Source organism: Streptomyces sp. NPDC026659 (assembly GCF_040638245.1).
Classification (GTDB): domain Bacteria; phylum Actinomycetota; class Actinomycetes; order Streptomycetales; family Streptomycetaceae; genus Streptomyces.
In genome coordinates this window covers 1-44,405 of the sequence record NZ_JBEZXY010000018.1, presented here as the reverse complement: position 1 = coordinate 44,405, position 44,405 = coordinate 1, and the positions used below count along the sequence as shown (strand labels likewise).

Sequence of the window (44,405 nt, the reverse complement as noted above, 5' to 3'; positions counted from 1 at the left end):
AAGGCGCCGCTCGCGCAGCGGCAGCAGCGGCTCCAGGAGGTCCCACAACTCATCCGACACGATCCACGGCGACGTCCCCACACCAGGCGAACGCTTAACTACCTTCCTCGACACGGCCATCAGGGCCGAGTCACCTCATTGTGTTAGCTGCTGTTAGACGCTCGGTAATCCACAGGGCGGGGTGCTTACCTCGCGACGCAAGCGGCCGAATCTCTTCAATGTAGTGATCCAGCAATTCAACCACCCAGTCGAACTCGGGAACCGTGAACACGGTTCGCCGCTTCGGCGGACCGCCCTTTGAGGATTTACCGTAGCGAACAAAAATCGCCCCGAAACGCCCATACGATGGAGCCTTGGGATTCCTCCTCAGATCATGTAGATCTAGGCGCACAGCCTACTGCCGACGCAGCCCGTATGCGTATACCATTTTGAGTAATACGGCATCCCTCATGGCTGCCAAAGCGCCCTTGCGGCGACGGGCTCTGATGTCCTCGACCCGTCCATCCGCTGCATCGAATAGGGCTTGCACCTCGTCATAAGTGAGGGGGCGCCGTTCCGAATCACCTTCATATTCACTAGAGTGGCCGATGGTGTTCCACTCGTGCAGAATCTGCAATGGCGCTTGACCAAAGGAATCAAAGCACTTTGCCGGCCAGCCATAACGAGCATCCGTGACGTAACCGCAGAACATTCGCAGCGCGTTCCGATAGCTCCGCCCAGTTGACGCCGCGAAGGTTGGTCGCCTATCCCGAAGGGAATTCATGAATGCGTCAACTTCGGCAGACTGCCATTGCCATGGGTACTCATTGGTGAAGTCGGAAAATCGCCTGATAAGGGCGAGGCGCGGTTTGATCGTGCCATCCCAGTCCAAAAACCTGGCCCGCTGCTCCCGGGCCCACCCCTCCAGCATCGCCTCGAAGACGGCTGTCTCGGGGTCCAGATGCACGACCCCGTCAGCAAGCATCAGGTGCGCAGCACCTGGCAGGCCCACCCCACTGCTCATGTTGCGTCTAACGCATCATCGTTGAGTTGGTTACGCTGGGCCTGCCATGGGTGCCCTTGAGGATTGGGGTGCCCAGGGCGCAGGCCCTGGGCACCTTCAGGTGTTACTTCTTCTTGGACGGCGTCTGCGACAGCGCGCTTGCCGCCGCAGACTTCTCGGCCTTGGTCGACTTCGGGTTGGCCAGGACCTTGGCTGCGGCCGACGCGGCCTTCTTACCTGTCTGACGTGGGTTCTTGGACATGATCACAGTTCCTTTCGTGCCACTTTGCGTTGCAGCTCAGAACGTGATGTCATGCATGCCTGGATGCGGTACAAGACGTCTCGTTCTGGCTGCGGTGATCGGCTGACCCCTCCGAAGGGTCAGCCGATCACCATCCGGCGGCTTCTCCGCCGGAATTCTCAGGTATGAGATTCGAGTTACCCAGCATCACGCTGAGCACCGCCCTCTCGGCTCTCTCGAATCACATCAGCAATCTCGCTGGCGATCTCCTCGACCGTGAACTGAGCGGTGCTTCTCGCCAACTTGTCGGCCAGGGACGGGCTTTGCGCCATAACCTCATCCTTGGTGACGTTGTGCCAGATGGGCAGCAGGTTCTGTTGCCCCGTCACGTACCTCGTCACCAAGCCGTCGAGTTCATACTGGGGCCACCCCTTCTCGAAGAAGTGGCGCGAGAGAATTACGATGCCGAACTGGCTGTTAGCCAACCCGTGGTCGATCTTGCGGCGGAGGCTGTCGCCGATCCTCAGTTCGATAACGTCGAGCCACACAGAGATGCCGGCTTCTTGCAGATACTGCGCCAGCGGTCGGGCCACGGCTTCTTTGTCTTCACTTGCATGGGAGATGAAGACATCTCGTACGGGCTCACCACGGCCTGCGGAGTAAGGCGGCGGCTCATGCCTGATATCGGCCAGGGAACCAGCATTGCTCGGGCGGAGCACGGGCAGCGGGGGCGGTTCGACGGAGGCCGAAGACCTCACCTTGCCCTTGAGGCCCATCAGATCAACGGTCACGTACCAGTGGCCGCTACTCGGAATCGCAAGACGTACCGGAGAGGTCCTTGCCAGCCCACCGATACACCTGTGGCCTCGCCCGCTTTTGTACTTCTGATAGTTACTGGAGTCCATCAGACGCACATTGGCTGCGCTTCCGGACAGATTGATGACTGCGGTCGCCCCCTTGGGCTGACGACCGAGATCGTGGACTACATAGTCCATGAATTTTCCTCTGTATCACCTTCACCGGGGACCTGTTGGGCGGTTGCGCTGGATGCAACATTGTTGCGTGCGCTTCAGCGGCGGGTGTATCCCCAGGCCAGCCGCTACGCGGGAGGGGCGTCAGCAGGAGGCTGACGCCCCTCTCATCAGGGATTACTTGTCAGGTGAGCGTTTGCCGAGTGTTGCACTCGATGCAATTCCGCCCAGTTTCAGCTGCAACCGCTGGTCGAGCCGCAGCCCTCGCAGATGTAGCAGGAGCCGGCTCGCTGCATCTTCGTGCCGCAGGAGAAGCAGAGCGGGGCGTCGGCCTGGATGCCCAGCTGCATTTCGACGAGTTCGGCGCTGGTGTGGGCCTGCTTGGGAGCGGGCTTGACCGACTCGGCCTCGGCCTTGGGGGTCGCGACCGCCTTCAGCTCGGTCTGACGCGGGGCGGACTGGGCCAGACCCTCGACGTCGACCTCGTCGTCGGCCGGCTCGTAGGAACCGGTCTCCAGGTGACGCTGACGCTCCTCGGCGGAGTGGATACCGAGCGCGGAGCGCGTCTCGAAGGGCAGGAAGTCCAGCGCCAGGCGGCGGAAGATGTAGTCGACGATCGACTGCGCCATCCGCACGTCCGGGTCGTCCGTCATACCGGCCGGCTCGAAGCGCATGTTGGTGAACTTCGAGACGTAGGTCTCCAGCGGCACGCCGTACTGGAGGCCGACCGAGACGGCGATGGAGAAGGCGTCCATCATGCCCGCGAGCGTCGAACCCTGCTTGGACATCTTCAGGAAGACCTCGCCGAGACCGTCGTCCGGGTAGGAGTTGGCGGTCATGTAGCCCTCGGCGCCGCCGACCGTGAAGGACGTGGTGATGCCGGGACGGCCCTTGGGCAGGCGCTTGCGGACCGGGCGGTACTCGACGACCTTCTCGACCGTCTCGCGGATGGTCGCCTCGGCCTTCGCGGTCACCTCGGCCTTCTCGTCCTCCTTCTTCTTGGCGGAGAGCGGCTGGCCGACCTTGCAGTTGTCGCGGTAGATCGCGAGCGCCTTGACGCCGAGCTTCCAGGCCTCGAAGTAGATCTCCTCGACCTCCTCGACGGTCGCCGTCTCCGGCATGTTGACCGTCTTGGAAATGGCACCGGAGATCCAGGGCTGGATCGCGGCCATCATGCGGACGTGGCCCATCGGGGAGATGGCGCGCTCGCCCATGGCGCAGTCGAAGACCTCGTAGTGCTCGGCCTTGAGGCCCGGGGCGTCGATCACATTGCCGTGCTCGGCGATGTGGGCGACGATCGCCTCGATCTGCTCCTCCTGGTAGCCCAGGCGGCGCAGGGCCTGCGGGACCGTGCCGTTGACGATCTGCATCGAGCCGCCGCCGACGAGCTTCTTGAACTTGACCAGCGCGAGGTCGGGCTCGACACCGGTGGTGTCGCAGGACATCGCCAGACCGATGGTGCCGGTCGGGGCGAGCACGGACGCCTGGGAGTTACGGAAACCGTTCTCCTCGCCGAGGCGCACGACGTCCTGCCAGGCCTCCGTGGCGGCGGCCCACACCGGGTTGTCCAGGTCGTCCATGCGGACGGCCGTCGCGTTGGCGTCGGCGTGCTGCTTCATGACGCGCTTGTGGGCGTCGGCGTTGCGGGCGTAGCCGTCGTACGGGCCGACGATCGCGGCCAGCTCGGCGGAGCGGCGGTAGGCGGTGCCCGTCATCAGGGAGGTGATGGCGGCGGCGAGCGTGCGGCCGCCGTCGGAGTCGTACGCGTGGCCGGTCGCCATCAGCAGGGCGCCGAGGTTGGCGTAGCCGATGCCGAGCTGGCGGAACGCGCGGGTGTTCTCGCCGATCTTCTCGGTGGGGAAGTCCGCGAAGCAGATCGAGATGTCCATCGCGGTGATGACCAGCTCGACGACCTTCTGGAAGCGCTCGCTCTCGAAGGACTGGTTGCCCTTGCCGTCGTCCTTGAGGAACTTCATCAGGTTCAGCGAGGCGAGGTTGCAGGACGTGTTGTCCAGGTGCATGTACTCGCTGCACGGGTTCGACGCGGTGATCCGGCCGGACTCGGGGCAGGTGTGCCAGTGGTTGATCTGGTCGTCGTACTGGATACCCGGGTCGGCGCAGGCCCAGGCCGCCTCCGCGATCTTGCGGAACAGCGACTTGGCGTCGACCTTCTCGATGACCTCACCGGTCATGCGGGCGCGCAGGCCGAAGTCGGTGCCACCCTCGACCGCGTTCATGAACTCGTCGTTCACGCGGACGGAGTTGTTGGCGTTCTGGTACTGGACGGACGTGATGTCGTCGCCGCCCAGGTCCATGTCGAAGCCCGCGTCGCGCAGGACGCGGATCTTCTCCTCCTCGCTGACCTTCGTCTGGATGAAGTCCTCGATGTCGGGGTGGTCGACGTCGAGAACGACCATCTTGGCCGCGCGGCGGGTGGCGCCACCGGACTTGATGGTGCCGGCGGAGGCGTCGGCACCGCGCATGAAGGAGACCGGGCCGGAGGCGTTGCCGCCGGAGGAGAGCAGCTCCTTGGAGGAGCGGATGCGGGACAGGTTCAGACCGGCGCCCGAACCGCCCTTGAAGATCATGCCCTCTTCCTTGTACCAGTCGAGGATCGACTCCATGGAGTCGTCGACGGACAGGATGAAGCAGGCGGAGACCTGCTGGGGCTGCGGCGTGCCGACGTTGAACCAGACCGGGCTGTTGAAGCTGAAGATCTGGTGCAGGAGGGCGTAGGCCAGCTCGTGCTCGAAGATCTCGGCGTCGGCGGGCGAGGCGAAGTACTTGTAGTCCTCGCCGGCCTTCCGGTACGTCTTCACGATGCGGTCGATCAGCTGCTTGAGGCTGACCTCACGCTGCGGGGTGCCGACGGCACCGCGGAAGTACTTGCTGGTGACGATGTTGACCGCGTTCACCGACCAGAAGTCGGGGAACTCGACGCCACGCTGCTCGAAGTTGACCGAGCCGTCGCGCCAGTTGGTCATGACGACGTCGCGGTGCGCCCACTCGACCTCGTCGTACGGGTGCACGCCGGGGGTCGTGTGGATGCGCTCGATGCGCAGTCCCTTGGTGGCCTTGGTGCCCTTCGCTCGGGAACCTCGTGCCGGACCGCTCGCCGTCTCTGTCATGCCGCCTCCCTGTCGGGCAAAACGCCCTGAAGTGCCCCGATGTTCCCAGGGCACGTGTTCTGTCTTGCGTCGCGGGCACCATCGGCGCCACCCGCGACAGGTCTAAGTGAGCCGCCCTCCGGCCGGACTGCGGGATCGCTCCCGTCTTCCGGCCGGCCGGTCATTCGGCGGCGTGCGCGGGCACCGGGACCTGAGAGGTCCTCGGCTGCCCGGCTTGGTCCTCCTGGCGCCCCGCTTCCGCGTCCTCGTCGTCCGCGGCGGGGCCGCGCGTCGTCTCCCTCAGCTCCGCGATCGCGGCCTCGAAGTCCTCGAGCGAGTCGAACGCCCGGTAGACGGAGGCGAATCGCAGGTAGGCGACGAGGTCGAGCTCCTGCAGCGGACCGAGTATGGCCAGTCCCACGTCGTGGGTGGTCAGCTCGGCGCTTCCGGTCGCCCGTACCGCCTCCTCGACCCGCTGCCCGAGCTGGGCGAGCGCGTCCTCGGTGACCGGCCGTCCCTGGCACGCCTTGCGCACGCCATTGATGACCTTGGTGCGGCTGAACGGTTCGGTGACTCCGGACCGCTTGACCACCATGAGCGAGCACGTCTCCACGGTCGTGAAACGACGGGAGCAGTCAGGGCACTGGCGGCGCCTGCGGATCGACGTGCCGTCGTCGGTCGTACGACTGTCGACCACACGGCTGTCGGGGTGCCTGCAGAAGGGGCAGTGCATGATCTCCAACCCTCCTCACAGCAGACTCGATGGCCTCGCCGGACCTCAGGAGCCCCGCGAAGCAGCACCTAAGCATAGGCGATCGCGGAGGTGCGGAAGACCCCTGGACCGGCAACGAACACAACTTGTGGGTATCTGTAGCCATCCAACCACTACATGTGGGGATCACCTCGAACACCGAGGCCGACACGCGTGTCGGCGCGCGAGAGCGGGTACGAGGTGGGCGCGGGGCGGGCGCGACGCCGTCCTGGACGGACACGCGGGGCTCCTCCGCGCCGCGGGGAGAGGCCCGGGGCTACGGTGAACACCGCCCGCGAGAGCGGTCCGCTCCAGTCCACAGGGGAGGCCCCGGGAAAGCCCTGCCGGGGGCCGGCAGCACCCGCAGGCCGCCGGAGGAGCCCCGGATGACACACTGGGCGGCGCGCGCGAGGCCGCCCGCCCGGTGGTGAAGAGTACAGCAATGGGCATTTTGCCCAACATGGATCGCGTGAGCCATACACCTGGACACTTGATCGCGTCAGGTGAATCACGCTTTTTCACTCGAACGTGTGTTTGGCGCAACCTTTCGAAAGCAACTACCGTTGTGCAGCAGGGAGACCATCGAGAGGGGCCGACGTGACCACCACCGCCGACAGTGCCACCATCACCGCCCAGGGCCGAGCCGACGGCCGGACCGAGCCCGCGCACACGATGAACGAAGCCACGAATCCCGAAGGGCACAAGCGCTCCCTGCCGGGCCGACCTCCAGGCATCCGCGCGGACAGCTCGGGTCTCACCGACCGGCAGCGCCGCGTGATCGAGGTCATCAGGGACTCGGTGCAGCGGCGGGGCTACCCGCCGTCCATGCGCGAGATCGGCCAGGCCGTCGGCCTCTCCAGCACCTCCTCCGTCGCGCACCAGCTGATGGCCCTGGAGCGCAAGGGCTTCCTGCGCCGCGACCCGCACCGCCCCCGCGCCTACGAAGTGCGTGGCTCCGACCAGACCGTGACCGTGCAGCCGACCGACACGGCGGGCAAGCCGGCCGCGTCGTACGTCCCGCTGGTCGGCCGCATCGCGGCGGGCGGCCCGATCCTCGCCGAGGAGTCGGTCGAGGACGTCTTCCCGCTGCCCCGGCAGCTGGTCGGTGACGGCGAGCTGTTCGTGCTCAAGGTCGTCGGCGACTCCATGATCGAGGCCGCGATCTGCGACGGCGACTGGGTCGCCGTGCGCCGCCAGCCCGTCGCGGAGAACGGCGACATCGTGGCGGCCATGCTCGACGGCGAGGCTACGGTCAAGCGCTTCAAGCGCGAGGACGGCCACGTCTGGCTCCTCCCGCACAACGCCGCCTACGAGCCGATCCCCGGCGACGATGCGACGATCCTGGGCAAGGTCGTCGCGGTGCTCCGCCGCGTGTGACAACCGCGGCGGACCGGGCCCCCGGCCCGTCCCCCTGAGCGGGCCCCGGAACCCCTGCGCCGGTTCCGGGGCTCCTGCCTTTCCCTCTTCCTTGCGCGAAGGTACGGCCGCTTCCTTGTGCGAAGGTACGGCCGCGGGGCCTACTTCCCCTCCGCCTGCTTCGCCATCGCGTCGATCGCCGCGAGCGACTTGCGCGCCTGGTTACGGTCCGTGGTGTACCAGAACTCGGGCAGCGAAGCCTTCAGATACTGGCCGTACCGGGCCGTGGCGAGGCGCTGGTCCAGTACCGCGACGACACCCTTGTCCCCAGTGGCCCGGACGAGACGACCCGCGCCCTGCGCCATGAGCAGCGCGGCGTGCGTGGCGGCGACCGCCATGAAGCCGTTGCCGCCCGCGTCTTCCACCGCCTTCTGCCGGGCACTCATCAGCGGGTCGTCGGGACGCGGGAACGGGATCTTGTCCATGACGACCAGCTGGCAGCTGGGCCCGGGCACGTCGACGCCCTGCCACAGCGACAGCGTGCCGAAGAGACAGGTCTTGGGATCGGCCGCGAAGTTCTTGATCAGCTCACCGAGGGTCTCCTCGCCCTGGAGCAGGATCGGGAACTCGGGAATGCGCGCCCGCAGCTCCTCGGCGGCGAGCTGGGCGGCCCGCATCGAGGAGAAGAGTCCGAGCGTGCGGCCGCCCGCGGCCTGGATCAGCTCGGTCAGCTCGTCCAGCATGTCGGCGCGGTCGCCGTCCCGCGCGGGGCGGGCGAGATGCTTGGCGACATAGAGGATGCCCTGCTTGGGGTAGTCGAACGGCGAGCCGACGTCGAGGCCCTTCCACTGCGGCAGGTCGTCGCCCTCCTGCCCCTCGGGGGCGAGCCCCAGGGAGGCCCCGACGCCGTTGAAGTCGCCGCCGAGCTTGAGGGTCGCCGAGGCGAGGACGACGCTGCGGTCCGCGAAGAGCTTCTCCCGGAGCAGGCCGGAGACCGACATGGGGGCGACGCGCAGGGACGCGCCGAAACGGTCGTGGCGCTCGTACCAGACGACGTCCCACTCCGAGCCGTTCAGTACCCGCTCGGCAACGCCGTGCACCGTCTCCACCGAGGCCATGGCCTGCTTGCGCACCGCGTCCTCGTCCTGGACCGACTTGTCGCGGGTCGAGCCGAGCGCGGTGATGACCGTGCGGGCGGCATCGCGCAGTGCGGCCAGGGCGTAGCCGAGGTCTTCCGGGATCTCCTCCAGGCGGCCGGGCAGGGCCAGCTCCATCAGCCGCTCGAAGCCCTCGGCCGCGGTCTGGAGCTGGTCGGCGGCCTTCTCGTTGACGAGCTTCGCGGCCCGGCGGACGGCACGGTTGACCTGGCCGGGGGTGAGCTCGCCGGTGGCGGCGCCGGTGACGCGGGAGACGAGTTCGTGCGCCTCGTCCACGATCAGCACCTCGTGCTGGGGCAGCACGGGGGCGCCCTCGATGGCATCGATCGCGAGGAGGGCGTGGTTGGTCACGACGACGTCGGCCAGCTTGGCGCGCTCGCGGGCCATCTCGGCGAAGCACTCGGCACCGTAGGCACACTTGGTCGCGCCCAGGCACTCGCGCGAGGACACGGACACCTGCGCCCAGGCGCGGTCGGAGACGCCGGGGGTGAGGTCGTCGCGGTCGCCGTTCTCCGTCTCGTCCGACCAGTCGCGCAGGCGGATCAGGTCCTGGCCGAGCTTGCTGGTGGGGGCCGCCGCCTCGAACTGGTCGAAAAGGCCGTCCTCCTCGTCCTGCGGCATTCCCTCGTGCAGACGGTGCAGGCAGAGGTAGTTCGACCGGCCCTTGAGCATGGCGAACTCCGGGCGGCGCCGCAGCAGCGGGTGCAGGGCGTCCACCGTGCGTGGCAGGTCGCGCTCCACGAGCTGGCGCTGGAGGGCGAGCGTGGCCGTGGCGACGACGACACGCTCCCCGTGCGCGAGCGCGGGCACGAGATAGCCGAGCGACTTTCCGGTGCCGGTGCCGGCCTGGACCAGCAGATGGGATCCGTCGTCGATCGTTTCCGCGACCGCTTCGGCCATCGTGACCTGGCCGGGACGCTCCGTGCCGCCGACGGCGGCGACGGCGGCGTGGAGGAGTTCGGGGAGTGAGGGCTTCGTCATAGCCCGACCACCCTACGGCCCCCGACTGACAATCGGGCGGCCGAACAGGGGACGGGAGCGGGGGGTGCGATCACTGCGATTTTCCCGGTCGGAAATTTCTCGGATTCTTTTTCGAAAAGGTGGAACCTGCGGGGATCTCAGAACGTACAACATGTGACGGGCCAGCCACCCTCCGTCATGAAAGCCGGGGGTGAGGCCGGTCACGGATCATGAGGGCGGCCCGCTTGCCGGGCAGGTCGACCTCGTCGGCGCGCCGGAATCCGGCGCTCAGGAAGGCAGCCACGGAGGGGGTGTTGCGCATGTCCGGTTCCGCGACGACGCGGGTGCAGAAAAGGCGGCGGTCCAGGATCAGGTCGGCGACGGCCGCGAGCAGGATCGAGCCCAGCCCTCGTCCTCGGTGGGAGGCGTCGCCGATCAGCAGGTGGATACCCGTGTCGTGAGGGCGGGCCGGGTAGTGCCGGGCCAGAGGGTCCAGGTCGGCCCGGTAGATCTCCCAGTAGCCGACGGGTGTGCCGTTCAGGACGCCCAGACACGGCGCGCTGCGTCCGTCGCCGTCGAGCTGTGCCCGCAGGTGGCTCTCGGTCGTGCTCAGGGGTCCCGCCAGTTCCCAGAAGGCGGCCACCGCCGGGTCGTTCATCCAGCGGTGGACGAGTGCGAGGTCCCGGTCCAGGCGCACCGGTGCCAACTCGAACCGGCCCACCGCAGTCATGGTCGCGCCCCAGGTGGCCGGTGCGTCGAGCAGGTCGTCGGCCGCCAGGAGCGGACCCGGTCTGCGCGTGCCGACGAACTCGCTTGTGAAGGACACCGGTTGCTCCGCTCAAGAAGGAAGGCGACTCAGGAAATAAGGGGACGGGCCTCAGGAATGGAGGGGATTGGCGATGGTGACGTAGACGGACTGCGTGTCGACCGGGCCGACCAGTTCGTCCAGGCCGTGCAGCCGGGTCCGCAGATTGGCCTTGCAGCGCAGGACGGGTGAGTCGAGGAGGTGGCCGGGCAGGGAGCTGCGGAGCGCGGCGGGTCCCGAGGCGGCGGCGTCGAGGAAGCGGCGGAAGGCGGCGAGCAGGAGGCGCTCGTCGGCCAGGCGCTGCGAGCCGAACGCGCCGATCAGGCCGAGCACGTTGTTGATGGCGAGGTAGTAGGCGAAGCGTTCGTCGGTGACCTCGTCGGAGACGAAGGTGTCGCTCCGCTCACCGATCCCCGGTAGCCGGGCGTCGAGTTCGGCCCGGCGGGACTCACGGAAGTAGTAGCCCTGGTTGTCGCGGTAGCGGCCCCCGGCGGGCCAGCCGTCCCGGTCGAGCAGCAACAGGGTGTTCTGCTGGTGGGCCTCCAGGGCGATCCCGACCTCGCTGTCGAGCCACAGCACAGGACGGACGACCTGTTCGAGATAGCGCAGGAACCACTCCGCGGAGACGGCTCCCACCGGGCGGCCGGTGCGACCGGCGAGACGCGCGACGATCCGGGCCAGCCGGGAGCGCAGCAGCCAGGGGTCCTGGGCCGGTGCGGCATCGGTGCCCGGTGCGGCAAGCGGGCGCGGCGAGACCAGTCCGGCGACGCAGCCCACGTCGTCGGCCGGGAGGAACGGGTTGTGGCGGATCATCACGTCCAGCCCGGGCAACGGCTGCCCGTCCGGGCCGTCCACGGCGAGCCAGGCCGGGTCGCGGACGATGTCGAAGGAGGGGTGCGCGGCGCGCCACTGCTCGGACAGTCCGGTGCGCAGCAGGCGGTGCACCTCGACGCCCCGGTGGAGTTCCTTGCGCAGGTTCTCGCGGCGGGAGTTGGTGATGCGCAGACCGAGCGAGAGCTTGAGCATCGCGGGGGCGCCGGAGCGGTAGACGGTGCGTACGGAGGAGGTGGGGTGCCAGTCGGGGCCCAGGGGGCCGAGTTCGCAGAGCAGGCCGGCGTCGAGGAGTGCGGCGACGGCGGGGCGGTGCCGTAGTTCGCGGGCCTGCCAGGGGTGCAGGGGAAGGGCGGCGTAGTCCTCGGGAAGGGACAGGTCGATTCCGGCGAGGCGCCGGGTGAGTTCGGTGGCGGTGACGGTGCGGCCGCGCTCGGTCCAGGCCGAGTCGGCGGCGAGAAGGGAGGGTGTCACGGCCATCCAGTGCAGCGGGAAGGAGCCGTGCGTCTCGGGTGCGTAGCGGCGGGCCTCGGATTCGGTCAACCCCTCGCGGCTCTTCGGGGCCGGGTGCAGGGGGTGGCCGAGGAGCAGGGCCTGTTCGGCGCCGAGGAAGAGGTCCGGTCCGTCGGCGGGGTGCGCGCGGCGTTCGTTCAGGAAGGCGGCGGTGTTGCGCAGTGAGTCGGCGACCCGGGCGACGAGGTCGGCGCCGTCACCGGTGGACTGCGCGGAGCCGAAGTCGGTGGACTGCTCGGAGCCGGAGTCGGCACTGCCGTGACCCGCTGTCTCCCGGGAGAGCAGGGCGGCGAGGGTCACGGCGTCGACGGGGGGCGCCTGGTCGGGGGCGCCGTCCAGGCGGGGCGGTCCGAAACGGTGCCATCCGGCCGGGGACCAGTGGCGGACGGGCACGGTCAGGGCGGTGCCGCTGGCGGGCAGCGGGACGTGGAGCGCGCCGTCGTCCGGAGCGGCGACGTCGGTCTCGCGGGCCCAGCAGCGCAGCAGGTTGTCCACGGCTGCCACCTGTGCGGCGGTGAGCGGGTCCGGGTGCTCCAGCGGGTCGGCGCCGGACTCCCCCGGAGGTACCGGGTCGGGGGCGCGCCGCTTCTGCTGCGGGACGGCCTCGGCGAGCGGCGCGGGCGCGGGCGGCGCGCCGGGTTCGAGCGGCTCGTCGGGGGTTTCGGAACGGCCGTCGGGTGCGGGTGTGGCGGTCAAGACGGCTCCTCGGGGCTGTGCGGGTGGTTCGGGGTGATGCGGGATGACTGCTGGTCGGGAGGGCATGGATGAGGGAGTTGTGGCGCGGGGTTCGGGGCGCCGGGGTGTGGGCGCCCGTCCGTCGTGCGATCGGGTCGGTACGACGGTGGTGGTTTCCGGGTCGGCGGGGACGGCCGGTTCACCCCGCTTCGGTGGGCGGAGCGGTTCGGCCAGGTCGGCGGCCGGGTGGTCCCGGGTACCTGCGGCCGGGGGTGGTGTGCGGGCCGCCGGGGCTGGTCGCTGCTTGCGAATCGCTGCGGCCGGCCGTGGTGTTCGGGCCGCTGCGGTCGGTCGGCGCGTTCGGGTGGTGGCGCTCGGCCGAGGGGTTCGGGCCGTTGCCGCTAGCCGGTGCGTTCGGCCGGGATCGCGGGCCGTCGGAGTGGGTTGACCCGGTCCGTGTGGTGGCGGGCCACGGCTGTCACCGCGTCGGTGAGGCGGTCCAGGACCGCCGCCGCCTGTTCGTCGGTGATGGTCAGGGGCGGCAGGAGGCGGACGACGGCGTTGTGGCGTCCGCCGAGTTCCACGATCAGGCCGCGGTCGAGACACTCCCGCTGGACGGCGAGGGCGAGTTCGGGGGCGGCCGGGCACGGGGTCGCGGCGGCGCGAGGTCCGCAGGAGTCGGTGCCGGGGGCGGCGCTCGGGCCCTCCGGGTTCACCAGTTCGACCCCGATCATCAGCCCGCGTCCTCGCACGTCTCCGACGCAGGGGAACCGGCTCTTCAGTTCGCGGAGTTGGGCCAGCATCCGGGCGCCGAGGGCGGCGGCGCGGTCGGCGAGGCCGTTCTCGCGGACGTGGGCCAGGGTCGCGGTGCCCGCGGCCATGGCGAGCTGGTTGCCCCGGAAGGTGCCCGCGTGGGCGCCGGGCCGCCAGACGTCGAGGTCCTCGCGGTAGACGACCACGGCCAGCGGAAGGCTGCCGCCGATGGCCTTGGACAGAACCATCACGTCGGGGGTGATGCCGCTGTGGTCGACGGCCCAGAAGGCACCGGTCCGGCCGACACCGGTCTGGACCTCGTCGGCGATGAGCGGGACGGACCGTTCCGCGGTGATCCGGCGCATCCGGCGCATCCAGTCGTCCGGGGCCGGGAGGACCCCGCCCTCGCCCTGGACGGGTTCGAGGATCATTCCGGCGGGCAGGGGCACGCCCGACTTGGGATCGTCGAGGAGGGACTCGGTCCAGCGGGCGGAGAGTTCGGCGCCGTGCGCGCCGCCGACACCGAAGGGGCAGCGGTAGTCCTGCGGATAGGGGAGGCGGGCGACCCGTACGTCGTCGGCGCCGCCGGAGACGGCGAGGGCGCCCGCGGTCATGCCGTGGTAGGCGCCGGTGAAGGTGAGGACGCCGGTGCGTCCGGTGGCGGCCCGCACCAGCTTGAGCGCGGCCTCGACCGCGTCGGTGCCGGCGGGCCCGCAGAACTGGACGCGCGCGCGGTCGGCCAGTCCGGGCGGCAGGGTGTGGAACAGCTCGGTGATGAACCGGTCCTTGACCGGGGTCGCCAGGTCGAGGACGGAGAGCGGGGCGCCGGAGTCGAGGACCTTGCGGATGGCCTCCAGCACGACCGGGTGGTTGTGGCCGAGGGCGAGGGCTCCGGCGCCGGAGAGGCAGTCCAGGTAGCGGCGGCCGTCGGCGCCCTCGATGGTGAGGCCGCGCGCCCGCACCGGCACGATGGGCAGCGCGCGGGCATAGGTGCGGGCCGCGGACTCGCGCGCCGACTGGCGCCCGAGAATCCCCTCGTGCACGGCCGGGGCTTCCCCGTACGCGCCTTCAGCCTCCGACTCGGTCACGGCCACGGCTCGCTGTCCTCCCCGCTGTCCACAGGCGAGTTGATGGTCGGGGACCGGGCAGCGGCCACGGGCCCCCAACCGCTACCAACCGCCCACCGGCCCGCGGGTTACGGGTTGCCTCAAGATCCTTGCCGTGACGTAACCGTTGCGGTTCCGTCGGAAGTCCCCCACGGCGACCGCATAGTGTGTGTTCCCGTTCCCAGACGGCCACGTCTTCGGCACGAACTCGCCCCGAGTCGACCGCCGATGACGGGTCGAAGCACCATATTCCTTCACAGCAGGGGGAGTCACGACCATGCGATCCATACGTCCGTCGTCCATCGTTCGACGGGGAGGGGGCGGCACCCGCAGAACGCTGGCGGCTGTCGCGCTGGTCTCCGCGCTCGCGCTGACGGCGACCGCCTGCGGGGGCGACGACAACGCGAGCGGTTCACCGACAGCGGCGGGCGTGGGCGACGGCAAGGTCAGGGTTCCGGACGACCTCAGCAACAAGCTGAGGGAGCACGGGATCGACATGGACAAGTGGAAGAACGGCGCCTGGAAGAACTGGGACCGGGACGACTGGCTGCGCGAGGCCAACGACTTCATCAACCCGATCATCAAGGGTCTGTGGGACCCGGACCGGATGCGCGACGCCGACGACCCGGCCAAGAGCGTCGGTGACGGCGACCTCTCCGGCGACGAGGGCGTGACGGACCCGACGCCGCAGCCGGTGGAGGCGCAGGCGGTCAAGGCGCCGTACCACACCAACGCGGCCACCTCCGGCAAGGTGTTCTTCGACGCCCCCAAGGGCACGATGGTCTGCTCGGCGACGGTCGTGCAGGACCCGGCGCACCCCGGCAAGTCCAACCTCATCTGGACGGCCGGTCACTGTGTGCACGCGGGCAAGGAGGGCGGCTGGTACCGCAACATCGCCTTCGTGCCGTCGTACAACAACCAGAGCCTCTCGCCCGCCGGGATGAAGACCGCCTCGCGCGCGGAGGTCGCGCCGTACGGGGTGTGGTGGGCCGACTCGGCGAAGACCTCGCAGCAGTGGATCGACGGCGGCGGCGAGACCGGCGGCAACGGTGCCTCGTACGACTTCGCGGTGATCCATGTGACGCCGGAGCAGGGCGGCGGCGGCAAGTCGCTGGAGGAGACGGTCGGCGGTGCGCTGCCGGTGGACTTCGACGCCCCGGCGGCGACGGACGTGCAGAGCCTGACGGCGAGCGGTTATCCGGCGGCGGCGCCGTTCAACGGGCAGCGGCTGTACCAGTGCACCGACAAGCCGGGCCGACTGTCGATCGCCGCGGCGGACCCGACGATGTACCGCATCGGCTGCACCATGACGGGCGGTTCCTCCGGCGGCGGCTGGGTGGAGGCGGGCAGCGGCGGCGAGCCGACGCTGGTCTCCAACACCTCGATCGGCCCGGCCTCCTCGGGCTGGCTGGCCGGTCCCCGGCTGGGTGAGGTGGCCAAGGGTGTGTACGACTCGGTGAGCAAGCAGTTCGCCGGGAACTGAGTCCCCCGGACACGACGAGGCCCCGCCGGCCCTTCCGTGAGGAGAGGGTCGGCGGGGCCTCGTCGTGTGAGCGTCGGGCTGCGCCGCGCGGAGGTGTCAGGCCGTGGCCGCGGGCGTGTAGGGCGCCAGTTCGGCGGCCAGTTCCGCGTGCACCCGGGCCTTGAGCAGGGTGCCCTCCGCGGTGTGCTCCTCGGAGATCACCTCGCCCTCGGTGTGGGCGCGGGCGACGAGCTTGCCCTGCGTGTACGGGACGACCGCCTCGACCTCGACCGAGGGGCGGGGCAGCTTGTCGTCGATCAGCGTGAGCAGTTCCTCGATGCCCTGGCCGGTGCGTGCCGAGATGGCGATGGACTGCTTCTCGACGCGCAGCAGCCGCTGGAGGACCAGCGGGTCGGCCGCGTCCGCCTTGTTGATCACGACGATCTCGGGCACGCTGGTGGCGCCGACGTCCCGGATCACCTCGCGCACGGCGGCCAGCTGCTCCTCCGGGGCGGGGTGCGAGCCGTCCACCACGTGCAGGATCAGGTCGGAGTCGCCGACCTCCTCCATGGTGGAGCGGAACGCCTCGACCAGGTGGTGCGGCAGGTGCCGGACGAAGCCCACGGTGTCGGCCAGCGTGTACAGCCGGCCGCTCGGGGTCTCGGCGCGGCGGACGGTCGGGTCCAGGGTCGCGAACAGCGCGTTCTCGACCAGGACACCGGCGCCCGTGAGGCGGTTGAGCAGGGAGGACTTGCCCGCGTTGGTGTAGCCCGCGATGGCGACGGAGGGCACCTTGTTGCGCCGGCGCTCCTGCCGCTTGACGTCGCGGCCGGTCTTCATCTCCGCGATCTCCCGGCGCATCTTCGCCATCTTCTCGCGGATGCGGCGCCGGTCCGTCTCGATCTTGGTCTCACCGGGACCACGCGTGGCGAGGCCGCCGCGACCGCCACCCATCTGCCGGGACAGCGACTGACCCCAGCCGCGCAGCCTCGGCAGCATGTACTGCATCTGCGCGAGCGCGACCTGTGCCTTGCCCTCACGGGACTTGGCGTGCTGGGCGAAGATGTCGAGGATCAGGGCCGTACGGTCGATGACCTTGACCTTGACGACGTCCTCCAGCTGGATCAGCTGGCCGGGGCTCAGCTCACCGTCGCAGATCACGGTGTCGGCGCCGGTCTCGAGCACGAGGTCGCGCAGTTCGAGCGCCTTGCCGGAGCCGATGTAGGTGGCCGCGTCGGGCTTGTCACGGCGCTGGATCACGCCGTCGAGCACCAGGGCGCCCGCCGTCTCCGCGAGGGCGGCCAGCTCCGCGAGGGAGTTGTCCGCGTCCGCCGCGGTGCCGGTGGTCCACACGCCGACGAGCACGACCCGCTCCAGACGGAGCTGCCGGTACTCGACCTCGGTGACGTCCTCCAGCTCGGTGGACAGTCCGACGACCCTGCGCAGGGCCGCACGCTCGGAGCGTTCGAGCTGGTCGCCGTCCCGCTCACCGTCGATGTCGTGACTCCAGGCGACGTCCTCTTCCATCAGGGCATCGGCCCGAAGCCCTTCGGGGTAGGCGTGCGCGCGCCGCTGGGAGTCCTGGGAAGGGGAAGAAGAGGAGGTCATTGGGTCCTTACGTCGATGGGATGCGGTCCGGGCCGCGAAGGCGGCCGGACATGAGGGACAACGTTCTGGTACCCCGGGAGATTCCCCGGGTACCGTGCCGCGCCGCTCGAAGATGGTCGCACGGCACGACACGTCCCGTCACCGCGTTATCGCGGGGGCGGATGCGGGTCGGAGCGGGGCCTGGGCTCAGGCGCCGCCCTTGGGACCTCCGGCCCTCTTGGCCGGGGCCGGGGCGGCCGGTTTCCAGTCGGGATGGCCGGGCATGGGCGGGGTCTTCGCGCCGTAGAGCCAGTCGTGGAAGAAGCCGGTCAGGTCGCGGCCGCCGATCGCGGAGGCGAGCCGGACGAAGTCGGCGGTGCCGACGCTGGAGTCCCGGTTCTGCTGGACCCAGACCTTCTCCAGGCGCTCGAAGGCGGGGCGGCCGATCTCCTGGCGCAGGGCGTAGAGGATGAGCGCGGCGCCGTCGTAGATGTTGGGGCGGAAGATGCCGATCTTCTGGCCGGGGGCGGGCGGCTTGGGGCGGCCGGGCGGGCCGCCCGCCTCGCGCCAGCGGTCGGAGGCGCCGTAGGCGGCCTTCATCCGGTCCGCCATGGGGCGGTCCGCCTTCTCATCGGCGTACAGCTCCTCGTACCAGGTGGCGTGCCCCTCGTTCAGCCACACGTCGGACCAGGTGCGGGGGCTCACGCTGTCGCCGAACCACTGGTGGGACAGCTCGTGCACCATGACCGACTCGATGTACCACTTCGGGTAGGCGGGCTCGGTGAAGATGCCCTTCTCGAAGAGCGAGAGGGTCTGGGTCTCCAGCTCGAACCCGGTGCTGGCCTGCGCCATGAGCACGCCGTAGGTCTCGAAGGGGTACGTGCCGACCTTGCCCTCCAGCCAGGCGATCTGGCCGGGCGTCTTGGCGAGCCAGGGTTCGAGGGCCTTACGGTCGGCGGTGGGCACGACGTCGCGCACCGGCAGTCCGTGCGGGCCCTCGCGGTGGACGACCGTGGAGCGGCCGATGGACACCTGGGCGAGTTCGGTGGCCATGGGGTGTGCGGAGCGGTAGGCCCAGGTGGTGGTGCGGGCGCCCCGGGTGGTGCCGGTGGGCAGTCCGTTGGCGACGGCCGTGTAGCCGTTCGGGGCGGTGATCCGGAAGGTGAACATCGCTTTGTCGGACGGGTGGTCGTTGCACGGGAAGACCAGGTGCGCGGCGTCGGCCTGGTTGGCCATGGCGAGGCCGTCCGTGGTGCGGACCCAGCCGCCCTCCTGGTCCTTCGCGGCGACGGGGTCGCTGGTGTGCCGCACGGTGATCCGGGTCCAGCTGCCGAGCGGCAGCGGGCGGTCCGGGGTCACGACCAGGTCCTCACCCGCGCCGGTGAACCGGGCCGGGCGCCCGTCGACCTCGACGGACTCGACCGTGCCGTGGGCGAAGTCGAGGTTGAGGCGGTCGAGCGTGGCGGTCGTCCGGGCCCGGATGGTGGTGACGGCGCTCAGCGGCTTGTCGTTGCTGCCGGAGTAGGTGAAGGCGAGGTCGTACGACGCCACGTCGTAGCCGGGGTTGCCCAGGGTCGGGTAGAGCCGGTCGCCGATGCCCAGGGGCTCGGCGGGGGCTCCGGCGGCGACCAGGCAGACCGCGACGGCGGAGGCGAGCAGACCCGCCTTGCGACGGCGTACGCGACGGAGGCCGGGGATCGGACGCGGGGGGAGGTTGAACGGCATGCCCCACCGCTACCAGCGCGCCGCCGCACCACGGCGACGGCGCGCGCCCGGCCCACCCGATCGGGTTGCGCCTGCGGCCCACGATCAGAGCGTGGGCGCCTCCGCCATCCTCCATGGACAGAGCCCGCGGCCTCCCGCTCCACGGACAGCGCCTGCGGCCTCACGCTCCACGGACAGCGCCTGCGGCTTCACGCTCCACGGACAGCACCCGCGGCCCCGTGCTCAGGACGCGGGCCCCTGCGCCCGGCTCACGTCGTACACCCCCGGCACGTCGCGCATCGCGCGCATCAGGGCCGGGAGGTGCGCGGCGTCGGGGAGTTGGAGGGTGTAGCTGTGGTGGACGCGCTGCTCGGTGGGCGGGGCCACGGTCGCGGAGATGATCTCGGCGCCCTCCAGGGCCATCACCTCGGTCAGGTCGGCCAGCAGATGCGGGCGGCCGAACGATTCAGCGACCAGGGTGACCCGGCATCCGGCGCTGTCCCCCCAGCGCACGCCGACCTCGGTGCGCCCCCGCTCCCGCATGCGCTCGGCCACCGCGCACTCGGCCCGGTGCACGGTCACCACTCCCCCGCGCACGGCGAAGCCGTTGATGTCGTCGGGCGGCACGGGCGTACAGCACCCGGCGAGTCGCACGGCGGCCCCGGGCATGTCCACGATCACGTCGGCGCCCGCGAAGGGCTCAGCGGGAGCACCGGCGGCGGGGCGGGCCGGACCGGCGCCGTCGGCGGGGGCCTCCGCTTCGGCGGGCTGGTCGTCGGCGGCGGGATGGGCCGCGAGCCACCGCTGGATGGCGATGCGCGCGGCCGGGGTGTGGGCGTGCTCCAGCCATTCGCGGGACGGCTCGGAGGCGGGGTCCTGGCCCATGAGGAGCTGCACGGTGTCGCCGTCGTGCAGGACAGTGCTGAGCCGGGCGAGTCGGCCGTTGACGCGGGCGCCGATGCAGGCGTGGGCGTCGTCGCCGTACTGCGCGTAGGCGGCGTCGACGCAGGTGGCGCCCTCGGGCAGGCCCAGGGTGCCGCCGTCGGGGCGGACGACGGTGATCTCCCGGTCCTGGGCGAGGTCCTCGCGCAGGGTGGACCAGAAGGTGTCGGGGTCGGGCGCGGCGCGCTGCCAGTCGAGGAGGCGGGAGAGCCAGCCGGGACGGGTGGGGTCGACGCGCTCGCCGTCGGCCGCTGCGGACTGTTCCTCGGGCGCCGTGTAGGGATTGCCGAGCGCGATCACGCCCGCCTCGGCCGCGCGGTGCATCTGGTGGGTGCGGATGAGGACTTCGGCGATCTGGCCGTCGGCGCGGGCAACGGCGGTGTGCAGCGACTGGTACAGGTTGAACTTGGGTACGGCGATGAAGTCCTTGAACTCCGAGACGACCGGCGTCATGCAGGTGTGCAGCTCTCCGAGGACGCCGTAGCAGTCGGCGTCCTCGTTCACGAGGACGAGCAGCCGCCCGAAGTCGGTGCCGCGCAGTTCGCCGCGTTTGCGGCTGACGCGGTGGAGGGAGACGAAGTGCCGGGGACGGATGAGGACTTCGGCGGGGATGTCGGCCTCGCGCAGCACCGCGCGCACCTCTTCGGCGACCTCTTCCAGCGGGTCGTCGGCCCGGGACGCGTTCTCCGCGATGAGTTCTCTGACGGCCCGGTACTCCTCGGGGTGGAGGATGGCGAAGACCAGGTCCTCCAGCTCGGTCTTGAGGGCCTGCACACCGAGACGTTCGGCGAGCGGGATGAGGACGTCACGGGTGACCTTGGCGATGCGCGCCTGTTTCTCGGGGCGCATCACGCCGAGGGTGCGCATGTTGTGCAGGCGGTCGGCGAGTTTGATCGACATCACGCGCACGTCGTTGCCGGTGGCGACGAGCATCTTGCGGAAGGTCTCGGGTTCGGCGGCGGCTCCGTAGTCGACCTTCTCCAGCTTGGTGACGCCGTCGACCAGATAACGGACCTCCTCCCCGAACTGTTCCCGCACCTGGTCCAGCGTCACCTCGGTGTCCTCGACGGTGTCGTGGAGCAGGGAGGCGACCAATGTGGTCGTCTCGGCGCCGAGTTGGGCCAGGATCAGGGTGACGGCGAGGGGATGCGTGATGTACGGCTCGCCGCTCTTGCGCATCTGGCCGCGGTGCGAGGACTCCGCGAGCAGATAGGCGCGGCGCAGCGGACCGAGGTCGGCGTCGGGGTGGTGGGCGCGGTGGGCCTCGGCCACGTGCCCGATGGCGGCGGGGAGCCTGCCCCGGGTGGCGGGGCCCAGCAGCGCGGCCCGGCCGAGGCGGCGCAGGTCGATCCGGGGCCGGGACTTCCTGCGGGCCACGGTGGGCGCTGTGGGCGCTACCGGGCCGGCGGTCGCAGGGTTCGTGGCCTCCGCACTCATGGGTACCTCCGGCTCGTGGACCGGTGGACGGGGCTGCAGGGCGTACGCGGCTCAGGGGTGGCGACGTTCCCCCGTCCGTGCCGGTGCTTGATGCTACCGAGCCCGGCAGGCGCGATTGACCGCCTCCCGCCGAGCGTGAAACGGATCACCCAATCGAGCGACGAAAACGAGGTTTGAAGTTTGCGCCACCTGGCCTGAAGTCGTCCGCGGTTTCGAACCGGGCCGGGCGCGCGACCGTTCCCGCCCCGGCGTCCCACGTCGCCGGGGCTGTGTTCGGGCCTGCTCAGCCGAGCTGGTTCGCCAGCCATACGGCGTCGATCTCGCCCTCGGCGACGATCACGGCGGGGCCCGTCATCTCGATCTCGCCGTCGGGCCGTTCGGTGATGACCAGGCGGCCGCCGGGCACGTCGACGGTGTACGTGGCCGGGAGGCCGGTCACGGCCGGGTCGGCTCCGTCGCGGCGGGCGGTGGCCACGGCGACGGCACAGGCGCCGGTGCCGCAGGAGCGGGTCTCGCCGGAGCCGCGCTCGTGCACGCGCATCGCGACGTGCCGGGGGGCCCGGTCGGCCACGAACTCGACGTTGACGCCGTCGGGGTAGGCACCGGCGGGGCTCACGGGCGGCGCGCCGTACAGGTTGCCCGCGTGGTCCAGGTCGGCCACGAAGGCGACGGCGTGCGGGTTGCCCATGTTCACGTTCCGCGCGGGCCAGCTGCGCTCGCCGACGGTCACCGTGACCTCGCCCTCGGGGAGGCTCGCGCGGCCCATGCCGACGGTGATGTCGCCCTGGGTGCCGAGGGAGGCGGCCTTGTCGATGTGGACGCGCTTGACCCCGCCGCGCGTGGCGATCGCGAGGTCACCTTCGCCCACATGTCCGGCGTGCTGGAGGTAGCGCGCGAACACACGGACGCCGTTGCCGCACATCTCCGCGATCGAACCGTCGCTGTTGCGGTAGTCCATGAACCACTCGGCCTCGCCGGCCATGTCCTTGGCCTCGGGGTGGGCGGCGGACCGCACCACGTGCAGCACCCCGTCACCGCCGATGCCGGCGCGGCGGTCGCACAGGGCGGCGACGGCGGCCGGGGACAGGTCGAGGGCGTTCTCGGGGTCCGGAACGATCACGAAGTCGTTCTCGGTGCCGTGACCCTTGAGGAAGGCGATCCGCGTGCTCATGGATTCGATCGTACGGCGTCACGCGCGAGGCCGTTGTGCGGGCCGCCGCCCTGTGGACAACGCGCCACCGAGCCGCCGAACCCTGTGGACAGCGCGCCGCGCGCCCGCGGAAAGGCGCGCTCAGCGCAGCCGGGCCACCCGCCACACGGCGAGCACGGCGACGACGGCGACCACGAGCGCGTAGGCGAGCACGACCCGCCAGTCCGGGCGGCGGCCGGAGCCGCGCGCGGGCAGGCCGGGCCAGGTGTAGCCGACCCGGCGGGCGGCCATCATGCCCCAGCCGGCCGCGCAGGAGCAGATCAGCAGGCCCAGCATGGCGATCACCGCGCCGCTGTCGCCGAAGTCGAAGGCGAGCGGGAAGGCGAACATCAGGGAGCCGACCGCGGCCAGGCTCACGATGGGCGCGAGCTGCCAGATGCGCAGCCGCCGCTGCGGACGCAGCTCGACCTCGACCTCCGGACCGCTCTCGTACATCTCCTCGGGCGTGGGTCCGTCGGCGGTCACGCCGCCCGCCACGTCCTCGGGTCCGTCGTCGGTCAGACGGTCCTCGCCCCGGTCCGGCTCGTCACCGTCGGTGGTGACGTGCTCGGTGCCTGGTGCGGTGTCACGAGGGCCGGCCTCCATCGCCACGCGCCCTCCCAACTAGGACTTCCACTGGTCGATCGAAGCTCGATGATGGCACGGCGCCGAAGGCCGCGTTGACCGGCGGCGCATCCCGATGCCATGACGTGATCAGGCTGTAACCGGTCGTTCGACCAACGTGAGCGCCCGCTCAGGAAGTTCCCCCCGGTCCGCCGCCGCCCCGCTCAGCCACCGCACCCGGGGATCGCGGCGGAACCAGGTGTCCTGACGGCGTGCGAAGCGCTTGGTGGCGCGCACGGTCTCGGCGCGCGCCTCGTCCTCGGTGCACTCCCCGGCCAGCGCGGTCAGAAGTTGCTGGTAGCCGAGTGCGCGGGACGCCGTACGGCCCTCGCGCAGCCCCTGGGCCTCCAGGGCGCGCACCTCGTCCACGAGTCCGGCCTCCCACATGACGTCGACGCGGCGCGCGATGCGCTCGTCGAGTTCGGGGCGGGCGACGTCGACGCCAATCTGGACGGTGTCGTAGACCGAGTCGTGGCCGGGGAGGTTGGCGGTGAAGGGCTTGCCGGTGATCTCGATCACTTCGAGGGCGCGGACGATGCGGCGGCCGTTGCCGGGAAGGATGGCGCGGGCCGCATCGGGGTCGGCGACGGCGAGCCGCGCGTGCAGGGCGCCGGGGCCGCGCAGGGTCAGCTCCTCCTCCAGACGGGCCCTGACCTCGGGGTCGGTGCCGGGGAACTCCAGGTTGTCGATCGCGCCGCGCACATAGAGCCCGGAGCCACCGACCAGGATCGGCCAGCGGCCCTCGGCGAGCAGCGCGTCGATGCGGGCGCGGGCGAGTTTCTGGTACTCGGCGACGGAGGCGGCGACCGTCACGTCCCAGATATCCATGAGGTGGTGCGGTACGCCGCCGCGCTCCTCATGCGTCAGCTTGGCGGTGCCGATGTCCATGCCCCGGTAGAGCTGCATGGAGTCGGCGTTGATGACCTCGCCGCCCAGCCGCTGGGCCAGGAAGACGCCGAGATCGGACTTTCCGGCCGCGGTGGGTCCGACGACGGCGATGACACGGGGGGCGCGGGGTGCACTGCTCACCGCACCAGTTTCGCAAACCCCGGGGCCCGGTCTCCAACGAGTGACATTTCGAAGGCGGCCGGCAGGACACGGAACCGGAGCGGATGCGGGGTGTGACACGCGGTGCACGCGGGTAGACGTTCCCGCGCAAGCAGGGCGCATCACGCGCAATGGGGCGTTTCCGGAAGGTGGACCATGGGTCTGTTCGACAACGTGAAGGCCGGTCTCGACACGGCCAAGGAGAAGGCGGCGGACCTCGCCCGCGAGCACGGCGACAAGGTCCAGGACGGGATCGACAAGGCCGCCCACCTCGTCGACGAGCGGACCAGGGGCAAGTACAGCGACAAGATCCACACCGGTACGGACAAGGCCAAGGAGGCCGTGGAGCGGCTCGCCCACCAGGACGACCCGAAGCCCGGCGACGGGGGTGCCCAGACGCCGCCGAAGGCCTGATGCCCCGGTACTAGCTCCAGGAGGCGACCAGGTACCCGACGCCGTAGGGGGCGTCGTCGTACAGCAGGGTGCCGCCGAGGTCCGCGCCGTCGGCCGCTCCGGCGAGGACCTGCCAGGGGGCGCGGCCGGACGCCTTCAGCTCGCGGGCCAGCCCGGCGTCCAGTGCGGCGAGGGCCGCCGGGTCGGCCGTGGCGAGGGCGCGGGCGGCCTCCGCGTCGAAGGGGGCGGCGCGCTCGTCGAGATAGCCGGGTGCCTTGACGGTGCGGCAGGCGCTGCCGTCGCCCATCACCAGCAGGGCCGTCCGCCCGTCCTCGGCGCCGATCACACGGCCCAGCGCGGCACACCGCTCGGGCGTGAGCGTGTCCTGGACACCGACGCCCTCGACCGGGAACTCGGCCCAGCCGCAGCGCTCCAGCAGCCACGCGGCCACGGCCAGCGAGTACGGCAGTTCGGGGCCGTCGGCTCCGGCGTCCGTGGCCGGGCCGAGCCGTACGGCCAGGTCGACGCCGAAGCCCCGGAAGGAACCCGGCACCCCCTGCGCGTAGAGGCCGCCGCGCTCGTCGGGGCCGACGATCATCAGCCGGTCCGGGCGCGCGGCGGCGAGGACGCCCAGCGCGTCCGCGCAGGCGGCGCGCGCGGCGTCCAGTTCGGGCGCGGCACCCGAGGCGACCTCGGGGACGAGCAGGGGCGGGCAGGGGCAGACGGCGGCTGCGACAAGCATGATCGGCAGAGTAACCCCGGACGGCGGCGAATCCGTCCTGGCCGGGGGTGTGCCGGTGGCCCCGGTCCGGGGATGTCCTCCGGGCCGGGGCCACTTCGCGTCGGCAGGGGCACCTCGGGTGCCCGGGGTGTCGCGTCCGGGTCAGTCGCAGCCGCAGCCGCTCGTCGCGACCGGGAGCGGCTCGGGGACCCCGATCCTGGGCAGGCCGAGCATCACGCCGGGCTGCTCGACGACCTTGGCGGCGTTGCGCTTCTCCCAGGCGTCGCCCGCGCGGGTGCGGCGCACGGCGAGGACGGGGCCCTCGGCGAGCAGGTGGTGCGGGGCGGCGTAGGTGACCTCGACGGTGACCATGTCGCCGGGGCGGACCTCCTCGTCCGGCTTGGTGAAGTGGACCAGGCGGTTGTCGGCGGCCCGGCCGGACAGCCGGTGGGTGGCGCCGTCCTTGCGGCCCTCGCCCTCCGCGACCATGAGCTCCAGGGTGCGGCCGACCTGCTTCTTGTTCTCCTCCCAGGAGATCTCCTCCTGGAGGGCGACGAGGCGCTCGTAGCGCGCCTGCACGACCTCCTTGGGGATCTGGTTCTCCATGGTCGCGGCCGGGGTGCCGGGCCGCTTGGAGTACTGGAAGGTGAACGCCTGCGTGAAGCGGGCCTCGCGCACGACGTGCAGCGTCTCCTCGAAGTCCTCCTCGGTCTCGCCGGGGAAGCCCACGATGATGTCGGTGGTGATGGCGGCGTGCGGGATGGCCGCGCGGACCTTCTCGATGATCCCGAGGTAGCGCTCCTGGCGGTAGGAGCGGCGCATGGCCTTGAGCACCGTGTCCGAGCCGGACTGGAGCGGCATGTGCAGCTGCGGCATCACGTTCGGTGTCTCGGCCATGGCGGCGATCACGTCGTCGGTGAAGTCGCGGGGGTGCGGGGAGGTGAAGCGGACGCGCTCCAGGCCCTCGACGTTCCCGCAGGCGCGCAGGAGCTTGCTGAACGCCTCGCGGTCGCCGATGTCGGAGCCGTAGGCGTTGACGTTCTGGCCGAGGAGCGTGATCTCGGAGACGCCCTCGCCGACCAGCGCCTCGATCTCGGCGAGGATGTCGCCGGTCCTGCGGTCCTTCTCCTTGCCGCGCAGCGCGGGGACGATGCAGAAGGTGCAGGTGTTGTTGCAGCCGACGGAGATCGACACCCAGGCCGCGTACGCGCTCTCGCGCCGGGTGGGCAGCGTGGAGGGGAACGCCTCCAGCGACTCCGCGATCTCGACCTGCGCCTCCTCCTGGACGCGGGCGCGCTCAAGCAGCACGGGCAGCTTGCCGATGTTGTGCGTGCCGAAGACGACGTCGACCCACGGCGCCCGCTTCACGATGGTGTCGCGGTCCTTCTGCGCGAGGCAGCCGCCGACCGCGATCTGCATCCCGGGCCGCGACGCCTTCCTCGGCGCGAGCCGGCCGAGGTTGCCGTAGAGCCGGTTGTCGGCGTTCTCACGGACCGCGCAGGTGTTGAAGACGACCACGTCGGCATCGCCGTCCGCCCCCTCGGGCGCGCGCACGTACCCGGCGTCCTCGAGCAGGCCGGACAGCCGCTCGGAGTCGTGGACGTTCATCTGGCACCCGTAGGTGCGGATTTCATACGTCTTCGATGATTGAACGTCCACCACGGGGCTCCGGTCGCTGCTGCTGGTCATGCATCAAGGGTAGGCGCTCCCCGGGGGCCGCCATCGCAGTATCGGCGCGGGCCCGGGTCAGGCGCTCCGGGTTGTCCAGCCCTGGCGGCGCAGCACCGCCGAGACGTCCGGGGCGCGGTAGTGGTCGCCCTTGAGGACCTTGCCGTCCTCGCGGCGGAGGATCTCGCCGCCGGGGCCGAGCTTGCTCATGTTGGCGCGGTGGATCTCGGCGATCACCTCGTCGAGGTCGATGCCGTGGACCAGTGCCGTGCCGTAGGCCACGTAGACCACGTCCGCCAGTTCCTGCGCGAGGTGGTCCAGGGGGCCCTCGACGGCGACCTCCGCGACCTCGGCGGCCTCCTCCGCGAGCAGTTCCCCGCGGTGCGCGGCCAGTTGCGGGGAGACCTCGGTGGGGGTCTCGCGGGCGTCGAGGCCGAAGGCGCGGTGGAACTCGCGGACGAGGCGGGCGGGAGAAGTGCTCATGCGGGCGACTCTAGCCGCCGCCACCGACAGCCCCCGAAGTTGTCCACAGGCCCTCGCGGCCGGTCCCGGGGAGTTGTCCACAGGTGCGCCGAAGGCTCTGGCAGGCCGCCGTCCGGGCTGGCAGGATCGCCCGCATGTCCACAACGTTCCCCGTGTCCGGCCGGCGGCCCGTCCTGTGGGGCACGGCCGTCGGGGTCGTGTTCCTCGGGCTCCTGGCGTGGTGGCTGCTGCCCCTGGGCGACACCCCGCCCACCGGCAAGGTCGTCTTCAGCACGGGCACCGCCCGGGGGGTGTACGAGGAGTACGGGGAGCAGCTGCGCAGCGCCCTGGCCAAGGACATGCCCGGGCTGGAGGTGGAGCTGAGGCCCAGCGCCGGTTCGCAGGAGAACGTCCGCCGGGTAGCGGACGGCGAGGCGGACTTCACCATCGCGGCGGCCGACGCGGTGCAGTCGTACGAGCTGAAGAACCCGGAGAAGGCGGACCGGCTGCGCGGGGTGGCCCGGCTCTACGACGACTACGTCCAGCTGGTCGTGGCGCGCGACTCCAGGATCACCAGCGTGGCGGACCTGCGGCACAAGCGGGTGGCCACCGGGCTCAAGGACTCCGGGGTCCAGCTGATAGCCGAACGGGTGCTGCGCTCCGCCGGCATCGACCCGCACAAGGACATCACCCCGATGTCGGTCGGGATAGACAACGGTCCGGATCTGCTGCGGAACGGCACGGTGGACGCCTTCTTCTGGTCGGGCGGTCTGCCGACGAAGGGACTGTCGGGGCTCGCGAAGACGTGGGCGTTCCGGTTCGTGCCCATCGACGGCAGGCTGGTCGGCAAGCTGCACAGCGAGGGGGAGGCGGCGCGCTACTACCGGACGACCAACATGCCGGAGTCGGCGTACCCCTCGGTGCAGCGGGGCGCCACGGTGGCCACGATCGCGGTGTCCAACCTGCTGGTGACCCGCAAGGACATGGACCCCCGGCTCACCGAGTGGGTGACCCGTACGGTCATCAAGAGCCGTGACCGCATCGGGGAGCGCGTGCACTCCGCCCAGCTCGTCGATCTGCGCACCGCCATCTACACCGACCCGCTGGCCCTGCACGAGGGGGCCAAGCGCTACTACCGGTCCGTCAAACCCTGACGAACCGGGGTGCGGGCCTGTGCGAGACGGCGGCGGCGCTCCGGCCGCTCAAGGACTCCGCGCCACAGCTCAGGGATTCCGCGCCACCGTGACCGTCACCCGCAGGCCGCCCGGCTCGTGGTGCCCGTAGCCGATGCCGCCGCCCGCCGCCGAGAGCAGGGCGCGGCTGATGGACAGGCCGAGGCCCGAGCCCTTGACGTTCTGGTGCCGGCCGCTGCGCCAGAAGCGGTCGCCCACGCGCGCCAGTTCGTCCTCGGTGAGGCCGGGCCCGGTGTCGGTGACGACGACGGTCGAGAAGTCGCCGCGCGAGGAGACGGTGACCCGTACCTCGCCTCCCTCGGGGGTGAACTTCACAGCGTTGTCGATCACCGCGTCCAGTGCGCTGGACAGGGCGATCGGGTCGGTCCAGGCGGTGGTGGGCGGGCAGTCGCCGGTCAGCCGGACCCCCTTGGCGCGGGCGGTCGGGGTCCACGCCTCGACCCGCTCGTCGGCGAGCGCGCCGATGTCGGTCAGCCGGAGGTCGGCGTCGGCGTGCTCGGCGAGCGCCAGGTCGAGCAGGTCGTCGAGGACCTGGGCGAGCCGCTTGCCCTCGGTGCGCACGGAGGCGATCTCCTCGTTGTCCTCGGGGAGTTCGAGGGCGAGGAGTTCGATGCGCAGCAGCAGGGCCGCGAGCGGGTTGCGCAGTTGGTGGGAGGCGTCGGCGACGAAGGCGCGCTGCTGCTCCAGGACGTCCTCGACGTTGTCCGCCATCTCGTTGAACGAGTGGGCCAGGCGCCGGAGTTCGGGCGGCCCTCCGGCGGCCGCGACGCGGGACTTCAGGCGTCCGGTGGCGATGTCGTGGGTGGTGGCGTCCAGGACCCGTACGGGCCGGAGCACCCAGCCGGTCAGGCGCAGCGCGGCCCCGACGGCGAGGAGCATCGCGGCGACCTCCCCGGCCCCGATGAGCAGCCAGCCGCGCAGGGTGCGCGCCCGCATCTGGTCGGTGGGCGAGTCGGTGACCACGACGGCCACGACGTCACCGTCCCGGATGACCGGTGAGGCCACGACCAGCCGGCTGTGCTGCCATGGCCACGCCTGACCGGGGTCGTGGCTGCGGCGGCTGAGCAGCGACTCGTCGAAGGCGGCGCCGAGCTCGCCCGCCCGCGGTATCCGCCAGTGGGCCGGGGCGCTGCCCATGGCCGTACGGCTGCGGTAGAAGACGCCGGCCCGGATGCCGTAGACGTCGTAGTAGCTGTCCAGTTCGCGCTGGAGCGTCTCCAGGCGCTCGTCGGGCACGGTGGCGCGGGCTCCCCGGGGCGCGTCGGTGACGAACTGGGCGAGCGCGGCGAAGCGCGCGGTGTCGTCGATGCGGTCGACGACCACCTTCTGCTGCTCGGCCGCGGCCAGGCTGACGGCGAGCGGCACCCCGAGGGAGAGCAGGACGGCCGCCATCAGGACGATGAGCAGCGGCAGCAGCCGGGTGCGCACCCCTGCCCGCTATCCGGCCGGGGCGACGAGCCGGTAGCCGACGCCGCGTACGGTCTCGATGAGCGCGGGCAGCCGGAGCTTGGAGCGCAGGGAGGCCACATGGACCTCCAGCGTGCGGCCGGTGCCTTCCCAACTGGTGCGCCAGACCTCGCTGATGATCTGCTCCCGCCGGAACACCACGCCGGGGCGCTGCGCGAGCAGGGCGAGCAGGTCGAACTCCTTGCGGGTGAGCTGGACGACCGCGCCGCCGACGCTGACCTGGCGGGTGGGCAGTTCGATGCGGACCGGACCAAGGAGCAGGGCGGCGCTCTCGGCGCCGGTCGCGGGTTCCTCCTGGACGGTGCGGCGGCTGACGGCGTGGATGCGGGCGAGCAGCTCGCCGGTGTCGTACGGCTTGACGACGTAGTCGTCGGCTCCGAGGTTGAGCCCGTGGATGCGGGAGCGCACGTCGGAGCGGGCGGTGACCATGATGACCGGGGTGGCGGTGAGCTTGCGGATCTTGCCGCAGACCTCGTATCCGTCCTGGTCGGGCAGGCCCAGGTCGAGCAGGACCACGCCGAAGCACTCGCTGTCGGGGACCAGCGCCTGCAGGGCCTCCTCGCCGCTGCGCGCGTGGGTGATGTGGAAGCCGTGCCGGGTGAGGACGGCGGACAAGGCTGCGGCGACGTGGTCGTCGTCCTCGACGAGCAGCAGTCTCATCCCGGCCCCCTCCGGTTCGTTGTGCGTACGGTCATGGGTCGCGTGCGGTTGTCACGCGGTGCACGCACGCGTGCACCATGGCAGTGATGCCGATGGATGAGGACGGCGTCAAGAGCGTTCGGGTTGCCCGCCACTTCCGTTATCCGGCCGATATTCACACTGAGGGCAAGTGCTACGACACGTGTCCGATTGCTATCGGATCGTGATGCTCAGATTCACCTCAGATGTGATGACGCTGGTCGCCGCGCCTCACTACTGTCCACCGGAAACCGAGTGGGACGGAGCCCGAGAGCGATGACCGAAGTATCGGTGGCCAAGGAGGACGCGGCCGCCAGTGACGAGCTGGTCGTCCTGAAGAGCGTCAACAAGCACTTCGGCGCGTTGCACGTGCTCCAGGACATCGACCTGACGATCGCCCGCGGCGAGGTCGTCGTGGTCATCGGGCCCTCCGGGTCCGGCAAGTCGACGCTGTGCCGCACCATCAACCGCCTGGAGACGACCGACTCCGGCACGATCACCATCGACGGCAAGCCGCTGCCCCAGGAGGGCAAGGCCCTCGCCCGGCTGCGGGCGGATGTCGGGATGGTGTTCCAGTCCTTCAACCTCTTCGCGCACAAGACCGTGCTCGAGAACGTGATGCTGGGACAGGTCAAGGTCCGCAAGGCGGACCGCAAGCAGGCCGAGGAGAAGGCCCGCGCCCTGCTCGACCGGGTCGGCGTGGGCACCCAGGCCGACAAGTACCCCGCGCAGCTGTCCGGCGGTCAGCAGCAGCGGGTCGCCATCGCCCGCGCCCTGGCGATGGACCCGAAGGTGATGCTCTTCGACGAGCCGACCTCGGCCCTGGACCCCGAGATGATCAACGAGGTCCTGGAGGTCATGCAGCAGCTGGCCCGCGAGGGCATGACGATGATCGTGGTCACCCACGAGATGGGTTTCGCGCGCTCGGCCGCGAACCGCGTGGTCTTCATGGCCGACGGCCGCATCGTCGAACAGGCGGAGCCGGAGCAGTTCTTCAGCCACCCCCGCAGCGATCGGGCCAAGGACTTCCTTTCGAAGATCCTTCACCACTGATTCCGCCGCCCGGGCCGCGCTTGCGCCTGCCCGTGCCCGCGTCTTCCAGCCGTGCAACGCAGACTCCGCCGATTCGAAGGATGTCCTCATGAAGCTCCGCAAGTCCGCCTCCGTGGCGGTCCTCGCCACCCTCGCACTGGCCATGACGGCCTGTGGCGGGAAGTCCGGCAACGCCGGTGACCAGCCGTCCGGAGGGGACAGCGGCAAGGCGGCCGCGAAGCTCCCGTCCTATGCCGTGGCCACGGGTGTGAAGATCGACTCGGCCACCCTCGAGCGGGCGCAGAAGGCCGGCAAGCTCGTCATCGGCGCCAAGAACGACCAGCCGTACCTCGGCTTCGAGGACACGACCGGCAAGCGGTCCGGCTTCGACATCGAGATCGCCAAGATGGTCGCCGCCGACCTCGGCTTCAAGCCCGAGCAGATCGAGTTCAAGACGGTGGACTCCAACGTCCGCGAGACGACCATCTCCAAGGGCGAGGTCGACCTCTACGTCGGCACCTACACGATCAACGACAAGCGCAAGAAGCAGGTCGGCTTCGCGGGCCCGTACTTCCTCGCCGGCGCGGACCTCCTGGTCCGCAACGGGGACAAGGCCATCACCGGCCCCGACTCGCTCAAGGGCAAGACGGTCTGCTCCATCAAGGGCTCCACTCCGCTCCAGGAGATCAAGAAGCCCAAGTACGGCGCGAAGACCGTGGAGCTGTCGAAGTACTCCGAGTGCGTGCAGCAGCTGCTCAACAACGAGGTCGACGCCGTCACCACCGACGACGCGATCCTCAAGGGCTACGCCGCGCAGCGTCCCGCCAAGCTCGAGGTGGTCGGCAAGCCGTTCACCAAGGAGCCGTACGGCGTGGGCATGAACAAGGACGACAAGGCCCTGCGCGACGCGGTGAACGACGCGCTGGAGAAGCACGAGAAGAACGGCGACTACCAGAAGGCGTACGACGCGACGCTCGGTCTGTCCGGCTCCGCGTACACGGCGCCTCCGGCCATCGAGCGCTACTGACGCACCGCTGAGACATCGCCGCATCGAAGCGCCGGGCAGGCAGTCGCCGACCCGGCGCTTCGAGTCCGCGAGGACGCGACGCCGACGGGTCCGTGCCGCCGACCCGCTCCCGCGCCCTCCCCGGCGCCCGCGGGCCCGGACCGGCGGTGCCGTCCCGGCCGCGGCCTTCCCTGCCCGTACACCGCCACGAGGACCTCCCCGTGAACATATTGGTCGACCATCTCGCGGATTTCCGCGAGGGGTTCATCGGCACTGTTCTGCTGACACTCGCCAGCGGACTCCTCGCGATGGTGCTGGGTGTCATCATCGCCGGTTTCCGCGTCTCTCCCGTTCCGCCCCTGCGCGTGTTCGGCACCGCATGGGTCACGCTCTTCCGCAACACTCCCCTGACGCTGCTCTTCCTCATCGCCTGGTTCGTCGTCCCGGTGGTGTTCGTACCGGGCATGAGCCCGTGGACCAAGGCGCTGCTCGCCCTCGGCTTCTACACGTCGGCCTTCGTGTGCGAAGCGGTGCGGTCGGGCATCAACACGGTGCCGCTGGGGCAGGCGGAGGCCGCCCGCTCGCTCGGCATGAGCTTCTCCCAGACCCTGCGGCTGATAGTCCTCCCGCAGGCCACCCGGACGGTGGTCGCCCCCCTGAGCTCGATCTTCATCGCGCTCACCAAGAACTCGGCGATCGCGGGCGCGTTCAGCGTGACCGAGATGTTCGGGGTGCAGAAGCTCCTCAGTGACCAGGGATACGCCATCACCTGGATCTTCCTGTGGGTGGCCCTGGGCTACCTCGTCATCACTTTCTCAATCAGCGGCCTGTTCCGGCTGCTGGAGAGGCGTCTGGGGGTCGCGCGATGAGTTCGAGCGTTCTGTTCGACACGCCCGGGCCCCGGGCCCGGGTCCGCAACCGTCTCTTCACGGTGCTGGGTTCGCTGGCGCTGGCGGGCCTGCTCGCCTTCGTCGTCTACCGACTCGACGCCAAGGGCCAGTTGGACCCGAACGTCTGGGACATCTTCAACAACGCGGGCGTCCGCACCAACATCCGCGACGGCATTCTGACCACGCTCAAGGTCTTCGCGGTGGCCGGTGCCCTGTCCCTGGTGCTGGGCCTGCTGCTCGCCGTGGCACGCGTGTCCGACCACCGGCCGGTCCGCTGGTTCGCCACCGGGTTCATCGAGCTGTTCCGCGCCGTCCCGCTCCTCATCACCATCTACGCCCTGTGGGTCGTCTTCCTCACCTACAAGACCGACCTCGGCGTGGTGGGCGACAACGCCGCGTTCTGGGGCCTGGTCGTCGGCCTGACCATCTACAACGGCAGTGTCCAGGCGGAGGTGTTCCGCGCGGGCATCAACGCCGTACCCCGGGGCCAGGTCGAGGCGGCGCACGCGCTCGGTCTCCGCAAGTACCAGGTGATGACGACGCTGCTGCTGCCGCAGGCGGTGCGCTCGATGCTGCCGACGATGATCAGCCAGCTCGTGGTCACGCTGAAGGACACCTCGCTCGGCTACATCATCACGTACACCGAACTCCTGTACGCCACCCGGATGATGGCCACCAACATCATCGTCAACGGCGAGAACCCGTTCACGGCGGTCACCATCGTGGCCGGCGCGATCTACATCACCATGTGTCTCGCGCTCTCCTCGCTGGCGACCTGGCTGGAGCGGCGCGGCCGCCGGGCGAAGACCGGTATCGCCGTGGCCGTGGCGGCGGGGGCCGGCGAACAGCCGGAGGTGCTCGGCGTCGCCGAGGACGGCGCGGTCGCGGCGGGCGGCGACGCCGGCCGGCCGCCGGCGTGACGCCGGGTCGTACGCTCCTGCAGTGAACCGCGCCGCCGGTGTCCCGCCCCGCGACGGGGACGGACGGGACACCGGCGGCGCGGTCGGCTCACTTGACGGGCTTGATGACGATGCTCCCCGAGACGTTCGTCGGGTCCCGGTGGATGGTCAGCGTGACCGAAGCCTTCATGTCACCCATGGGCGACAGCAGTACGGACTTCTTGCAGCCCTTGGCCGACTGCTTGTCCGTGTCGTACGTGGAGCCCCGCTTCACGGCGGCACGCGCCCACCAGTTGGCGCATCCGCTGTACGTGATGCGGATCGAGTGCTTGCGCAGGTTGGGCAGCGACGTGCTGCGGTACTGCTTGTCGACCCACTTGTACGAGCCGGGCAGCCCGCCGATGTGAATGGTTCCGGAACGCTTGCCGAGGTAGATCTCGGAGGGGCCGTCCGCGAAGGCGGAAGGTGCCGCGAGAGAAGACGCCAGGACGGCCGTGCCGATAAGCAGGGCGGCCCGACGCTTCGTCCGGATTTTCTCGTCACCGTGCATGAATGAACTCCTTCAGTGTTCCGCGCAGGGAAGATTCACGCTTGAGGGAAATTTGAGATTTGCGAGGGGGATCGCCTCAGGCCGGGTATCCGCCCCAGTTCCAGCGCCAGGTGTCCTTGAACGGAGTGCGCGAGCCGCCCTTGTAGACGATCACGCTCTCGGCGTAGAAAGTCTTGCACTTGTTCTTCGGCGGCAACGCCTTGATCACGGTGGACGTCGGCGCCTTCTTGCCGGCCACGCTCGCGCTGTAGACAAGCTTGGACTTCGGCTTGAAGCAGTAGATCTTCCCCGAGAGGCTGGCGACCTTCCGCCCCTTGGGGCAGCCGCGGGCCGTCTCGAACCACGCCTTGAGGTAGGTGCCGAACTGGTCGGAGTCGTACCACACCTTGAGAACCGGGTTGCCGCAGCTCACGGCCGCCACGGCCGTCCCGGAACCCGTCGCGGGCGCCGCCTCGGCCGGCGCGCCGACCGTCCCCGCGGCCAGGAGACAGGCCGCCGCGGCGGCACCCAGCACCGTTCCCCGGCGTATTCGATTGCCGTCCATGTCGCTCCTTTCTTTCGCCTCGCCCTTGCGATGGCTTGACGATCCTGCATTCCTGAGCGACAAAGAAAGTTCCCCCCACTCGGGGGGCCGTCGGGAAATACCCCGAAACCGGGGATTGACATTCACCGTTCGACCATCGGCACAACCGGCCGCAAAAAAATTCCGGGTCGGCTTGCGAAAGCAATTGCGCAGAGATAGGTGAATGTCGAAGGATGCTTGACGAACACGCGCGGCAATCAGAGGATCTCTCGTGCTGCTCGTCGTGACCGGACGAGAGGCGATGTCACGCGTGCCGTTGCACAGGCACAGAACCACACGGGGACCGAATGTTACGGGTGGGAATCATCGATGACAGATCGCTCTGCCGCGCCGGACTGCGCGAAATGCTCCAGGCCGTGGCCCGGGAAACCCGTCAGGGTCCACGGATCAGTGTCGTGGCCGAGGGGAAGCGCGCTCAGGCCGCCGCGCTGGTGAGGGCCACCCGGCCCGCTGTCCTCATCAGCGGCGACGCGTCGGGCAAGGACTCCCTCCCGCTCGTGGAGACCGTCAACGCGCTCCCCGGGGCACCTGCCGTCCTCGTCATCGCCGAACGCGTCACCCAACGGGACGCCGGCATCCTCCTCGTCAAAGGCGCGGCCGGGGTGCTGCTCCACCGCTCCGCGGTCCGCCACCTGGCCTGGGGGCTGACCGCCGTCTCCCAGGGGAGCCGCGCGCTCTCGCCGGAGATCGCCGACGCGCTTCTGCACGCTCGTCCGGCCGCGCTGCATTCCCGCCCCGGGGCCGAGGACCGCATCGCGGACCTGAGCGCGCGGGAGCGGGAGGTTCTGGCGCTCCTGAGCGAGGGGCTTCCCAACCGGGCCATCGCCCAGGCTCTCCACATCAGCCCGGAGACGGTGAAGGACCATGTGCGCGCCCTGTGCGCCAAACTGCGCGCCGCCAACCGGTTCCACGCCGCCCGCATCGCATGGCAGGCCGGCATCGTCCCCATGCCCGTCTGAGGGGGCGCCGGGCGGAGGGAGTGATGGGGCTGCCGCGCCTGGAGTCCACGAACGCTGAGGCGAAGTCAGCCGTGCCACCGTGGCTGTCACTTGACGCAAGCAGCCGCAGTAGGTTGCATACTTTCCGTGATCGTGCACCCTGCTCCACACTTGTGTTCACATGCGGCCATCAGGACACCATCGCGGGCAGGGGGCATCGCGTCGTGGACCCGGTGATCATCGTCGGAGCGGGGCCCGTGGGGCTCACGCTCGCCCTGGCGCTGGCCCGCCAGGAGGTGCCGTCCGTCGTCCTGGACGAGGGTCCGGGCAAGGACGAGCCCCGTCTCGCGCGCACCGTCGTCCTGCGCGAGGACACGGCCGCGCTGCTGGAGCGGCTGACCTCGGTGCCCGCCGACGTGCTCGGGGCCCGGTGGACCGGCTGGCGGTCGATGCGCCGTCGGCAGGTGGTGAGCGAGGCCGTCTTCGAGTGGGACGAACCCGCTCCGCTGCACATCGCCCAGCACGTCCTCACCGGCGCCCTGCGGGCCGCGGCCGCCGCCGAGCCGCTCGTCCGGGTGGCCGTGGACAGCCGCCTCGACTCCCTGGAGCAGGAGCGCTCCGGTGTCACCGCGCACACCCGTGGCCCCGACGGCACCTGGTGGCGCGGCAGTTACCTGGTCGGCTGCGACGGCCCCCGCTCCACGGTCCGCAAGCTCCAGGACATCCGCTTCCCCGGCCGTACGGCGGTGGAACGGCACGCCGTCGCCACCCTGCGCGTCGAACTCCCCTGGGAGGCAAGCGCGTTGCTGCACCGGACGCCGCCATGGCGGTCCTCCGGTCCCCCCTGCTCGGAGATCACGGCCCGCCCGCTGCCGGACAGCATGTGGCGCCTGGACTGGCTGCTCCCCCCGGGCAAGGAACTGGTCACGCCCGACCTGCTGGTGACCCGCGTCCGCGAGACCCTCGCGGGCTGGACCGGCGGTTCCACCCCGGCGTACGACCTCCTCGACACCGGCGTCCACACGGTGCACCACCGGCTGGCCCGACGGTGGCGCGCGGGCCGGGTCTTCCTCGCCGGGGACGCGGCCCATCTGCTCGGCGCGCTCGGCACCCAGGGCCTGGACGAGGGGCTGCGGGACGCCGCCAACCTCGCCTGGAAACTGGCCGCCGCCTGGCACCACGGCCCGCACGAGGCCCTGCTCGACAGCTACCAGACCGAACGGCGCGCGGTGGTCGCCGCCCGGCTGCGCGCCGCCGACCAACTGCTTCCGGTACTGCGCGGCGGGGGCGGGCTGCGCGCCTACGTACCCGGCGCGACCCGCGGCCAGGACGCGCTGCTGACCGACGGCCACCTGGGGAGGGGCGCACTCGGCGAGCCGGGGGCGTACACCGACTCGCCGCTCGCGCCCCGGTATCTGGAGGGCGAGATCCCGGTCGGCACCGAGCCCGGCGCTGCGGTCACCGATGTGCGGGTCACGGCGGAGGACGGGTCCTTCGTCCGGCTGCGCGACCGGCTCGGCCGGGGCGCGCTGCTGGTCGTCCTGATCGCTCCGGGCACGGGGGTGTGGGACCGCAAGCACTGGATGTCGGCCGGGGTGATGCCCCGGCTCGCGGCGGCCGTGACCGCGCTGCCGCACCGGGCCGAACTGCTCGTCGCCGAGGAGTACCCGGGCGCCCCCGCGCACAGCGTCCTGCTCGTCCGTCCGGACGGCCATCTGGTCACCGCCCTGAGCGGCGTCCGCCCGGCCGACCTGTACGCGGCGGCGGAGGCGACGCTCGGGGGCGCCGACCGGCCGACGGACGCGGTGAAGGAGGAGGCGCAGGCGGGTTCCGGCGCGCGCTGACGGTGCGCCGGAGTGCTCCGGCGTCACGTCCTTTCGCCCTGTCCACATGGTGACCATGGATTGATTCGGGGTGCGGCGCGTGCTGTACTCCGAATCGTGACCGACACCTGTGTGCGCCTGTGGCGGAGGGTCCATATGGACCTCGTCCGCTACGCGGGCTGCATGTGTCGTCCGTCCTGCTGAATTCGCATCCCCCTTTTTCCGGGCGCCGTCGTGCGCCCGTTCGGCGAACCCTTCTCAGGACGGTGCACGTGTCTGTCTCTCCCGTGTCCTCTTCCCCTCTCCCGTCCCCGACCGCTCCGGCTCCCACGCAGACGGAACTGCTCGACTTCGTGCGGCGTACGGCCGCCGACGCGGAACTGATCGCCTCGCTCCCGCTCGACCCCGAGGGCCGCACCTGGGTACGGCTGACGGGCCCCGGCGGCAGCGAGGCCTGGCTGATCGGCTGGCCGCCCGGCACCGGCACCGGCTGGCACGACCACGCCGACTCGGTGGGCGCCTTCCTCACCGCCTCGGGCGAGCTGAAGGAGAACGCGCTGGCCGCCCGGCTCCCCACCGACGGCTGGCGGACCCTCGAACTCGCCGACGGCGTCGACCGCGAACGCCGGCTGACGGCCGGACAGGGCCGCGCCTTCGGCCGCCACCATGTGCACGAGGTGCTCAACGACTCCCCCGACCGCCACGCCGTCTCCGTCCACGCCTACTACCCGCCGCTGCCGCGCATCCGCCGCTACAGTCGCACCGGCCAGGTACTGCGCCTGGAGCAGGTGGAACTCCCGGAGGACTGGCAGTGAGCGACAGCCGTCCCGGCCAGGGCGAACAGCCCCTCGGCATCGACGAGTTGCTGGAGCGGGTGCGCGACGGCTACCGGCGCGTGGAGGCCCGCGAGGCGTACGGGGCGGCGCGCGACGGTGACGGCCTGCTGGTCGACATCCGGTACGCGGCGCTGCGCGAGCGGGACGGACTGATCCCGGGCGCCCTCGTCATCGAACGCAACGAACTGGAATGGCGGCTCGACCCACAGGGCAGCCACCGCGTACCCGAGGCCACCGGGCACGACGTACGCGTCCTGGTCCTCTGCAACGAGGGCTACGCCTCCAGCCTGGCCGCCGTCTCCCTCCACCAGCTCGGACTGCACCGGGCGACGGACGTGGTGGGCGGCTTCCAGGCGTGGCGTGCGGCGGGGCTGCCGGTGGAACCGGTGAACGGCAGCCTTCAGTAGCCCCCGTCCTCCAGGAACTCCGTGTCCTCCCCCTCTTCCTCCAGCGCCTGGCGGACGACGCGGAGGGCCATGCCCTCGGGATAGCCCTTGCGGGCGAGCATCCCGGCCAGGCGGCGGAGCCGCTTGTCGCGGTCGAGGCCCCGGGTCGACCGCAGCTTGCGGTCCACCAGGTCGCGGGCGGTCGCCTCCTCCTGCTCGGAGTCGAGCTGCCCCACGGCCTCGTCGATCAGCGCCGAGTCGACGCCCTTGGTGCGCAGTTCACGGGCGAGTGCGCGGCGGGCGAGACCCCGGCCGTGATGCCGTGACTCCACCCAGGCGTCCGCGAAGGCGCTGTCATTGATCAGGCCGACCTCCTCGAACCGCGACAGCACCTCCTCGGCCACCTCGTCGGGAATCTCCCGCTTGCGCAGGGCGTCCGCGAGCTGCTTGCGGGTGCGCGGCGTACCGGTGAGCAGGCGCAGACAGATGTTCCGCGCCCGCTCGGCCGGGTCCGCCGACGCCGAGGACTCCCCCCGCTCGGCCCTCGACGAGGAAGGGGAGCCCTCGGTGTCACCGCCCCGATCCCCGAACCGGCGCCGTCGGCCACGCCGTCCGACGGGGCCGCGGCGGTCGTCGGTCGGTTCCGGGCCGTCCTGGCCGGGCCGGTCGTACGACGCGTCGCCGTACCCACCGCGCCCGTCGTACCCGTCGTCCCCATGGCCCCCGTGACCATGGGCCCCGTGCTCCCCGTACGCGTGGTCACCGGTCCGGTGACCACGGCCCCCGTACGCCTCGTCCCCGTACCCCAGGTCGTCACCGGCCGCGGCGGAGGCGGAGCCGCCCCCGATGCCCCTCCCCCGTGGGGCACCGGGAGAGGCGTACTCGTGCTCGGCCCAGTCGGTTCGGCGTGTCATGGGTCAGCTCTTGGCTGCGGCGGCCTTGGGCTTGGTGGCCTTGGCCGCCGGGGTCGCCTTGGTCTCGGCGGCCGCGGGGGTGACCGCCGCGTCCGCGCCGGGCTCGGCCGCGGGCTCCTGGGGACGGACGCCGACGCCCAGCTTCTCCTTGATCTTCTTCTCGATCTCGTTGGCCAGGTCGGGGTTGTCCTTGAGGAAGTTGCGCGCGTTCTCCTTGCCCTGGCCGAGCTGGTCGCCCTCGTACGTGTACCAGGCACCGGCCTTGCGCACGAAGCCGTGCTCCACGCCCATGTCGATCAGACCGCCCTCGCGGCTGATGCCCTGGCCGTAGAGGATGTCGAACTCGGCCTGCTTGAAGGGCGGCGCGACCTTGTTCTTGACGACCTTGCAGCGGGTGCGGTTGCCGACCGCCTCCGTGCCGTCCTTCAGGGTCTCGATGCGGCGGATGTCGATACGCACCGAGGCGTAGAACTTCAGCGCGCGGCCACCGGTCGTGGTCTCCGGCGAGCCGAACATGACGCCGATCTTCTCGCGGAGCTGGTTGATGAAGATCGCGGTGGTCTTGGACTGGTTGAGCGCGCTGGTGATCTTCCGGAGCGCCTGGCTCATCAGACGGGCCTGGAGACCGACGTGGCTGTCACCCATCTCGCCCTCGATCTCCGCGCGCGGGACGAGCGCGGCGACGGAGTCGATGACGATGAGGTCGAGGGCGCCGGAGCGGACCAGCATGTCCACGATCTCGAGCGCCTGCTCGCCGTTGTCGGGCTGGGAGAGGATCAGGTTGTCGATGTCGACGCCGAGCTTCTTCGCGTACTCGGGGTCGAGGGCGTGCTCCGCGTCCACGAAGGCGACCTGGCCGCCGGCCTTCTGGGCGTTGGCCACGGCGTGCAGGGTCAGGGTCGTCTTGCCGGAGGACTCGGGGCCGTAGATCTCCACGACACGGCCGCGCGGCAGGCCGCCGACACCGAGGGCGACGTCGAGAGCGGTCGACCCGGTGGGGATGACCTCGATGGGCTCCATCGACCGCTCGCCCATGCGCATGACAGCGCCCTTGCCGAATTGTCGTTCAATCTGTGCGAGCGCGGCGTCGAGCGCCTTCTCGCGGTCGGTTCCTGCCATGGGTTCCACCCGGTTTGCTTGAGTCGATCGCTTCACGTCAAAGACGCTAACGCCTGCCACTGACAATGCGCCCCGACGTCGGTCCGGCCTGTGGATAACTGGGGGACGTTTCTACCTGAACCACCACGAAACACCCGCCAGAAGCCTCGCCCGAGCTTCCATCAGAATGGATGTTCGATTTCCGTGTCAAGCGCCTCCCGGGCTGGGAGCCGTGCCGCCGAGCGGGGCCGGTGCGACCCCTCGCTAGACCCGGAAGCGCGCGGTCTCGCCGGAGACGCGGAGCAGGAAGTCCGTCACCGGAGCCCCGCCGTCCCCGGGGACCAGCACGAGCCCCGCCTCGTGGATCGCCTCCTCGGCGGCCAGGGCGGCGTCTTCGTCATCGCGCTCCCAGGCGTCCTCCGACGCCTCGAACAGCGGACGGACGGTTTCCCAGTCGGGACCGGGCTGGAAGCGGCAGTCGGTCCAGAACATGTCGACGTCTTCGAGCGTCAGCGTTCCGATGAGCGCGTCCCCCCGCTTGAGCCGCCAACTCCCAACCGTCACGACTTCCCCACCTGCCGGACCGTCAGCATCTGCTGCGCCTGGCCCACCGGGCCGTGGATGTCGTGCAGGACCGTGCTGGTGACGCCCTGGCCCGTGGGGCCGAAGATCACCGAGGTGTCGAGGCCCGTCCAGGGTCCCTCGGGGCGGCGGTGGAGGTGGAGCGTCAGGTCGACGTTGGGGAACATCCACTCGGTGGGCGGCTGACGAACGGCGACGCCGTTGGCGGTGTCCACGAGGGCGACGTAGGAGGCCAGAGGGCTCGCGGGCTGACCGGCGACGAGATCGAGCCCGCTCCTGATCCAGACGGTCGCGCGGCCGGGGCGCGGGGGCGCGACCGGGCGCACGTCCAGGGAGGCGATGTAGCCGCCCGGCCAGAGGGAGGCCATCGACCAGGGCGCGAGCGCGTCGGGCGGGGTGAGCGGTTCGGGCGCGCCCCCGGCCACCGCCGCCGTGTCACCGGCCGCCAGGAACCACACGCGGCCGCGCACGACGGGGCGCCCCGCGATCAGCACGACGGCCTCGACCAGTTCGATGGTGCGGCCCGGCCGGACGACCTCCACCCTGATCTCGCACTCGTCGAGGGCGAGGCGCCCGAGGATGTCGAAGCTGATCCTCGACGGCACCAGACCGCTGTCCGGCCGCCCGGCCAGGTGGCGGTCGATGGCGTGGACGACGAGACCGCCCAGCGGGCTGAAGTGCTGTTCGTCGGTGCTCCAGGCGCCACCGGCGTGCGGGGTGGGCTTGTAGCGGTGCTCGTCGATGGGCTCGTAGTAGCTGCCGGTGCTCACGAAGGCACTCACCTCTCGGCCGGGCGGATCGGGCAGGGCCAGCGTGCCAGTACGGGATCTTGAGGCAGCACGCGGGCCCACCCTCGACCACCCTCGACCGCGCCCGGCACCCAGCCCCCGGAGCCTGTCCCCGCCAGTACTGGTATCCACGGGATCTGGAGCCCACGGCCGACCCCCGCGACCCTGAAGCCATGGCACACGTACTCGTCACCGGCGGCACCGGATTCCTCGGTGCCCACACGATCGCCCGGCTCCTGACGGCCGGGCACACCGTCACCACCACGGTCCGTTCCCCGGACCGGGAGGCCGAGGTCGGCCGGATGCTCGCCGCCGCCGGGGCGCCGGGGCGGGACGGTGTGCGGTGCGTGGTGGCGGACCTCGGCTCGGACGAGGGCTGGGACCGGGCCGTGGCGGGCGCCGAACACGTACTGCACCTGGCGTCGCCCTTCCCCGCGGCCCAGCCGCGCGACGAGGACAAGGTGATCGTCCCGGCCCGCGACGGAGCGCTGCGCGTGCTGCGCGCCGCACGCGACGCCGGTGTCCGGCGTACCGTGCTGACCTCGTCGTTCGCGGCGGTGGGTTACGGACACGGCCGTACCGCGCGCGTGTTCACCGAGGACGACTGGACGGACCCCGCCGGCGCGGACGTGACCCCGTACGTCAAGTCCAAGACGATCGCGGAACGGGCCGCCTGGGACTTCGTCGACAGTGCGGGCGGCGGACTCGAGCTGACCGTGATCAACCCGGTGGGGATCTTCGGGCCGGTGCTGGGGCCGGACTACGCCGCCTCCATCCGGATCGTCCACGCCATGCTGACCGGACACATGCGCGTGGCGCCGCCCCTGTGGACCAACACGGTCGACGTGCGGGACGTGGCCGATCTCCATGTGCGCGCCATGACGGCCCCGAAGGCCGCGGGGCAGCGCTATCTCGCGCTCGCGGGCGATCCGGTCTCGTTCCACGGGATGGCCGCCGCGCTGCGTGCCGGACTCGGCCGGGCCGCCGACCGCGCTCCCACCGCCACCGCCCCGGCGTGGCTGCTGCGGCTGCTCGCCACGGTCCGCCCGGCGCTGCGCGAGACGGTGCCGCAACTGGGCGTAGTACGCCGGGCCTCCAACGCCAGGGCCCGCGAGGAGCTGGGCTGGTCCCCGCGCTCGAACGAGGAGGCCGTCGTGGCCACCGGCGAGAGCCTGGTCCGCCTCGGTCTGCTGAACGGCCGGAGCGGCTAGGGCCTGTCTTTCGGATCAGGCCGCTCCAGCCGAGCGAGCTTTTCGGCCGACCCGAGCGGGGGCTGGTGCGTGCAGCTGCAAGGCGGA

40 protein-coding genes and 1 pseudogene are annotated in these 44,405 nt (G+C 70.8%); 14 read left to right on the top strand and 27 right to left on the bottom strand.

The features are described from left to right. From AB0E91_RS30915 to nrdR, 6 genes and pseudogenes are all read right to left on the bottom strand, one after another. A pseudogene (locus tag AB0E91_RS30915) lies at positions 1-116 on the bottom strand (IS5/IS1182 family transposase); the annotation flags it as partial. A gap of 278 nt (positions 117-394) precedes the next feature. Next, the gene (locus tag AB0E91_RS30910; RefSeq protein ID WP_361788632.1) at positions 395-1,003 is read right to left on the bottom strand and encodes a phage integrase N-terminal SAM-like domain-containing protein; all 609 of its coding nucleotides are present in this window, start codon (positions 1,001-1,003) and stop codon (positions 395-397) included. Positions 1,004-1,106: 103 nt separating this feature from the next. Then, positions 1,107-1,244: a hypothetical protein gene (locus AB0E91_RS30905; RefSeq protein WP_329268144.1), complete on the bottom strand. Its 138-nt coding sequence runs from the start codon at positions 1,242-1,244 to the stop codon at positions 1,107-1,109. Positions 1,245-1,420: 176 nt separating this feature from the next. After that, positions 1,421-2,218 (bottom strand): DUF1883 domain-containing protein, encoded by a 798-nt coding sequence (locus tag AB0E91_RS30900; protein WP_361788630.1) that lies wholly within the window; start codon positions 2,216-2,218, stop codon positions 1,421-1,423. Between the two features lie 209 nt (positions 2,219-2,427). Next, positions 2,428-5,322 (bottom strand): vitamin B12-dependent ribonucleotide reductase, encoded by a 2,895-nt coding sequence (locus tag AB0E91_RS30895; protein ID WP_361788628.1) that lies wholly within the window; start codon positions 5,320-5,322, stop codon positions 2,428-2,430. Positions 5,323-5,482: 160 nt separating this feature from the next. Continuing rightward, a complete protein-coding gene (gene nrdR, locus AB0E91_RS30890; protein ID WP_361788626.1) occupies positions 5,483-6,034 on the bottom strand; it encodes a transcriptional regulator NrdR in 552 nt (183 codons plus the stop codon). A gap of 615 nt (positions 6,035-6,649) precedes the next feature. Between nrdR and lexA the strand changes: the two genes are divergently transcribed. Beyond that, the gene (lexA, locus tag AB0E91_RS30885; protein ID WP_161183172.1) at positions 6,650-7,429 is read left to right on the top strand and encodes a transcriptional repressor LexA; all 780 of its coding nucleotides are present in this window, start codon (positions 6,650-6,652) and stop codon (positions 7,427-7,429) included. Positions 7,430-7,569: 140 nt separating this feature from the next. Here the strand turns inward: lexA and AB0E91_RS30880 are convergent, their stop codons facing one another. The 4 genes from AB0E91_RS30880 to AB0E91_RS30865 form a co-directional block, all read right to left on the bottom strand. Continuing rightward, positions 7,570-9,546 carry an ATP-dependent DNA helicase gene (locus AB0E91_RS30880; RefSeq protein WP_361788624.1) on the bottom strand — a complete coding sequence of 659 codons (1,977 nt, stop codon included), beginning with the start codon at positions 9,544-9,546 and terminating at the stop codon, positions 7,570-7,572. A 175-nt stretch (positions 9,547-9,721) separates the two neighbouring features. Then, positions 9,722-10,303 (bottom strand): GNAT family N-acetyltransferase, encoded by a 582-nt coding sequence (locus AB0E91_RS30875; RefSeq protein ID WP_361788636.1) that lies wholly within the window; start codon positions 10,301-10,303, stop codon positions 9,722-9,724. A 99-nt stretch (positions 10,304-10,402) separates the two neighbouring features. Continuing rightward, positions 10,403-12,370, bottom strand: coding sequence for an IucA/IucC family protein (locus AB0E91_RS30870; protein ID WP_361788622.1), 1,968 nt, complete (start codon positions 12,368-12,370; stop codon positions 10,403-10,405). A 380-nt stretch (positions 12,371-12,750) separates the two neighbouring features. Next, a complete protein-coding gene (locus tag AB0E91_RS30865; RefSeq protein WP_361788620.1) occupies positions 12,751-14,196 on the bottom strand; it encodes a diaminobutyrate--2-oxoglutarate transaminase family protein in 1,446 nt (481 codons plus the stop codon). A gap of 289 nt (positions 14,197-14,485) precedes the next feature. Here AB0E91_RS30865 and AB0E91_RS30860 point away from each other — a divergent pair, with 289 nt between their 5' ends. Further along, positions 14,486-15,691, top strand: coding sequence for a hypothetical protein (locus AB0E91_RS30860; protein ID WP_361788618.1), 1,206 nt, complete (start codon positions 14,486-14,488; stop codon positions 15,689-15,691). A gap of 96 nt (positions 15,692-15,787) precedes the next feature. Here the strand turns inward: AB0E91_RS30860 and hflX are convergent, their stop codons facing one another. The 6 genes from hflX to miaA all read right to left on the bottom strand — a co-directional run bounded on the left by hflX (position 15,788) and on the right by miaA (position 24,182). Further along, positions 15,788-17,278: a GTPase HflX gene (hflX, locus tag AB0E91_RS30855; RefSeq protein WP_361788616.1), complete on the bottom strand. Its 1,491-nt coding sequence runs from the start codon at positions 17,276-17,278 to the stop codon at positions 15,788-15,790. A 186-nt stretch (positions 17,279-17,464) separates the two neighbouring features. Further along, positions 17,465-18,982, bottom strand: a complete 1,518-nt coding sequence (locus tag AB0E91_RS30850) for a M1 family metallopeptidase (protein ID WP_361788614.1) — start codon at positions 18,980-18,982, stop codon at positions 17,465-17,467. Between the two features lie 222 nt (positions 18,983-19,204). After that, positions 19,205-21,340, bottom strand: coding sequence for an HD domain-containing protein (locus AB0E91_RS30845; protein WP_361788612.1), 2,136 nt, complete (start codon positions 21,338-21,340; stop codon positions 19,205-19,207). 283 nt (positions 21,341-21,623) lie between these two features. Beyond that, entirely contained in the window at positions 21,624-22,511 is an 888-nt protein-coding gene (dapF, locus tag AB0E91_RS30840) for a diaminopimelate epimerase (RefSeq protein WP_361788610.1), read from the bottom strand. Positions 22,512-22,631: 120 nt separating this feature from the next. Continuing rightward, entirely contained in the window at positions 22,632-23,135 is a 504-nt protein-coding gene (locus AB0E91_RS30835) for a hypothetical protein (protein WP_361788634.1), read from the bottom strand. Positions 23,136-23,243: 108 nt separating this feature from the next. Next, positions 23,244-24,182, bottom strand: a complete 939-nt coding sequence (miaA, locus tag AB0E91_RS30830) for a tRNA (adenosine(37)-N6)-dimethylallyltransferase MiaA (RefSeq protein ID WP_361788608.1) — start codon at positions 24,180-24,182, stop codon at positions 23,244-23,246. 174 nt (positions 24,183-24,356) lie between these two features. On the opposite strand from miaA, the gene AB0E91_RS30825 reads away from it, so the two are divergent. After that, positions 24,357-24,614, top strand: a complete 258-nt coding sequence (locus AB0E91_RS30825; protein ID WP_361788606.1) for an antitoxin — start codon at positions 24,357-24,359, stop codon at positions 24,612-24,614. A gap of 10 nt (positions 24,615-24,624) precedes the next feature. On the opposite strand, the gene AB0E91_RS30820 is transcribed toward AB0E91_RS30825, so the two are convergent. The 3 genes from AB0E91_RS30820 to AB0E91_RS30810 form a co-directional block, all read right to left on the bottom strand. Further along, positions 24,625-25,335, bottom strand: a complete 711-nt coding sequence (locus AB0E91_RS30820) for a class III extradiol dioxygenase subunit B-like domain-containing protein (RefSeq protein WP_361117381.1) — start codon at positions 25,333-25,335, stop codon at positions 24,625-24,627. A gap of 141 nt (positions 25,336-25,476) precedes the next feature. Continuing rightward, the gene (gene miaB / locus AB0E91_RS30815; RefSeq protein ID WP_361788604.1) at positions 25,477-27,003 is read right to left on the bottom strand and encodes a tRNA (N6-isopentenyl adenosine(37)-C2)-methylthiotransferase MiaB; all 1,527 of its coding nucleotides are present in this window, start codon (positions 27,001-27,003) and stop codon (positions 25,477-25,479) included. Positions 27,004-27,060: 57 nt separating this feature from the next. After that, complete coding sequence (locus AB0E91_RS30810) at positions 27,061-27,465, bottom strand: MazG nucleotide pyrophosphohydrolase domain-containing protein (RefSeq protein WP_361788602.1); 405 nt, start codon at positions 27,463-27,465, stop codon at positions 27,061-27,063. A gap of 134 nt (positions 27,466-27,599) precedes the next feature. On the opposite strand from AB0E91_RS30810, the gene AB0E91_RS30805 reads away from it, so the two are divergent. Beyond that, positions 27,600-28,598: a TAXI family TRAP transporter solute-binding subunit gene (locus AB0E91_RS30805; RefSeq protein WP_361788600.1), complete on the top strand. Its 999-nt coding sequence runs from the start codon at positions 27,600-27,602 to the stop codon at positions 28,596-28,598. 69 nt (positions 28,599-28,667) lie between these two features. On the opposite strand, the gene AB0E91_RS30800 is transcribed toward AB0E91_RS30805, so the two are convergent. Beyond that, entirely contained in the window at positions 28,668-30,065 is a 1,398-nt protein-coding gene (locus tag AB0E91_RS30800) for a HAMP domain-containing sensor histidine kinase (RefSeq protein WP_361788598.1), read from the bottom strand. Positions 30,066-30,074: 9 nt separating this feature from the next. Further along, positions 30,075-30,764, bottom strand: a complete 690-nt coding sequence (locus tag AB0E91_RS30795; protein WP_361117366.1) for a response regulator transcription factor — start codon at positions 30,762-30,764, stop codon at positions 30,075-30,077. A gap of 294 nt (positions 30,765-31,058) precedes the next feature. Here AB0E91_RS30795 and AB0E91_RS30790 point away from each other — a divergent pair, with 294 nt between their 5' ends. The 4 genes from AB0E91_RS30790 (at position 31,059) to AB0E91_RS30775 (ending at position 34,630) form a co-directional block, all read left to right on the top strand. Further along, on the top strand, positions 31,059-31,835 hold the full coding sequence (locus AB0E91_RS30790) for an amino acid ABC transporter ATP-binding protein (RefSeq protein WP_361117363.1): 777 nt from the start codon (positions 31,059-31,061) through the stop codon (positions 31,833-31,835). Positions 31,836-31,923: 88 nt separating this feature from the next. Then, entirely contained in the window at positions 31,924-32,841 is a 918-nt protein-coding gene (locus AB0E91_RS30785; RefSeq protein WP_361788595.1) for a glutamate ABC transporter substrate-binding protein, read from the top strand. A 200-nt stretch (positions 32,842-33,041) separates the two neighbouring features. Then, entirely contained in the window at positions 33,042-33,689 is a 648-nt protein-coding gene (locus tag AB0E91_RS30780; protein WP_161179856.1) for an amino acid ABC transporter permease, read from the top strand. After that, positions 33,686-34,630 carry an amino acid ABC transporter permease gene (locus AB0E91_RS30775; protein ID WP_361788593.1) on the top strand — a complete coding sequence of 315 codons (945 nt, stop codon included), beginning with the start codon at positions 33,686-33,688 and terminating at the stop codon, positions 34,628-34,630. Before AB0E91_RS30780 ends, AB0E91_RS30775 begins: the two co-directional genes overlap by 4 nt. An 88-nt stretch (positions 34,631-34,718) precedes the next feature. Here the strand turns inward: AB0E91_RS30775 and AB0E91_RS30770 are convergent, their stop codons facing one another. Both AB0E91_RS30770 and AB0E91_RS30765 read right to left on the bottom strand, forming a co-directional pair. Further along, the gene (locus AB0E91_RS30770) at positions 34,719-35,159 is read right to left on the bottom strand and encodes a hypothetical protein (protein WP_361788591.1); all 441 of its coding nucleotides are present in this window, start codon (positions 35,157-35,159) and stop codon (positions 34,719-34,721) included. A gap of 76 nt (positions 35,160-35,235) precedes the next feature. Further along, on the bottom strand, positions 35,236-35,703 hold the full coding sequence (locus AB0E91_RS30765; protein WP_361788589.1) for a hypothetical protein: 468 nt from the start codon (positions 35,701-35,703) through the stop codon (positions 35,236-35,238). Between the two features lie 434 nt (positions 35,704-36,137). Between AB0E91_RS30765 and AB0E91_RS30760 the strand changes: the two genes are divergently transcribed. From AB0E91_RS30760 to AB0E91_RS30740, 5 genes are all read left to right on the top strand, one after another. Beyond that, positions 36,138-36,701, top strand: a complete 564-nt coding sequence (locus AB0E91_RS30760; protein WP_361788587.1) for a response regulator transcription factor — start codon at positions 36,138-36,140, stop codon at positions 36,699-36,701. 203 nt (positions 36,702-36,904) lie between these two features. Further along, positions 36,905-38,524: an FAD-dependent monooxygenase gene (locus AB0E91_RS30755; protein ID WP_361788585.1), complete on the top strand. Its 1,620-nt coding sequence runs from the start codon at positions 36,905-36,907 to the stop codon at positions 38,522-38,524. A gap of 12 nt (positions 38,525-38,536) precedes the next feature. After that, complete coding sequence (locus AB0E91_RS30750) at positions 38,537-38,707, top strand: putative leader peptide (RefSeq protein ID WP_361788583.1); 171 nt, start codon at positions 38,537-38,539, stop codon at positions 38,705-38,707. A 68-nt stretch (positions 38,708-38,775) separates the two neighbouring features. Further along, positions 38,776-39,318 (top strand): cysteine dioxygenase, encoded by a 543-nt coding sequence (locus AB0E91_RS30745; protein ID WP_361788581.1) that lies wholly within the window; start codon positions 38,776-38,778, stop codon positions 39,316-39,318. Continuing rightward, a complete protein-coding gene (locus AB0E91_RS30740; RefSeq protein WP_361788579.1) occupies positions 39,315-39,746 on the top strand; it encodes a rhodanese-like domain-containing protein in 432 nt (143 codons plus the stop codon). Before AB0E91_RS30745 ends, AB0E91_RS30740 begins: the two co-directional genes overlap by 4 nt. On the opposite strand, the gene recX is transcribed toward AB0E91_RS30740, so the two are convergent. From recX to AB0E91_RS30720, 4 genes are all read right to left on the bottom strand, one after another. Continuing rightward, the gene (gene recX, locus AB0E91_RS30735) at positions 39,740-40,639 is read right to left on the bottom strand and encodes a recombination regulator RecX (protein ID WP_361788577.1); all 900 of its coding nucleotides are present in this window, start codon (positions 40,637-40,639) and stop codon (positions 39,740-39,742) included. The two genes, AB0E91_RS30740 and recX, sit on opposite strands and share 7 nt — an antisense overlap. A 3-nt stretch (positions 40,640-40,642) precedes the next feature. Next, the gene (gene recA / locus AB0E91_RS30730; RefSeq protein WP_361788575.1) at positions 40,643-41,758 is read right to left on the bottom strand and encodes a recombinase RecA; all 1,116 of its coding nucleotides are present in this window, start codon (positions 41,756-41,758) and stop codon (positions 40,643-40,645) included. 243 nt (positions 41,759-42,001) lie between these two features. After that, positions 42,002-42,301, bottom strand: a complete 300-nt coding sequence (locus AB0E91_RS30725) for a hypothetical protein (protein WP_361788573.1) — start codon at positions 42,299-42,301, stop codon at positions 42,002-42,004. Next, the gene (locus AB0E91_RS30720; RefSeq protein ID WP_361788571.1) at positions 42,298-43,089 is read right to left on the bottom strand and encodes a thioesterase family protein; all 792 of its coding nucleotides are present in this window, start codon (positions 43,087-43,089) and stop codon (positions 42,298-42,300) included. Before AB0E91_RS30720 ends, AB0E91_RS30725 begins: the two co-directional genes overlap by 4 nt. A gap of 191 nt (positions 43,090-43,280) precedes the next feature. Between AB0E91_RS30720 and AB0E91_RS30715 the strand changes: the two genes are divergently transcribed. After that, the gene (locus AB0E91_RS30715; RefSeq protein ID WP_361788569.1) at positions 43,281-44,318 is read left to right on the top strand and encodes an aldehyde reductase; all 1,038 of its coding nucleotides are present in this window, start codon (positions 43,281-43,283) and stop codon (positions 44,316-44,318) included. The last annotated feature ends 87 nt before the right edge of the window (positions 44,319-44,405 follow it).

Excerpts from the sequence above, each read along its gene's own strand:
- AB0E91_RS30795 (WP_361117366.1), bottom strand. The coding sequence starts at position 30,764 with ATGAGACTGCTGCTCGTCGAGGACGACGACCACGTCGCCGCAGCCTTG.
- AB0E91_RS30790 (WP_361117363.1), top strand. The coding sequence starts at position 31,059 with ATGACCGAAGTATCGGTGGCCAAGGAGGACGCGGCCGCCAGTGACGAG.
- AB0E91_RS30845 (WP_361788612.1), bottom strand. The coding sequence starts at position 21,340 with ATGAGTGCGGAGGCCACGAACCCTGCGACCGCCGGCCCGGTAGCGCCC.
- AB0E91_RS30825 (WP_361788606.1), top strand. The coding sequence starts at position 24,357 with ATGGGTCTGTTCGACAACGTGAAGGCCGGTCTCGACACGGCCAAGGAG.
- AB0E91_RS30820 (WP_361117381.1), bottom strand. The coding sequence starts at position 25,335 with ATGCTTGTCGCAGCCGCCGTCTGCCCCTGCCCGCCCCTGCTCGTCCCC.
- recX (WP_361788577.1), bottom strand. The coding sequence starts at position 40,639 with ATGACACGCCGAACCGACTGGGCCGAGCACGAGTACGCCTCTCCCGGT.
- AB0E91_RS30765 (WP_361788589.1), bottom strand. The coding sequence starts at position 35,703 with ATGGACGGCAATCGAATACGCCGGGGAACGGTGCTGGGTGCCGCCGCG.
- AB0E91_RS30810 (WP_361788602.1), bottom strand. The coding sequence starts at position 27,465 with ATGAGCACTTCTCCCGCCCGCCTCGTCCGCGAGTTCCACCGCGCCTTC.
- AB0E91_RS30880 (WP_361788624.1), bottom strand. The coding sequence starts at position 9,546 with ATGACGAAGCCCTCACTCCCCGAACTCCTCCACGCCGCCGTCGCCGCC.
- AB0E91_RS30785 (WP_361788595.1), top strand. The coding sequence starts at position 31,924 with ATGAAGCTCCGCAAGTCCGCCTCCGTGGCGGTCCTCGCCACCCTCGCA.
- AB0E91_RS30910 (WP_361788632.1), bottom strand. The coding sequence starts at position 1,003 with ATGAGCAGTGGGGTGGGCCTGCCAGGTGCTGCGCACCTGATGCTTGCT.
- AB0E91_RS30835 (WP_361788634.1), bottom strand. The coding sequence starts at position 23,135 with ATGGAGGCCGGCCCTCGTGACACCGCACCAGGCACCGAGCACGTCACC.
- AB0E91_RS30905 (WP_329268144.1), bottom strand. The coding sequence starts at position 1,244 with ATGTCCAAGAACCCACGTCAGACAGGTAAGAAGGCCGCGTCGGCCGCA.
- AB0E91_RS30850 (WP_361788614.1), bottom strand. The coding sequence starts at position 18,982 with ATGCCGTTCAACCTCCCCCCGCGTCCGATCCCCGGCCTCCGTCGCGTA.
- AB0E91_RS30860 (WP_361788618.1), top strand. The coding sequence starts at position 14,486 with ATGCGATCCATACGTCCGTCGTCCATCGTTCGACGGGGAGGGGGCGGC.
- AB0E91_RS30805 (WP_361788600.1), top strand. The coding sequence starts at position 27,600 with ATGTCCACAACGTTCCCCGTGTCCGGCCGGCGGCCCGTCCTGTGGGGC.
- dapF (WP_361788610.1), bottom strand. The coding sequence starts at position 22,511 with ATGAGCACGCGGATCGCCTTCCTCAAGGGTCACGGCACCGAGAACGAC.
- hflX (WP_361788616.1), bottom strand. The coding sequence starts at position 17,278 with ATGACCTCCTCTTCTTCCCCTTCCCAGGACTCCCAGCGGCGCGCGCAC.
- AB0E91_RS30775 (WP_361788593.1), top strand. The coding sequence starts at position 33,686 with ATGAGTTCGAGCGTTCTGTTCGACACGCCCGGGCCCCGGGCCCGGGTC.
- AB0E91_RS30895 (WP_361788628.1), bottom strand. The coding sequence starts at position 5,322 with ATGACAGAGACGGCGAGCGGTCCGGCACGAGGTTCCCGAGCGAAGGGC.
- nrdR (WP_361788626.1), bottom strand. The coding sequence starts at position 6,034 with ATGCACTGCCCCTTCTGCAGGCACCCCGACAGCCGTGTGGTCGACAGT.
- recA (WP_361788575.1), bottom strand. The coding sequence starts at position 41,758 with ATGGCAGGAACCGACCGCGAGAAGGCGCTCGACGCCGCGCTCGCACAG.
- AB0E91_RS30770 (WP_361788591.1), bottom strand. The coding sequence starts at position 35,159 with ATGCACGGTGACGAGAAAATCCGGACGAAGCGTCGGGCCGCCCTGCTT.
- AB0E91_RS30900 (WP_361788630.1), bottom strand. The coding sequence starts at position 2,218 with ATGGACTATGTAGTCCACGATCTCGGTCGTCAGCCCAAGGGGGCGACC.
- miaB (WP_361788604.1), bottom strand. The coding sequence starts at position 27,003 with ATGACCAGCAGCAGCGACCGGAGCCCCGTGGTGGACGTTCAATCATCG.
- AB0E91_RS30715 (WP_361788569.1), top strand. The coding sequence starts at position 43,281 with ATGGCACACGTACTCGTCACCGGCGGCACCGGATTCCTCGGTGCCCAC.